This is a genomic window from Paenarthrobacter sp. RAF54_2 (assembly GCF_052113945.1).
GTDB lineage: Bacteria > Actinomycetota > Actinomycetes > Actinomycetales > Micrococcaceae > Arthrobacter.
The window spans coordinates 171,266-227,483 of the sequence record NZ_JBFRDV010000005.1 but is presented as its reverse complement, the minus strand read 5'-3'; the positions used below and the strand labels follow the sequence as shown (position 1 = coordinate 227,483).

The following is a 56,218-nucleotide window of genomic DNA, read 5'->3' as shown; positions in this document are numbered from 1 at the left end:
AAGCCAAGTAACGCAACCAGAATCAGAGCTATGAGGACCGCGACGGCCCCGCGTTCGCCGTCGTCGTCATTGCCCTTTATCCGCCACATACCATCACCCCTACGCCTTGCATCGGGAACGGTCCTGCGATTCCCGTGAGGGTGCTGAGTGTGTACTTGACGGTGACGGACATCTGCGCGCCGGACGTGCAGCTGGTAGCACTGAAGGTGAAGTTCGCATCTGCCAGCTTTGGGTTCAGAGTTACAGCCGCGTTTTTCGCCGCGGTCCTGGCTGCCGACTGATCATTCGCGATGGACATCACGCGCACGCCCTCGCGGGCGGCGTTCGTGAGCGAGACCTGCGCGTTGTAGGCGCGCCCGAATTCCATGATCCCCAGAACCAGGAGGATCAGGACGGGTGCGAGCAACGCGAACTCGACCGCTACGGCACCCCGTTCTGATGTCCTGTGCATGTGGATCTGCCTTCGTATCAAAAGTTGAAAGAGGAACGGGTGGGTGGGGCCACCGACCCACCCACCCGGGTACCCGCCGTGAGTCCGACTACTTTGAGCAGCTACCCGCGACGCCGGCGGCAGTAGTAGCGGTCCATGTGCCACCCTTGACGGCACAGGCTGAGCTGTTGAAGGTCTCGACGAGGTTACCGCCGAGCAGGGTTACAGCAACGATGATGACCACGGCGATGAGCGCAACCATGATGCCGTATTCGACGGCGGTAGCGCCGTTCTCTTCACGACGGGCGCGGGATGCGATGTTGGAGAGGGTGACAAACATTTGAAAACTCCTGAGCGAGTTGGGATTTGGGCTGGCCCGATACCAGCTCCCAATCAACGTAGCAACGGAGAGAGGCCCATCTCGGAGTCCTTGGGACTTCCTGTGGAAAGCCTCTGGAACCTGCGCATTTCCTGCGCTAATCCTAGGAATTCCCTTGCCTTACCCGCACAAAAAAGGCCGCGCCATCATTGGCACGGCCTTATCCTGGAGTTTTCGTCAGCCCATTGCAGGCGCAACCACGGGTGGTGCCGAGAGCTGCTTACGCGCCCACCGGGCCAACTTCTTGCCCTTGCCCTTCCACCAGTTGTCTTCATCCTTGTTGTAGTGCCAGCGGAAGATGATCATCACCAGCACGGCCATACTCATGGCCACCTGAATCCATGACCAGCTGACCGCTTCAGCGAGCGCGCTGATCCCCATCACAAGGATGGAAGGCACCGCCAACGTCCTGAAGATCGTATTAGCCACGTACCGGGGGCGTGAACTTGGCACGGACAGCGCACGCACCATATCGAAACACAGGCACACCACTACCATTATTTGCCCCACGGACATAAGGAGAAGCCCGGGCAGCGACCCCGCGAACATTGCGGCCGATTCCATTCCTGTACTCAACGTAAACCCCTCCAACAAACGTCATTTCAGATCCTCTGTGCTCCATTGAATCGGCTGCCGGAGGGGCCCGTCACGAGTAGTGGGTACTCGTTTCCGGCCAGCCCGACTACTTGGTTACTTGCCGGGTACTTGGTCCAGTACGGCCGGACTTTCCACAACGCGGGGTCAGTTACGGCCCATAAATCCCCTCGGAATGGGCCCGAAGTGACCCCGCGTTGGGCGATGTACACTCGCGGTGAGGGCGAAGCGCATGGCCAAGGATTTTCGGCACCGGTGTCAGCGAAGGGGCAGGATGTTCGGTTCAAAGAAGCAGACGCTCAACGATCTGATGGACGAGCTCAGGGCCCGACCTGAGTCGGGAGTCGCTCGGTGTCGGGCCCAACTTCCCGGGCGTCGCCGCGAATCCGCTCCTGAGCAGTGATGCCCGGAAGCGCAATGCGGAATTGCGCAATGGAGCGCTTGCGCTCGGCGTTCTCGTCGACTGGCGGGAGGTCAACAGCAATCCACGCGTGGTCCTGATGTTCGACGTGGAGACCGCCGACGGCATATCGTTCCGCGGCATTGCAGACGAAGACCTCACGATCACCGCTCTCACCCGGCTCGCCCCAGGACAGACGTTGCCTGTGCGCTACCGGCCGGCGATCATGGATCACTACGTCGCCCTTGCCCAGGACGCGGACCCTACCCGAGTGCAGCAGCTCTCTGACGAGATCGCGAGCCGCAAACAGGCCTGACCCGAACGCATCTCCGCAACGCGGGGTCAGTTACGGCCCATAAATCCCGTCGCGACGGGCCCTAAATGACCCCGCGTTGGAGGTTTGAGCGGGACTATGCTTGGCAGCAGGGCTTGGTTTTTCAGATCTGGGGGATGGATGGTGCTTGGCTATGGGGGATAGCGTTTTCTTGCCGTTGGAGGATTACTTCAGCAGAATCGCAAGGCGCAGGGCGATTGTGTTGTGTCAGCTGCCGATGGTGGCGATAGTGACGTTGATTGTTTTCCTGGCCCTTCTCTTCAACCCCGCCAGCCTGTTGCATCCGGCGTTCTTCCTGGTCCTCTTTCTGCACATCGTGATCCTGGCGGCATGCCTCGTGCTTCCGTGGAACCGTCTCCCTTCATGGAGCTTCGTCTTCATCCCCGTGCTGGATTGTCTCGCTCTGGGCCTCTTGCGCGAGGTTGGCGGGCCCGTTCTCAGCGTCGTGGGATTGGTCATGGCCTTCCCCGTGATTTGGCTGTCGGTCAGCGCCAGGAAGGGCCACGTGGCCCTGGCCATCCTGGCACCGCTTTGCGCCACCGTGGCTTCGCCCTTGGTGTTGGGTCACGAGGTTGAACGGTCAGAGCTGATCCGCATGATTGTCTTCCCTGCCATCATGGGTGGTTTGGCCATCACCGGGCATGCTGTTGCTCGCGGGCTGATCAAACACAGCGACCGGATGGACCGAAAGGATCGCGAGTTGGTGCGGCTCCATGGTGCCACCAAAGAACATGCGCAACTCCTGGACACTGTCCTTGAAACCGTCAACGTTGGTGTCTGGGCCATGGACACAAACGGTGCTGACATTCTGACCAACCGTCGCCTTCGCGCCGACCGTTCATGGGCTCACGAGTCGACGGACGCCGTGAATCCGTTCACCGTTGGGACTGCTCACTCCAATGAGGAACGGAACAGTCCGGCCGATCTTGCTGTCCGAGGCGCCAGTTTCACCAACAGACTTGTGCGCGTAGGCGATGGCGAGAAGCAGCGCACCTTTTCCGCCGCCGCCCGCCCCCTGCTCGGCGAAGCGGGCCAGATGAAGGGTTCCATCATTGCTTTCACCGACGTCACAGCACTGGTGAAGGCGCAAACGGCCCGCGACAAGTTCGTTGCCACGATCTCCCATGAACTTCGAACTCCGCTCACGTCCATTCTCGGATACCTGGAAATACTCGACGACCAGCCAAATCCTGCCTTCATGGGCATCATCGAACGGAACGCTGAACGTCTGCTGACCCTCGTCAATGATCTGCTTCTTGTCGCTTCCGAAGACCTCGAACTGCGCCGCCGGCCCACCAACGTTTCGGAACTGCTCCAGGAGTCAGTCAAGAACGCCAGGCTTGCGGCAGCCGCAAGAGGTATCACCATTGCACTGCAAATCCACGGAGATGTAGCGGCAGATGTGGACCCTGGCCAATTCGCCAAAGCCATTGACCAATTGCTGTCGAACGCCATCAAGTTCTCGCCCGAAGGCACCCAGGTAGTCATCGGCCTCCGGGGAAATAACGGCGAAGTGGAACTCTCCGTCCGCGATCACGGGATCGGTATGACCGAACAAGAACAAGACGAAGCCTTCACCAAATTCTTCAGGGCCGATCAGGCAATGGAATCGGCAATACCCGGGGCGGGTCTGGGGTTACCCCTCAGCAAAGCCATCATCGAAGCCCACGGTGGAACCATCGGATTGAACAGCCGGCCAGGCTCCGGCACGACTGTCACCGTCACGGTTCCGCGTTAGCCCCAGAGTTGCGCCTGCTCCGCGGGCGCCGGGTGCAGAGGACGTCGGTTGCCGCCAAAGTAGAGGCATGCCTACTACTGAATGATGCTCACCCAGACTGATTGCTTGTTGGATAATCGAGTATGGGCGCTGAGTTGCTGACAATTCCTGAATGTCCCCATACCGCGGCCGCTCAGGAACTCTTCGAGCGGGCACTGGCGCTGGCCGGGATTTCCGGCATGGTGCACGTGGTGGTGGACTCCGACGAGGAAGCAGCCTCGCTCGGATTCCACGGCTCCCCCACGTTCCAGATCGACGGACTGGACCTCTTTCCGGTCCTGGGAGACCCCGCGCTGAGCTGCCGGATCTATCCGACGACGGACGGGCCCCGGAGCCTGCCGTCTCTGGAATCGCTCCGAACAGCGATTCAAGACAAGCTGAAGGGCATTTAGCTTAGGGACGGGTCAGGAACGATTCCACTTTCCCCGGATCCCGCTCGATCACCGGCTCCAAAACCTGGTCAATCCTGCTGAGCAGTTCAGCATCAAGTTTCACTCCCGACGCCGTGGCGTTGTCCACCAATTGCTCTGGCTTGGACGCCCCCACGATCGCTGCCGAGACGTTGCTGTTCTGCAAAACCCAAGCCACCGCCAGCGCGGCCATGGACAGTCCTGCTTCCTTGGCAATGGGCTGCAATTCCTGGACCTTCTCCAACACCTCGGGACGCATGAACTTGTGGTCGTCTTTCAGAGTTCCGTCATCGGTGGTGAAGCGCGAATCGGTTGGCGCCCCCTTGCCGGGAATGTACTTGCCTGTCAGGACGCCCTGGGCCAAAGGGGACCAGCAGATCTGTCCCAGTCCCAGCTCCTCGCTGGTGGGAACGACTTCCTCCTCGATAACCCGCCACAGCATTGAGTATTGGGGTTGGTTCGAAATCAGGCTGATTCCAAGGTCCTTGGCGAGTTTGGCGCCAGCCCGGATCTCGTCCGGAGTCCATTCCGAAACACCGATGTAAAGTGCCTTGCCGGCCCGGACAATGTCCGCAAAAGCCTGCATCGTCTCCTCAAGAGGCGTTTCATAGTCGTAGCGGTGGGCTTGGTAGAGGTCGACGTAATCCGTGCCGAGCCTGCGCAATGAGCCGTTGATCGACTCCATCATGTGTTTTCGCGAGAGCCCGCGATCATTCTTTCCTTCACCGGTGGGAAAGTAGACCTTGGTGAAAATCTCAAGGCCTTCACGCCGAACCCCCTTGAGAGCTTCGCCCAAGGCCGTTTCTGCACGGGTTCCCGCGTAAGCGTCGGCAGTGTCGAAAGTGGTGATTCCAAGATCCAGTGCTTGCCGTACGCAGGATGTTGCCGCCTCCTGGTCGATCTGTTCGCCGTGGGTGACCCAGTTGCCGTAGGCCAGTTCGCTGATGTACATGCCGGAGGCGCCGAGCTTGCGATATTCCATGGGTTAAGTCCCTTTCATACGTGTGGTTGTTAGCTACAAGGTGTGGTTCTTAGGTGCGTGGCGTGGCAGGTCGCCTGCCTCGCAAGGGAAATGGCGGCGCTGTAGTGCCGCGAATAACCAGCTGGGCGGACAGCACCAAATCCGGCTCCGCACCGGCGTCGGGCGTGATCAAAGCAAGCAACCGGCGCGCGGTTTCGGATCCCTGCAGGGCGACCGAGTGGTCCATGGTAGTCAGGTCGAGGATCTCGGAGAGTTCGTGGTTATCGAAGCCAACCACCGACATGTCGCCCGGAACATCAATTCCGCCCGCTTTCAGGGTGCGCAGCACGCCGAAAGCCATCTCGTCGGAGGCCACAAAGACCGCAGTAGGAGCTACTTCCGCACACAACAACCGGGACATGGCCCTTGATCCGCCAGCCGTTGAATTCTCCTCGTGGACCTCAAGGTCTTGACTGGGCTCCAACCCTGCTTCAGTCAGGGCCTCGCGGTAGCCCTTCAAACGGTTGGCCGGCGGGACCCCGCCCAGCGTGCTGTCTGCAGCCTCGCGGATTCCGATGAAGGCGATGCGTTCGTGCCCCAAATTGATGAGGTGCCGTGCTGCTGCCCGCCCGGCCGCGTGGTCGTCCACCCGAACACCAGGCCTGCCAGGCGTTCCCGACCCCAAAAACGCAACAGGTAAGTTCTGGGCTTCGAGCGCGGCTAGTTCCTCCGGAGTCGGTTGCAAGGCAAAGACCAATACTCCGTCGGCTCGACCGGTCAGGCTCGACCCAGCGAAGAAGCGCTCCCGCGCGGCAGTGTCCGCGAGTTCGTACAACAGGACGTCAAAGCCTGCTTGGCGAAGCACACGCCCCGCCGATGCCAGCACCTGCCCGAAGAACCATCTGGAGAGGTTGGGAGTGACAATCGCGATGGCTCCCGTCCGGCCAGTTGCCAAGCGGGAACCAGCCAGCGATGGAACATAGCCCAGCTCTTGCGCAATCCGTTGCACGCGCTTGCGAGTCTCCAACGAAACGCCCGGCATATCCCGCAAGGCACGCGAGACTGTTGACACCGAGACATTCGCGCGTTCCGCGACTGCATCCACTGTTGACGACATGGGAATGACAGTAACGACAACCAAGGATTGACGCAAGCGCTTGCGAAACGAACCAACTGAAGCGGTCTATCGAGATGGGCTTACTGACGGTGAGGAAGTATCACTGCCCTCCGAGGAACTCATGGTTGGTGTGGATGTCGACGTTGACGACGACGGCAAGCTGCTCTTGCTGCTCGGCGAACTGGTCATGCTGCTGGACGAACTGGTCATCATTGAACTGGGAGATTCGCTACCGCCCTTGGCTTTCTCAAGCACCTTGTTGATCAAGTCTTGGAGTTCCTTCTGGTCAGGATCGCCCAGGTTTGGCCCACTCTTCGTGGCGACCACCAGCAACCTCCCGTCGGCCGCGGAGACCTGCATGAGCTTCTTCTGGGTTTCACCGGAACGTGTACTGACGGTTCCGAATGTTTCCTTTGCCTTCGTCTTAGCGTCTAACTTCTCACTGGAGACTTCATACGTCTGACCCACGGCTTTCACGGTGAACTTGGCGCATTTGTCCATTTTGCCGCTGATGTCCTTGAGAACTTTCTCCTCGTCCGGACCCTCTTTACCAGATTGCGCGGACAAGGACCGGGGCTGATCACTGTCAGACAGGGCGACGGCAACATCTCCGTGTTCAACCTTGTCTACCAGCCCCGCCGTGGCGATGTCCTTGCAATCCTGAGGATCGACGCTTGCCGTATTCAAAAGGAGATCGGCGATCTTGCCGCCTTGGTCTACCTGCTCCTTGGAATAGAGCTTGAGCTCGTTGCCATCTCTATCCTTCATACCGGAGATCAGGTCCCGCAATTCGTCCTCGGTGTAGACCTTGTCCTGAGCCGGCATCGAGGTGGAGGCTGACGAGGTGGTGGCAGAAGAAGGACTTGCCGTGCTGCCCCCACCGCCGCTACACGCCGCCAAAGCCACTGCTGCAACTGCAAAAACTGCAAGCGCTGGAACTTTTCGCATCAGATAATGCCTTCCGGTGAACGTCGGGATTTTCTAAAGCTGCCCGCCAGGACCTGTGTCCTCAACTTCACCGCGCCAAGCACCTGTTTCCGTTCCACGGGATTCGATAAAGTCCTTGAATTTCCGTAGATCGGCTTTGACCTGCATCTCGTCGATCTTCAGTGCCGCACCAGCCTTCTCGGTTGCAGTTTCCGGTGCCCACTCGAAATGGACGTTGACTTTGGTGTGGTTATCATCCATCCGGGTGAACCGCACGACGCCGGCATGGGACTTCCCGTCGGTACTGCGCCAGGCGATCCGATCATCAGGCTGTTGGTCGACGATTTCGGTATCGAATTCGCGCTCCACTCCAGCGATTTTGGTGACCCAGTGGTTGGTGGTGTCACTCAGCTGGGTTACGGCCTCCACGCCGGACATGAACTCCGGAAAGGACTCAAACTGGGTCCACTGGTTATAGGCAGTGTGGACTGGGACAGCGACATCAATGGTTTCTTCAACGGTTTCCATTTTTCCTCCTATTGTTGAAGCGGCCCGCAAACAGCGGACAGCGGTAGACCCCCGAGGCGCGCTGGAGTACGCGTCGGTTCAATAGTTGTGATCTCCGGGAAGTGGAGCACCTGAGGATAGTCGAATGGACTTCGTCCGGGCGATGGACAGTCGCCGGGGAGGTAGGGATCAGAGATGATCGACATCGACTGTTTCCTCAAGAAAGGGAGGCTGCTGCCCACCTCTGGACCTGCTCCCGCTCTTAGGCTAGACCTCGATATGTTGTGGGGCAAGCATCCGAGGAGCCCCGGGACGTGGAGGCAAAAGTGCCTTCTTCGGCAGCAATTTTCAGTTGTTTCCGGAGACAGCACTACCAACGTTGTACCGTCTTGCTTCCAACGTTGTACCCTGTGATCAGGGCGATTCCGGCCCTTTGCGCAGGGAAGGGAGCGGCCATGTCTGTCACAATCCGGGACGTCGCCAGGGTCAGCGGTTTTTCCATCAAGACGGTATCGAACGTCATTAATGGCCATCCGCAGCTGCGCGCGGAAACGCGGGCACGGGTCCAGGAAGCCATTGACCAGCTGGGGTACAGGCCCAACCTCTCTGCGAGGAACCTGAGGTCCGGGCGTACTGGAGTCATCGGCCTCATCATTCCGGATCTCACCACGGCCTATTTTGCTGAACTTGCCGACGCCGTCATGCGTGCCGCTGCCGCCAAGGGAATCGCTGTCCTTATTGAACCGATCGGCAGCGGTCGTGAAAATGAGCTGGCCGCACTTCGTGGCCAACACCGGCACATGGTGGACGGCATTATCTATAGCTCGCTTACTTTGGGATCTGCTGACACGGAAATTCTGAAGGGAGTGGACACTCCGCTGGTTGTCCTCGGTGATACATCCTTCGAAGGTCGAGTGGATCGGGTCACGATGGCGAACACGGCCGGAGCAAAGTCCGCCACCGAGCACCTATTGGCAATCGGCCGACGCAAGGTTGTGGCGCTGGGTGCCCATGAGGGCGACATCGTCGCGTCCGCAGAACTTCGCCTGGACGGATACAAGGCCGCACTCGAAGAAGCCGGGCTGCCCTTCGATCCTAAGCTGGTTCGCTACGCGGATTCCTGGCACCGCAGAGGCGGTGCCGCCGCAATGACCCGGATGCTCGCTGACGGACTGGACTTTGACGCGGTGTTCGCCTTCAATGACACCTTGGCGCTGGGCGCCATGCGCGTCCTTCAAGAGGCCGGGCTGCACATCCCGGAAGACGTTGCGATTGTCGGCTTTGATGACCTGGATGAAACGCAATACTCCTTGCCAACTTTGTCCACCATCAATCCACGGCGGGACCAGATCGCCGAGGCAGCCGTTGAGATGCTCCTGCGTCGCATAGAGAGCGGCGACGAGCCGGAGGCGAACGAGATCGAAACGGGCTTCTCCCTCCAAATCCGCGAGTCTTCCGGCGGATCTCAGGACAGCGCATCCTTGGCAACATCTGCCGCTTGAAATAAAAATGCACTGAGGTCTTGACCCCTCTCGAAGCACGGCGCATGCTTGATACAACGTTTACGTACAACGTTTACCTAAATCGTTGACAGCAGGTTTTGGGGACATGGCTGTCCCATTCACGAAAGGGCTGACATGAAAAGGTCGCTCACATTGCTCACCGTCGTCGCAGCAGCGTCGTTAGCGCTAACGTCCTGTTCGGGCGGGGGCGCAAGCGGGGAAAGCAAAGACGGCGCCAAAGCGGAACTCACGTTCTGGCACGGTTACACCGAGGCTGACGGGAAGGTCCTGAACAAGATCGTGGACGACTTCAACGCCTCACAGAATGAAGTCAGCATCAAGGTCCAGACCAATCCCTGGTCGGTCATTGATGACACACTCTTGCCGGCACTCTCCTCCGGGAAGGGCCCGGACATCGTGGCGATGCCGGCCGAACGGCTCCCCGTCTACGCTGACAAAGGGGCCTTCGTTCAACTGGACGACTTCTACAAGAATCCCTCCAGCAACCTCGACAAGCTGATTCCCGCCGCCGCGGACATGGAAACCGTCAACGGCCACAAATACGGCGTTCCATCCGGCTTCGTTCCCTTGGCGATGTTCTACAACAAGTCCCTGTTCGCCAAGGCTGGAATCACTACCCCGCCCACCACCTGGGACGAATGGATCGCCGCCGCCAAGAAGCTGACCGTGGATGAAAACAACGACGGAACTCCAGAACAGTACGGGCTGGGCTTGCCTGACCACGCAACTGTAGCCAACGGCGTCTGGCCTTCCCTCTTCTACGGCAACGGCGGAAACGTCGTCAAGGATGGCAAAGCTGTAGTGGACTCGCCGGAGAATGCCCAGACGCTCAAGACATGGGTGGACGCCATCCGGAACGACAAGATCTCACCAGCCGGCCTGGACGGTATCGCCGGTGACAAGCTCTTCAGCAGCGGCAAGGCAGCGATGTACCTTGGCGGGCCGTGGATGTCTTCCATCGCCACTGAAAACAAGATCGACTACGGCATTGCCGCCGTCCCTGCCGGTCCCAAGGAGCAGGCAGCGTCCGCCATCGGTATTTCGATGGGCATCACAACGCAGAAGGACGAGGCGAAAGCCGCGGCAGCACAGAAGTTCTTCACGTACTTCCTGCAAAAGGAACAAGCCACGGCCTGGTCCCTGGGTTCGGGTTGGCCGCCGCTGCGCTCGGACATCCCCGCATCTGATGTCGCTGCCAACCCCGTAGTAGAAGCCTTGACCAAGCAGTCTGAGTTCGGCCGCCCGCTCCTGCCCGGCGTCGTGAACAGCACGGACGTTCTGACCGCCGTCGACAAGCTCACACAGCGCGCTGTGGCTGGCGAGAACATTCAGGATCTGCTCAAGGAAACCCAGGCGTCAGTCCAGAAGATCGTCGACGCCAAATAGTTGAACGGAACAGGTGCGGCGCCTAATGGGCGCCGCACCCTCCGGAAAGAAGCTCCCAAATGAGCACCACCATGCACAAGAAAACGACGGCGGCACCCCGGTACCGTGCGCCAGCCCCCTTGGGCGGGCGACGCAACCCGGCTATCGGGCAGCGCCGCAAGAACTTCCAGGCCCTGGCCTTCCTGATCCCAGCACTCTTGGTCCTTGGCGCGTTCACCGCGTGGCCCATGGTCTCGGCCCTGCGGCTGTCCTTTACGGACGCCAGCGGCTTCGGCAAGGAAAAGTGGGTGGGCTTCGAGAACTACGCCCGCATCTTCACCGATCCGGTCATCCTCAATGCAGTACTCAACACTGCCCTGTACGCACTGTTGTTTACGCCAATGGCGGTGGCTCTTGCGCTCGTCCTGGCGCTGCTGCTGAACGATCCCCGGCTGCCATTTCGCGGATTCTTCCGAACAGCCTTGTTCCTGCCGTTCATTATCAGCCTCGCTGTTGCCGCGATCGCTTGGTCCTACCTGATCGACCCCCAGGTTGGTTTGTTGAACTACTGGCTGGGGAACGCCGGGATCCGCATCGGAAACGTCCTGCAGGATCCCGTCCTGGCCATGCCCGCGGTTGCCTTCGTTGCCGTGTGGAAAAGCTTCGGCTTCTACATGGTCATCTTTCTCGCCGGGCTGCAGGAAATCCCAGGATCTCTCTACGAGGCCGCCAAGGTTGATGGCGCCGGGCCCTTCATGCGGTTCCGCCATGTCACCATGCCGATGTTGTCCAACACCACGGCTTTCGTCCTCATCTTCGCCCTGATCGCCGCCCTCCAGGCTTTCGACCAGATCTATGTAATGACTGGCGGAGGACCTTACGGCCACACCGAAACCGTGGTCATGCAGATCTACAAGTCCGGGTTCCAGAAACTCGACGTCGGTTTCGCCTCCGCACTCTCCTATGTCCTGCTGGCCGCCACGCTGCTGCTCAGCGTTGTCCAGTTTGTTTTCTTCGGAAAACGAGAACGGGAAGGTGACTGATGTCCACCACGTTAGAACGGCAGCCCACCCCTGCCCGGGCAGGTTCCACATCCCGCAACGCCACGAGATCAAGGCTGAACCGCGCTTTAGTGGTGGTTCTCCTGGGCCTTGCGACGGCCGTGATTCTCTTGCCCATCGCCATCATTATCTTCACGGCCTTCAAACCGGTGGCCGAGGTTAACGCTTTTCCGCCGACCCTCACCCCGGGCACGTGGACCTTGGACAATTTCACCAGGATCTTCCAGGACCTCCCCTTCATCCGGCTGATCGCCAACAGCTTCGTCTTTGCTGGTGGAGTAACACTCTTTGCCCTCCTGTTCGACTCGTTGGCTGCCTATGCACTGGCCAGAATCGATTTCACCGGCAAGAAGTTCCTGCTGATTGCGATCATTGCCAGCCTCATGATTCCCTTCCAAGCCACCCTTGTTCCGGTCTACCAACTGGCAAGCGACCTGGGCTGGGTCAACACCTTCTCTGCGCTGATCATCCCCCGCGCCGCAGACGCTTTCGGAATCTTCTTCCTGCGGCAGTTCTTCCTGTCCCTCCCCAGGGACCTGGACAACGCAGCCCGGATCGACGGCGCCTCAGAGTGGCGCGTTTATTGGAACGTTGTCCTTCCGAATGCCATGCCCGCGATCCTGACGCTGGGAGTGTTCGTCTTCGTGAACAACTGGAACGACCTGCTCTGGCCACTGATCTTCACCACCGACAAGGACATGGGCACTCTGACCTCAGGGCTGACCCTCTTGACGGGACCGGGCGGAATCGTCCCCTACGGCGTGATGATGGCAGGCGCTCTCGTAGCCATCCTGCCCCTCGCCGCCATCTTTATGTTTGTCCAACGCCGCTTCATTGAGAGCGTCGCCACCACAGGATTGAAGTGAGGAAAAATTTGAACTGGCATGAAGACGGGCGCCTGCATTTCGGCCTCGGGATTGAAGACACCTTCATTCCCCAGGAACGCGCCGGAGAGCGGTCCCTGGACGAATACGAACTCACCCAGCACTATCGCTTCTGGCACCAGGATCTGGGGCTTGCCAAGGAGGCGGGCGCAGAGTTCCTGCGGTGGGGCATCCCCTGGTACAAGATCAATCCCGAGCGTGATGTCTGGAAATGGGACTGGCTGGACCAAGTGATGGAACGGTTCCAGGAACTTGGGCTGAAGCCCTTGGTGGACTTGATGCACTACGGAACCCCCACGTGGCTGGACAACCAGTTCCTGAACTCCAGCTATCCGGAACGCGTGGCTGATTACTCCGCCCGGGTCGCGGCACGCTACGCCGATACGGTGGTGGACTACACACCGGTTAACGAGCCCATGATCCACACCCTGTTTGCCGGAAAGTTCGGGCACTGGCCACCCTACCTGGCGGGCGACGACGGCCTCGTCGCCTTGGTTCGCAACCTCTCCAAGGGATTTGTCCTCGCCCAGCAAAACATGGCCGAGGTGCTTGGCGAGCGGGCCATCTTCACTCACGTCGATGCTGGTTTCCGGTTCGTCAGTGACTCGAACAACGGCGAACACGATGATGAACTCCGTCACCTCAAGGAGCGCTCCTATCTGGTGGAGGACCTGGTGACGGGCAAAGTGGATGCCAATCACGAGCTCACGCCCTGGCTCTCCCGGCACGGAATGACCGACCATGATCTGGCATGGCACCAAGAGAACATCGTGCTCCCGGATGTGATGGGCGTTAACTACTACCCCCTGCACTCCACCGAGCTCCTGGAATCCGCCCGTCCCGTCCGTGGTGACATCAACGATCCCCGCGCCGTCCGCAATGACTGGACCGAGGGATTGGCCGACGTTCTGACCACCTACGGCAAGCGTTATGGTGCTCCGGTTGCGCTCACCGAAACCTGCCTCACAGGCTCCTATGAGAGGCGGATCGAGTGGCTTGATGCCTCCGTACGATGCGTCCAGGAACTCCGGGCGGCAGGGCAGGACATCGTGGGATACACCTGGTGGCCAGTTACGGATATGTACGAGTGGACCTACCGCTACGGCACCGAACCGCTTGAACATTACCGGCTTACCATGGGCCTTTGGGACCTTGTCCCGGACGAAATCGGCACCCTTCACCGGGTGAAGAATCCCGTCGCTGATAGGTTCCAGCATTACGCCGACGCAGCTGTGACCCAGCCGGCCGCTGGTATCACCAAAGAACCCGCATTCGCCTCCGAAAAAGGAAGAAGCCCGTGGCCACAGCACGCCTGACCCTCGACCCACGACGCACCATCGGCACAGTGAACCGCAGGATGTTCGGTTCATTCGTTGAACACCTCGGCCGCTGCGTCTATGACGGTATTTACGAACCCGGCCACCCCCTCGCTGACTCCGCCGGATTCCGGAACGACGTCAAGGAACTCGTCAAAGAACTGGGAGTATCCGCAATCCGGTATCCCGGCGGGAACTTCGTCTCCGGATTCAAATGGGAAGACAGCGTTGGCCCGGTGGAACAGCGGCCCAAACGGCTTGACCTCGCATGGCACTCCACCGAAACCAACCAGGTGGGACTCCATGAATTCGCAGGATGGCTCGAGGAAATCGGCAGCGAGCTCATGCTCGCCGTCAATCTCGGAACACGCGGCACGGAAGAGGCCTTGGATCTGCTGGAATACTGCAACCTCCCGTTCGGAACCGCCCTGGCCGAGAAACGGGCAGCCAATGGCCACGACAAAGCGTTCAACATCAAAATGTGGTGTTTGGGCAACGAAATGGACGGTCCATGGCAGATTGGGCATCGCAGCGCTCACGACTACGGCAAGATTGCCTCCCAGACGGCAAAGGCCATGCGCCAACTGGATCCTTCCATCGAACTTGTCGCCTGCGGTTCCTCAAGTGCGGACATGCCCACTTTCGGCGAATGGGAACGAGTGGTGCTGGGGCATACCTACGACGACGTCGATTTCATCTCCTGCCACGCCTACTACGAGATCAAGGACGGCGACCTGGGAAGCTTCCTGGCCTCGGCGGCAAACATGGACCGGTTCATCGACTCCGTCACGGCCACCGCAGACCACATCAAGGCTGTGAAGGGAAGCAACAAAACCCTGAACATCTCCTTCGATGAATGGAACGTCTGGTACAACGAACGTTTCGAGACAGTCGATAAGATCACGGGCATAGACAACTGGCCCATCGCGCCCCGGCTTCTCGAGGACAGCTATACGGTTGCGGACGCCGTTGTGGTGGGAAACCTCCTCATTTCACTGCTCAACCATGCGGACAGGGTCACCTCCGCTTCCCTTGCCCAACTGGTCAACGTCATTGCCCCCATCATGACCGAACCCGGTGGACTTGCCTGGAGGCAGACCACCTTCTTCCCCTTCGCCCTGACGTCCCACAACGCAAACGGCACTGCTCTGGACACCGGACTCGAAAGCGAAAAATACGACACCGCCGCCCACGGCACCGTCAGGATCGTCGACGCCGCCGCCACCCACAATCCCGACGACGGATCGGCGTCGGTCTTCCTCGTCAACCGCAGCTCAGACCAGGTATCTACCGTCACTATCGACACCAGCCATCTCCGGGACGTGCAAATACTTAGCGCCCTGACGCTGACCGATACCGACGTCTTCGCCGCCAACACCCTGGCCGATCCACACCGCGTTCAGCTCCGTGACCTCGAGGGAACGGAGCAGCACCCCGGCACCATCACCCTTACGCTGCCACCTGTCTCCTGGACAGCGCTGTTCCTGGCCAGCACCCCCGAAAAGGCCTGATACACAGCCAACAAGAAATGGGAGAACAAATGCACGAACAATCTGTGCCTTCAGCCATGCCCAAATTCAGGGGCAGCCCTCCACGCACGAGACCGATCCTCACCGCCGTCGTGCTTGTCATGCTGGCAGTACTGGCGGGCCAGTTCACTGCGATATCGCCCGCCGCGGCAGTGACCACCGGGAACGGTTCGCTGGTGTACTCACCGCCGGCGGGATCCTCGTTCAATCCGGAAGGCGGGCGCGCTGCAGGCACCACCTACGCCAAAGTCATCACCCTCAAGAACAACGGGACGTCGAACGGCACACTGCTGGCCACCTTCGACAAATTGGTGCTGACAAACGGCGTCCAGAGCTATCCGATCCACCGCAGCACCGATAACGGCGCAACGTGGACCAAGGTCTCCGAAGTGAATCCCAGCATTGACTTCCCCGCCCTGACGCGGACGGCCCAGCCTTTCCTCTTCGAACTCCCCCAGCAGGTTGGCAACCTGCCCGCTGGTACGGTTCTGCTCACGGGCATGGTTATGCCCGAAGACCGCTCCAGCAGCAGACTCGTTGTGTACAAGAGCCTCGACAAGGGCGTTACCTGGTCATACCAGAGCACCATCGACTCCGGTGGGCCGGCAGTCTACGATCCCAGCCCCACCTCCACCACGAGCACTGTTTGGGAACCCTCCCTGGCAATCGACGGCAACGGCGGACTCGTGGCCTATTTCTCCGACGAGCGGCAAAAGGCAAACGGCGTGCTCCAAGCCGTGTCTTACCGACGCTCAACTGATGGCGGCCTCACCTGGGGTGCACTCGGCAATGTTTCTGCGCCGACAAACAACAGTGACCGCCCGGGCATGATCACAGTGACCAAGATGCAGGATGGCCGCTATCTGGCCACTTTCGAAGTGGTCAACCGTCCCAGCCAGTCGCAGAACACAGCACCGGTCTACTTCAAGATCTCGCCCGATGGCCTGAACTGGTCGCCCGAAGCGAGCATCGGCACGAAAGTAGCTCTCAAAGACGGCCGAGGCATTGGATCCTCCCCCTTCGTCAGGTGGGTTCCCACGGGCGGACCTAAAGGCATGGTCGTCATCGCCTCGAAATGGTCACTTGACGCGGCCGGCAACATCGACGGCGGCCAGAACTTCTACGTCAACTACAACCTTGGCGACGGTCCCTGGGAAAGGCTCCCCTACGCCGTCACATATGACGCCTCCGACACTCAAGGCGGATCCTTTACCGGCTTCGCACAAGGCTTCGACACCAGCGTTGACGGCAGGACTCTCTACCAGGCCACCAACGTTGAAAATGCTGCTACTACCTACAACGACGTTCGAGTCGGCTCAATCCCCTTGGACGCCCAACAGTACGAAGCCGAACGCGCAGTCCGGCAGGATGCAGCCCTGGTGAACGATCCGGATGCCTCCAATGGCTCAAAAGTAGGCAACATCAACAATGCCGGCAGCTCGGTCACCTTCACCGTGAGGGTGCCAACTGCAGGAACCTACACACTGAATATGCGGTACGCCAACGGAACCGGAGCTAACAGCTCGCATTCCGTCAAAGTCAACGGGGGCACATCGACTACGTTGAATTACCCGGCGACCGTCGACTGGGGACGCTACGGTTGGGTGCAGATGACGGCTACCCTGGCGGCCGGAGCCAACACGGTGTCCTTTACCAAGGGAACCTCCTTCGCCGAACTTGATGTCCTCCAGGTCTTCAACCCTTCCAGCAGCCTGGATCCGCAATTCCGGGTTACCAACCGCAACAGCGGCAAATCTCTGGAAATACTCAGCGCCCTAACCACCGATGGCGCGGGAGCCGGACAATGGGGAGATACTGGCAATGCCACACAGCTGTGGAGCATCAAACAAGCCAGCGGTGGAATCCAGCTCACCAACGTCAACAGTGGCAAGCTCCTCGAAATTGGTTCGGCAGCTACTGCCGATGGAGTCCAGGCGAGCCAGTGGGGACCCACGGGTAGCCCTACACAAGTCTGGTCACCGAGCGTCAGCGGCGGCTGGTGGAAACTCGCCAATGCCAACAGCGGGAAATTGCTGGAAATAGCTGGTGCTTCCACAGCTGATGGCGCCCATGCCCAGCAATACACGGCCAACGGCTTTACCTGCCAGGAATGGAAGCTGAACCGAGAAGGAATTCAGTAACTCAATGAAGGACCCTCTGCCAGCAAAACCGGCAGAGGGTCCTTCATTGCGTGCCGCCGACGCTACCTCAGGGTTGGATGTGACGCTTCAATGCATCCAAAGTCGTCTCTGGCGAGGTGTTGAAGCAGAACGTGATCCCCGGCGATTCGGCGTTGCATGCGTTGAGAACCCGTTCGAAGAGTTCCGTGTACTCCGGGACCATCCTGATGCCACCACCAATCATCACCAGGCCGAATTGATCACGGGCGAACGCTTCACGAACGTCTGATTCGGCCTCGTCAGGCGAGGTGCCGATCAGGCAGGACACTGCATCAAAACCGGCAGCGATGGTCGCCCCGAAGCCAGCCTCGATCCGCTCGGTCATGGTTGCCTCATCGAGTCCCGGCGGCAGTTTGCTGTAGTCAAGCGCCCGGGCATGGATACCGATCATCAGAATTCGAGTCATGGTGCTTACTGTGCCACGCAGTGAAAAATTTGTCTGCTGACTATGACAGGTTTGGATGGCCCCGGTGGGACGGTTATATCTGGCCCCACTTTATGACTCGCCGGGCACCTTGTGACGGTTATTTGTGGCCCCACCTTCAACGTTGGATTCATCAGTGGATGGATGCGGCGAAAGGTTGGTCTGGATGGAGTCGAGAGTGGAGTTGTTCGCGCGGATCCGAAGGGACGCCCGAGTTGAGGGCTTGTCGGTTCGTGCGTTGGCGGTCCTGTACGGGGTTCACAGGCGAACGGTGAGGCAGGCACTGGATTCAGCTGCGCCTCCGGAGCGCAAACCAAGGCAAAGGGTGGCTTGGCGGCTGGAGCCGTTCAAGGGTGCGATCTACGCGATGCTGATCGAGGATACAACCGCGCCGCGGAAGCAGCGTCATACCGCAGGATCCTGGCCCGGCTCATCGAAGAGCACGGTGCGCAGGAGCTCTCGTATTCCACGGTGCGTGATTACGTCAGGGTCCGCCGGGCCCAGATTGACCTAGAGGCAGGACGCCACGTTGAGGTGTTCGTTCCGCAGGAACACGCGCCGGGCGCCGAAGCCGAGGTGGACTTCCGCGAGATCTACGTCGTGCTGAACGGGCTGCCGTGGTGTTCGGGCAAGGCCGGCAGCGCCATGAGAAAGACCGCTGGGTGTTATTCCGTTCGCACTACGGCTTCGATCCCTTTTGATCCGGGACTGGTGCTGAACCCCAGGGTTGATAGGTCCTCGATGGTCACGGTCCGAATGGTGAAGTACTCCGTCCCAGCCCGGCTCATCGGCCGAAGGGTGGTCTCACTGCGGGCCTCCGAGCTCGCGGTCTTCGACGGCCGCACCATGGCCGCCAGACACCAGCGGGTCCCCGCCCGGTCCGGTCCTGGCCCAGGGCATCGCGCGTAAGAGTTCGGAACAGGTGAACATCCCCGATGCAGGAACCCAAGGTCCCCGCGGAGGTGAATCCGACCTCATGCCACGGGCGCCGGCAGGCACTGGGGTAACTCCCCTCGAAACTTTCCCCAAAAATGTCCGATACGGCATCCGCGTGGGGTAATTTGATCGCTATGTTGACCGGATTCAAGAATTTCATCATGAAGGGCAACGTCGTAGACCTTGCCGTCGCCGTCGTGATTGGTGCCGCCTTCGGTGCCGTAGTCACGGCCCTAGTCCAAAGCGTTCTCATGCCGTTCATCGCGGCCTTGGTCGGATCTCCGAACTTCGATAGCTTCGCCGTCGTGACCCTCAACGGAAACGACATCAAATTCGGTGTCCTGCTCACGGCAATTGTTAACTTCGTGCTCGTGGCGGCAGCCATTTACTTCGTCATCGTCGTGCCCATGAACCACATGGTCGAGCGCCGCAACCGGCGCCTCGGCATCAACCCGGACGTCAAGGAAGAAGCTGCCGAAGACCCCCAGATTGCCCTGCTCACGGAAATCAGGGATTCCCTACAGCAAGGCCGCATGCCCTAATCAAGTCGGCGGACCCAAAGCCCACCAAAAATCAGCTGTCAGGCTGAACCGCGGCCCAATTGCTTCGGCACGCTTACGTTTCCACAGACCGACGCTGCGATAGCGTGTCTCTCAGCGGCGCAGGGATAAATCCCGGCGTTCGTGCAGCCGCAGGCTGGCTGTGCTTGTTTTCCGTCATCGATGAAAGGACATGAAAGTGGCTGTTTCGATTGAATTGGGCAAGGCATTGGACAAGGCCTACGAGAACTCGACTCTGGACGAAGTCCTGTCGGCCCCGCCCTCGGCTCTTGCCGGCCTGACCGAAAAGCACGACGAACTGCTTGCCGGTATGGGAATCAAAACCATCCGCGATCTGGGAAGCAACAAATACTTCGCTACGGCCGGTGTTCTGGTCGCACTCTCCGGCAAGGTCGGGTAGTCGGTCTGGACTGTTAGCGCGTCTCACTGAAAAGGTCCGGCCCGGCGCACGCCAAGTCGGACCTTTTCCATTCCAGAATGGATTTCTCCCCACTCAAGAGATCTGACATGCTACCAACGACGGCGCCCCGACTCCATACCCCCGGGCGGCATCTGCCGTTCCCTAGCGGGATACAGGAACCCTTTACCCAACCGGTGCGAAAAGCCCCGAGGTGCCGTGTTGCCGCAGGATCAACAGCCGCGCCCATCCTCATCTGAACCCATAGAACGCCGGCCTCCGACGACCCAGACGCCCCCCGCGCACGAGACCTACGCACCGTACCGCGAGCCCAAGACCCACAACAAGGCTCCGTGAACCTGGGGCCACTTTCAACCGCCCCTTTGGGGCCAAAAATACTTGACACAATCAGTCTGCCTAGTGCATAAAGCCGCGCCCTACGTTCCGCAGAATGTCCGGTAGGGGCCGAAGCTCTCTGGCGCAGGCCCGACAAACTTTTCCAAGCCCGAGCGCTCACTGAATGGCGAAGTTACCGCCGCGAGCAACTGTTCGGTGGGGACCATGTTCCCCTCTGTTGCCGCGGAAAGCGCCTCTTCCACCAAGTGGTTTCGGGGAATGTAGACCGGGTTGACCCGGTCCATGGCATCAGCATCCGGCGTCACAGCCCGCCAGCGTTCCAGCCAGGCATCGAACGCTGCCAAGTCGAGGATCTGGCCGCGCGGGGGTTCAACCTCCCCGCGGGCTGCCTTACCGAGGCTGCGGAAAAACGAGGTGTAGTCCGCACGTGACTCCTGAACCAGCTCAAGCAGATCATCCACCAAAGGTGAGGCAACGCCGTCGTCAATTCCCTCAGGTAGCCCAAGCTTGGCCTTCATGCCGTTGAACCAGGCAGCGCTGTACTGCTGACGGAACCCGTTGAGTGCCTCAACAGCAAGGGCCACCGCCTGCTCCTCATCCTCCTGGATAAGAGAGGCGAGTGACTCGGCGAACCGCGCAAGATCCCACTCCGCAACCAGCGGCTGGTTGCGATAGGCATAGCGTCCGGTTTCGTCGATGGAGCTGTAGACCGCTCCCGGATCGAAGCCGTCCATGAAGGCGCACGGACCGTAATCGATGGTTTCGCCAGACACGGTCATGTTGTCGGTGTTCATGACACCATGCACGAATCCGACGAGCATCCAGTGGGCCACCAGTTTTGCTTGGACCGCAATGACGCCCTTTAGGAGACCGAGGTAGCGGTTGACTTCCCCAGCAGCGGACGGGTGGTGGCGTTCGATCGCGTGATCAGCAAGGCGGCGCAACAGATCCATGTCGTTGGTGGCTCTGGCGTATTGGAAACTGCCTACCCGCAGGTGACTGCTGGCAACCCGGGTCAGAACGGCGCCCGGCAGGAGAGTCTCGCGCTGAACCGGACGGCCCGTCGCGACGACTGCCAGAGACCTCGTGGTGGGAATGTTCAGAGCATGCATAGCCTCGCTCACGATGTATTCGCGAAGCATGGGCCCAACCACCGCCTGGCCGTCGCCGTTCCGGGCAAAGGGAGTCCGCCCCGAGCCCTTGAGGTGGACGTCGCGGAGCTTCCCGTCAGCGCCGGCGATCTCACCCAACAGGAGGGCGCGCCCATCCCCCAAACGCGGTGAGTACCAGCCAAACTGGTGACCGGAGTATGCCATCGCCACCGGGGTTGCGTCTTCCGGGAGGGAATTACCGATCAGCAGCCGCACGCCCTCCGGGCTGCGAAGAAAACCAGGATCAAAACCAAGCTCGACGGCGAGCGCCTCGTTGAGCACCAGAAGCTGGGGATCAGGGGCTTCCTCCGCCCGCCAAGGAATAGCCATCTCAGGAAAGTCCCGGGCGAAATGGCCCTCAAAGGCGATGGTGGAATGCGCAATCTCGCTCATCATTCAAGGATAGCGATGGTGGAAGGGCCGCCGCAGGGGATGCCTAGATCATTCCACCGCGCGCGCCGACGATGAGTTCCAAGGATCGGAGCACAGCGAACGGGACAACGCCGCTGGTGCGCGGGTTTTGCGGCGATACTTTGTTGCAGATTTCAAAACGGTAATTCCCGCTGTTTCCGGAAGCCTCGATCAAATGCGTCGTAAGCTCGGCCGCCGGGTCGGCTCGTACAGACACAGCCACAGTGTCCCAGTCCTCTACTGCAAGGGCGACGGCGGCTGCCACGTTGAGCGACTTCGGGAACAATTGTGTGGCTCGGGCGGCGGACCCTGCAAAGATCTCGATGGGGCCGGCAGTATTCCGAATGCGATCAGCCTCAACCTCGTCCATCCAGGGCTGAATCAGGGAACCCGGGAGCTTGGTTGTGGTTATCCTGACGGCGTCATAGCCCGTTGCGCGGGCGCCCGAAGCCAACAGGTCCAGGCCACCAATGGAGCCCGGGGTCAAGAAAAGCCTGCCCGGGCCCGCGGCGGACAAGCGTTGTGAGAGGTGTGGGTCCGCAAGCGCCCCGAGCGATGTAGCGAGCAGGTCTACACCCGCAGAAAGCACTGCCTCGCCATGCTCAATCAAGACCTCCTGCCCAGCACATTCAACCAGCAGGTCACAGCACTCCAACGCTTGGTCCATCTCAAGCTGGGGTGCTGGCGCGTTGTCTATGGCGCTGCGGCAAATGATTCCCTCAAGGATGGCCCCCTTGACTTTTCCAGCGGCAATGTCAGCAGCAACACGAGCCCCAATGGCTCCATGTCCGATGATTCCGATCCTGCGGGCTCCTGGCTTCATTCGATTCCTTGCTTAATGGAGTGGATGGACGAACCCGCGCCGTGATCGTCTAGACGTTCAGGGTAAGTTCGTCCGCGGAGGAAGCCTTCGGGTCATAGGCGACGATGGAGGCTTCAGTTTTTTTCAGTAGCAGCGCCAGTTGTTCGATCTCCTTGGCGGTCAGGCCGGCGAGCATATTGCGCTGAGTTTCCAGATGTTTTGAAATGACCTCGTCAATGAGCTTCTTGCCGTGGTCCGTCATCTGGGCGTACACAACACGACGATCCTCCTTCGACCGAACCCGCTCAATGAGGTTTTGTTCCTCCATGCGGTCCAGCCGGAAGGTGATGCCGCCCGTGGTCAGCATGGACGAACTCGCCAATTCACCAGCCGTCTTCCGGTGCGGAGGGCCGGATCGACGCAAGTTCGCCAAAACATCAAAGGATGCCAACGTGAGCCCGTACTTCTCATAGTTCGCATCCTGCACAGCACGCTGCCGTGCCACCAGGCTCTGCAAGCGGCCAAAGACGCCGATGGTCTTGGGATCAAGGTCCGGGCGTTCGCGATGCCAGTCTTCAATAATGGCGTCCACGGCGTCCGTTTCTGTGTTCCGCGATTCGGTGGTCATTCGCACTCTCTCCTTCATTCGGTCTAAGCATCTTAACACTGAGCTTCCCAACGAAGGCAGCAATCGTGAGCACTTTCCACCAGCATCTTGCAGCGTCTCCCATTATATCTTAGTCTTGAGATAGTTAGAGTCGAGGGAGATCGAATCCATGATGACTCTTGCGAAATTTGGCAATTACCAATCCGAGAGAGGTCCATCATGCGCGACGTTATCGAAAGCAAGTTACCGGAACTTGAGGAGCTGATTGATTCGGCCATCGCCTCCCGTGAGAGCCGGGTTGTTGACTTCAATACCCTGAAATTCCAGACCAAAATGGGTGAAAAATTCCGACGCGGACAGGTCCGCTACATCGGTTCCGGAGCTACCGGAGACCACTCGGACGATGGCAACATCCTCCAGGCGGAACACTTCACCTTCTCCAACATGGTGCTGCCCGCCGGATGCGTAGGTCCTGAGCACACGCACCCGGACGTCGAAGAGGTGTTCTTTGTCCTCGAAGGAGAGGTGGAGTTCAGTGTGCACGACGTCGAAGACGGCAACAAGAAAGCGAGCCGCGTGCTGGGCTACCGCGATCTGATCCGGGTCCCGGCCGGCGTTCCCCGGAGCTTGCGCACTGTCAGCGAAGAAGACGCAATTATCTGCGTGATCATCGGCGCCAAGAAACCGGAGATCCCGTTCTATCCGCCGACGTCGGAGATGTATGGCGTGACCCGCTAGATCTTCAACAACCCGGGTACCGGCCGCTGTGGCCGGTACCCGGGTTTTTATTGTGCCGAATTGTTTGGGACACAACGGAAAAAGCCTGCAGCTCGAAGAGTTTCGAGCTGCAGGCTCTTCAACAGGCTAAGCGATTCCTTCTGAGAGAATTGCGGCCTGCTTCTGCGCATCGGCATCATGCACCCGGCGGATTCTGGCTACTCCAAGATCGTGCTGATACAAGTGCTCGTCCTTATCTGCATCGGCAGCCAGGGCCTCCAACAGTTCGCGGTCCTGTTCCAGGACCACCCAGTGTTTTTCCTCAAGAGTTGTCTTGTACATGAATCGCCAGACGTCCCGCTCCCAGTCGGAAACGGTCCGGGTACGCCAGTGGAAAACGGCGGAGGTATGGGCATCGATGGGAGTGGACATTCCTACGATGCCGAAGGAACCGCCGGGACCTGCTGAATCGGCGTACGGGATCTCCAGATCCACGTAGTCCATGGATTCACGGCAGTACTCCACCCAGTCAAAGTTCTTGCCGCGCTGATCCGTTTTCTCAAAGAAGAATCCGCGGTCGGTCTCACGGATGCGGAAGCGGGCACTCGTATCACCGCCAAACATCGAATGCGAGTCACGGTGGAGGAACGCACCGTGCATCGGATCCAGCACGTTGTCCATGTAGAAGCGCCACGGACTGTTCCATTCCGCGTAGTTGGAAAACCAGGAAACCTCGGGATTGTCCAGGCGGTCGGGCAGTTTGAACTCCGTCACCTCCGAGTCCTCCGTCAAAGGCATGAAGGCAAAGATCATGTCAGCGCCTTCCTGAACAGCCAGCGACGCCGTCACGGTCTTGCCCTCAAGCGCGCAGCCCGGCATGCCTGGAACCGAAATCACGGTGCCGTCACCGTTGACCTGAACGCCGTGGTACTTGCACGCCACCCGGTCCCCGAGGTGTTGGCCCACGGACAAAGGGGCGCTGCGGTGCGGGCAGCGATCCTCCAACATCCGGATTTGCCCCCTGGCATCACGGAACAGGAGCCAATCCACGCCCAGCCGCCGGACTTTGACCATGTCTCCGGGACCCACGAATCGCGACGGGTAGATGGGATACCATCGGTCCCTCAGTCCCGTCGCGGCCAGTTCCGCGGCGTCGAGTTGGCGGCGCGTGCCGACGACAGTTTTGACCTTGGCCCTGCCGGCCCTGGCTCCGGCTGGAGCGCTTGCAGTTGCAGTTGTCATGTCCTACTCTCCCAGTCGTCGCATTTCGGAACGGAATCGGGTTTCATCCCAGGGTTCACCGTCCGGGGCGTTCAGGCCCAAATTGTTCAGGCCCGAGACGATTGCCGGCAGTTCGTGGCTACCACTGGCAAAAATCTCGGACAGGGCTCCGGCGAGCTTGAGCTCATAAGGATTAGGCGGACCCACCCGGGACTGGTTGGCGTCAAGATATTGTTCAGGCACTGTGTTCCTCCTGTGTTTCGGTGACAGTGTGCAGACCTTCAGCGATATTCATGAATGACCTGCTCCACTCGTTAAATGAGTGAGATCGGCTCTGATGTGCTGGAACGGCAGTGTTGTCGATGATGACAAAAACCCCGTTACTGATGCCGCCGGCGATGCTTTGCGGTATGGAGATATCGGAATGGGTGTCAGGCGCAGCGGCGATGACCAACGACGGCGCCCGCACCCGCCGGAGCGTGGCCACAAATCCCTCAAGAGACATGTCCACCAGCGGGTCACCGAGGATGAGGCTCTTGACCTGCTGCGGGTGCAGCGCAGCAAGCATGATGGCCCCGTATGCAGCTGTTCCGCTGGCCAGAATGTGGGCAGGACCCGACGCTGACTCGTGAAGCGCGGACGAGGCTGCTTGAACCCATTCGTCCGTCTGTCCGGGCGGACCGGTGACGTCCAAAGTAAGGCCGATTCGGGGTTCCCAGGCACGGGCTCCCAAAGCGTCGAGCTGATGGGCAAACCATTCGTCTGCTCCCCCGCCACCGTGCAAGCACACGACGTCATGCTGTGGCATGACATCGCGGAGTGGCATGATGTCGCCGGGCGCATGGCCAAGGCGCGGATCTACTTCCGTACTTGAATTCATGTGCTCTCCTGCTCCTCTACTGGTGTGGGGTTGGAATATGCACCGGCGGAACGAACGCACCCGGTACGGGATCCAAAGCGGTAACGTCGATCTCGATCACCGCGGGCCCCCGAACCGCGAGCGCTTCCACCAAAGCCCCATCAAAGGAGCCGGGGCCGCGCACCCGCCAGAACGGCAATTTCAGCGACTGGGCCAGCAGACCAAAGTCCGGTGTGTGCAGGTTGACTCCTGCCTCGGCGAAGCCGTTGGCTTTCTGCATGTTGCGCAGGACCCCATAGCCGCCGTCGTTGAAGACCAGCACTACGCACCAGACCCCTGAGCCGGCAAGGGAAGCAAGTTCACCAAGATGAACGGCCAGGCCGCCGTCGCCTGCAATCACTACCGTGGGAATGTCCGGGCGTGCGCACGCTGCTCCAATGCCCATGGCCAAGCCCTGGCCGATGCCGCCTCCCAGCGGAAAGATATTGGTTTCGCGGGAGTACATTTCCAGCAGGCGGTTACCCCACTGGCTGGAGGGGATGGTCACATCACGTGCAATAACGGATTCCCGATCCAGGCGGTCCCTGAGGCTGTGGCAGATTTCCGCATAGCCACCGATGTACTCAGTCAGCGCGGCCCGTACCTCGACGCGTACGTTGTGCACCTGTTGCGACCAGCCGGGGTCCACGGAAGGGCTCCGCAACTGGCTGACGATCGCCTCCAAAATCGCGCGGGAGTCGCCCACCAGCCCCACAGTTGCCGCATACACCCGGCCCACGGCTTCAGGGTTGAGATCCAACTGGATGTGGGTGGCGGGCAACTTGAGTGAATAATGCTGCGTCTCGTTGGAACGGAAGTGCGTGCCAACACTTAACAACACATCAGACTGTTCGATCAGCCGGACGGCGGCGGGAGTGGTAGCAAAGTTGCCGATGACAAGATGGTCATCTTCCGGAACCGCTCCCCGGCCCGAGTTGCTGGTCAACAGTCCCGCGCCGAGATGGTGCAGCAGAGCCAAAAGTTCCTTTTCCGCGCCGGCCGCTCCTCCGCCGGCCCAGATGAGCGGTCGCTTGGCACCTGCCAGGAGCCGAACGGCTTCGGCGACAGCATCGGCGTCGTACTCGGGTAAAGGCTTCACCTGGGCATCGATCGGACGCTGGTCATCCGGGTGGGCCAAATACTGCAAATCTGTAGGCCACTCGATGCTGGCTGGTGTGTGAGGCGAGGAGAGCAGGTGTGCGATTGCCTCCTCCAGGTCCGCCTCCGCATCCTTGCCATTGAAAATGGTGCGGGCATAGCCGGAGACCGCGTGGAGCATCTGCAATTGGCGTGGGACCTCATGGATCACGCCACGGTTGCTGCCCATGAATTCGCTGTCGATCTGGCCGGTAATGTGCAGCACGCGGCTTCCCGCGGTGAGTGCCTCCACCATGGAACCCGCGGCGTTGCCGGCTCCTGTGCCGGTGCTGGTCAGGGCAATCCCGATTTTGCCGGAGGCCCGGGCATAGGCGTCAGCCGCGTTGACTGCCGCGGCCTCATGGCGGACGGCAACAAAGTTCAGCTCCCTGTCCACTGCCTCGACGAGAGGAAGATTGTGGATGCTGATGACCCCGAAAGCCGTATCGATGCCGTGGCGACGCATTACACGGACCAGGACGTCACCGCCGGTTGGCCCCCGTGGGACCGTTGCTTCTTGTGTCACTGACATATCTGGATCTCTTTCGTAATGAAGTTCCGCCGGCTAGACATAGCGCCCAACGCCACCGCCGACGTCGATTGTTGCTCCTGTGGTGTATCCGCTGAGGGGCGAGAGCAGGGAGACAATATGGAACGCCACCTCCTCAGCCGTGCCGAAACGGCCCAGTTTGATGCCGCGGTTGGCGGCGATTTCGGCACTCCAAGCCTCATAGTCGAGTTCAGAGCCGGCTTCCTCGAAGCGTCGCCGCCACTGGCCGGTGTCCACCAGGCCGAGCAGGACCGAATTCACCCGCGTTCCCTCTGTTGCCAAATCTTCGGCAAGGGAATGCGTGAGGTTCAGCAGCGCGGCGCGGGCAGCCGAGGTGGCAGCCAGGCGAAACTCAGGTTGTCGGGCGAGGATTGCGTTGACGTTGACCACTGAGCCATGGGCCGATGCAGTCAGGGCTGACCTGGCGGAACGAACCATGTTCAGGACGCCGAAGATCTTCAGGCTGAACTCATCACGCAGCTGCTGGTCCGTGGTGTCCTGGAGTGTGGCCATCAAGGACCGGCCAGYGTTACAGACCAGACCATCGACGGCGCCAAACCGGTCCAAAGCGCCCGCGATAAACCTGTTCGTGGCATCTTGGTCCGTGACGTCGCACGAAGCAAGGTAAATCGAGTCCTTGTCCGCCCAGGAAAACTCCTCGAATGCTGCCTCCAAGCGGCCGGTGTCGCGCGCACAGGCAGCAACCTGCGCACCTTCGCTCAGCAAATAGCGGGCGGTGGCAAGCCCGACGCCGGAACTCGCCCCGGTGACAACCACCGTGCGGTCCTTCAATTGCAGGTCCATATGTGGGACTCCTTATTAGTGGTTTTCCCCTGCGGGCGGTTCAGTAATCCATGGCTTCGGTGGCCTGTGACTCCAATGGCCTGTGACTTCACTGGCCCATGACGAAGCCGCCGTCCACCACGATCGTCTGGCCAGTGATGAAGCCTGCAGCATCGGACAGCAGGAACTGGACGACGCCGGATACGTCCTTGGGTTGTTGGTCCCTGGGCAGCACGCGGTTCTCTTCGTAGAGACGGTAACGGGAGGCCGGCACTGACTCGGTGGCTTCCACCCGGGTCAGCCCTGGGGCGACGGCGTTGACGCGGACTCCGGCTGGTCCCGCGTCACGGGCCATTGTCCGGGTCATGGCAAGGACAGCCCCCTTTGATCCGACATAGTGGACCAGCCGTGGAGAGCCGTAGAGCGCTGCGTCTGATGCGATGTTGACAATGGAGCCAGCCTTGCTTTGGGCCAGCTGGGCGTAAAGGTGTTTGCTGACCAGCCAGGTCCCGTAGGCATTGATAGTCATCACCCTTTGGAAGAACTCTTCTTCCAGTTCCCAAAAGGCGTCGCCGCCTACGCCGTCGGCCAATGCCGCATTGTTGACTAGTGCATCAGCGCCGCCCAGCTGCTGGACCGCAGCGGCCAGGTCCACCACGGAAGTCTTGTCAGCGATGTCGGTGATGATCGCCGTCGCGTCAAGGCCACGTCCGCGGAGTGTTGCGGCGGCATGCTCAGCGAGGTCTGCATTCTTCTCGGCAATGACTATTCGGTCTCCGCTGCTTGCCAATCGTTCGGCGATGTCGAAGCCAAGTCCCCGCCCGGATCCAGTAACCACTACGAGGCGCGTCATTGAATGCCCTCCCAGAAAGCGAGGATGGCAGCGGACATCTGCATCGGCTTTTCCTGCACTGCGGCGTGCCCTGCGCCGGCAATGATGCCCAGCGTGGCACCGGGAATGTTCTCTGCAAGCACCCTGGATTCCGCGACGCCAGTGATCACGTCGTCCTGGCCCACCAAGACCAGCGCCGGGATCCGCAGCCGAGGCAGCAGGTCCGTGGTGTCGCACTGCGCCATCATGGTGGCGGCCGACGAAAAGCCGGACAAGCGGACGGCGGCCATGTCCGCGCGAACAGCTTCGGCCACCCAGGCCGGGGCGGACGGGGAGACAAGTCTTGCCGACCGTCGGGCCGCGAGAATCTCGGGACCGACGGCGGCCAGTTCCGGAACGCGGGCCAGCATGCGTTGCGCCGCGGTCTTGGTAATTCCCGAACCCCGAGTGCTGTCCGCCAGCACTATGGACCGCACTGCCTCCGGTGCTTGAGCGGCAATCCGGGTGGCAATGACGCCTCCCCATGACGTGCCGATCAGGTGGGCGGGGCCCACATTCAGTGTGGCCAGGATCTCCAGCACCAAAGCAGGATGATCCAAGCCTTCCGGTGGTGCTGCCGATTCGCCGTAGCCGGGAGCATCCCAGCAAAACGTCTGGTATCCGTGGGCGCTCAGCAACTGAGCCAGGGCACCACAGGATGATGCGGCTCCCCCGATGCCGTGCATGAGGAACACCGGGATACCTTCCCCGCGAATAACAAGGGAGACCCCGTGGAGAAATTTCCGGCGTTCGGTAAAGGTGTCAGTCGACGCGGTTTCGATCGACGCAGTGTCAGTCGACGCGGTTTCGGTGGCCGGCAAGGAGCTGCTACGCATGGGCTTTTTCTGTGGCAGGAGCTTCCGGCATGGAGAAGTAATCCTCACGTCCAGGGACAACCAGGGACCTGTACCCGCCATCCGGAACGCCGGCCATGGCGCTTCGGACCGCGGAAGTGGGCGGACCCGCGGTTCCCCATTGGTCGGAGAGTTCCGGAGTCCGCTCCCACGTGCGGCACAGCCAACTGTCCTCATCCACTTGGGCTACTTCGGAGGTGTATTCGCAAACCAAGCCTGAAGGGTCTGTGAAATACGAGAACGTATTGTCGCCGGGTCCGTGCCGGCCCGGCCCCCACTGAGGAGCGATGTTGTGCCGCTTCAGGTTGCCGATGCCACGCATGAAGTGATCAATGCTCTGCATCTCGTAAGCCACGTGATTGACCGAGGTCCAGGGAGCCTGGTTGAACGCGATGGCATGGTGTTCGCTGTTGCACCGCAGGAAGGCCATCTGGTGCTCGGACCAATCTGAAATCCGCATCCCCAGCACCTGCGTATAGAAGGCCGTGGCGCGGTCAATATCCACAGTGTTGAGCACCACGTGGGCGATCTTGCGTGGAAGGGCCCGTCGGCCGGCCGGCTCTTGACTGACAACTGCGTGGACGTTGGCGGAAAGTTCCACCAACCTGCCTTCGGGATCCACCAGTTGAAGACCGTAGCCGCCGGCAGCATCGTCCAAAGGACCCGGCTCACGGAAAAGCGGAATCCCCAAGGCGGTGAGCTTGGTAGCTGCACGGTCAACGTCCTGCGGCGTGGCCAGGGCAAAGGAGACGCCGCCCAGGGCATTCTGCTCGCCCCTTTCCAGCCTCAGGATGTGATGTTCGGACCCGGTTCCGCGGAGCCAAAATTTGTCAGTGTCCTCCTCCACGGTGGAAAGGCCCCAGACTTCATGGTAGAAATCCTTGRCTGGCCGGGTATCGGGCACTTTCAGGGACACAGAACGCAGCGACCGCAGATTGCAGACAGGCTCTGCTGAGAAATAGTTCATGGGAATCAACCTTCAGTCGAGTGATGTTCGTACTAGAGATCCAAAATCAGTTCCCGGGACCGGCAACGTGAGACGCAGACAAACATTGATTTGTTCTCTGCCCGTTCAGCCGGGGAGAGCAGGAAATCGCGGTGCTCAACGTCCCCCGCTATGACCCCGGTCTCACAGGTTCCGCAGATGCCCTCTGCACATGAGCTGGGAACGTTGATGCCGGCGTCGTTCAGGGCATCCAGAACTGAAACATCGGCCCCAACGGCGATCCGCTGGCCAGTGCTCTGGCAGATGACGTCGAAACGTGTCTCGTCGAGTTCCTGTCCGGGCACGATGTCCGGTGCTTTGAACCGCTCAATCCTCAATCGCGATTCATCTGCCATGGCGCCAGCTACAGCCTGCATCAGAGATTCAGGGCCGCAGGCATACACCAAGGCGTCAGGCGGGAGCGAGCCCACTGCCTCGGAGAGATCCGCGAATTTACCGTCGGCTTCGTCGGCAGCGTGGATACTTATCCGGTGCCCGGGCAGCTCTGAAACTTCGGACAGGAAGGCCATGGTTGAACGTGACCGCCCGGTATATAGCAGTGACCAGTCAGCTCCGGCGGATTCCAGCCGCCGCACCATGGAAATAATCGGGGTGATGCCAATACCGCCGGCTACCAGTGCATAGCGCTCGGCATGATCAAGCTGGAAGTTGTTGCGCGGACCCTGAACCTTAATGAGTGTCCCCACCGGGAGCTCATCATGTATCAGCCTGCTGCCGCCGCGGGAATCAGGGGTTCGCAGCACCGCCACGGTCCAGCTTGTTAAGTCTTCCGGGTCCGAACACAAGGAGTATTCGCGAGTGAGCCCATTGGGCAGGTGCAGGCTCAGGTGGGCACCTGGAAGCCACTGCGGGAGCGCCGCCCCGGCAGGATCAACAAACATCATCCGGATGACGCCGTCGGCTTCCCAGGTTTTCTGGTGCACCCTGAGAGTCAGGATTTTCGGTTCGGGGACATCAGGGATCACCGCTGCACGGTTCTGAATTTCCACGCTCATTGGTCCTCACTTCCTCCGGTGTGCGATTGCTTCGATTTCCACCGTGGCTCCATAGGGCAAGGCGGCCACCTCCACAAACGAACGCGCCGGGCGCGGAGATTCGAACAGCAGTTCGTAATGGCTGTTGGCTTCATCCCGCAGCGTCACGTCGGTGACGAAGTAGGTGGTTTTTACGACGTCCTCCAAGGACATCCCGATTGCTCCCAGTCGCTCTGAGAGCCTCGCCGCTGCGGCCACTAACGCTTCGGAACGACCGGGTACGGCAATACCGCTTTCATCCACCGACAATGCACCGGAGACAAAGCCGAATCCCCCGGCTACAAAGGCGGGGCTGTAGGGGTGAGCATTCATTGACGTACCTTTCGAACGCAAGATGGTGGTGGCCGGTCCAGCTAGTTGCCGGCCCATGGGATGGACGCACCCGAGAGGTCGATGTAGATGCTCTTCTGGTGCATATAGGATCGAATGCCGTCCCGGCCCTTTTCAGTGCCCAGACCGCTTTCCTTAAGCCCGCTGAACGGGGTGGAGATACTGAACTGCTTGTAAGTGTTGACCCAGACGGTGCCGGCCGAAACGGCCCGCGCTGTTCTCCACGCCAGGCGGTAGTCAGCGGTCCAGATGCCGCAGGCCAGGCCAAAAACACTGTCGTTGGCCTGAAGGATGAGATCGGCTTCATCGTCAAACGGCAGGACCACGGCCACCGGACCAAAAATTTCCTCCTGGCAAATGAGGTCCGAGTTGCTCACGCCAGCGATGATTGTGGGCTCATAGAACGCACCAGCCTGCAGCCTGGGGTCCTTGGGGGCAGCGCCACCGCAGAGGATCTGCGCACCAGCCAGCCTCGCGTCGTCAACCATCCCGGCAACGACGTCCCGGTGCGCGTGGGCCACCAGTGGGCCTACCTGGGTGCTTGGGTCCGTTCCTGGTCCGATCCGAAGAGCTTCGGCACCCTTGACGAGTCTTTCGATAACGGAGTCATAGACCGATCGCTGGATGAACACGCGCGAGCCGGCAATGCAGCTCTGACCGCTCGAAGAGAAGATGCCATAAAGCACGCCGGCCACGGCCTGGTCCAGGTCGGCATCAGCAAAAATAATGGTGGGCGATTTTCCGCCCAGCTCCAAGGTGATGGGCATGATCTTCTCGGCGGCGATATGGCCCAGTTGGCGCCCCGTGGAAGTGCCGCCCGTGAAGGAAATCTTGCCTACGTCAGGGTGTCGCGCGATCGCATCACCTACGACGCGGCCGGGGCCTGGAAGGACAGAGAGCAGACCTGCAGGTAGGCCGGCCTCCTCACAAATCCGTGCCAACAGCAGCGAAACCCAAGGAGCCCAGACCGGCGGCTTCACCACGACGGCGTTCCCTGCAGCAAGTGCCGGAGCCACCTTTTGTGCGTCGCTGGCAATCGGCGAATTCCAGGGCGTGATGGCACCCACCACTCCGATCGCTTCATAGGTGGACATGCTGAGGTAGTTCCCACGAGGGGGCGTCAGCGCATCCTCCATGGTCTCCAGAGCTGACGCGGTAAAGCGGAAGGTGGCGGCCGCGCTCATGGCGAGCGCCTTGGTTTCCACGAGTGTCTTACCTGTGTCCAGCGTCTGCAGTTCGGCAATGCGATCAGCGTTGATCTCGATGGCTGAGCTGATGCGGTGCAGGACAGCAGCGCGCTCGTGAGGGAGCTTCTTTGCCCATCCGGACTTTTCCACGGCTTTCAGGCCGGCGGCCACCGCAGCGTCCACATCCGCCGTCGTTGCTCCGTGGAGGGTGGCGAAAACCTCAGAGGTAGCGGGATTGACCGATTCGATCAGCGCACCGCTGCCTCGGGTCCATACGCCGCCCACGTAGATCTCGTCCCGCGTATCAGGAGCGCTGGCCATCTCGGCCACCAGCTGGGCGTCCACATCGTTGGGCCGGGAAGTGTTTCCTACAAGGCTGTCCGTACTCATCTTCAGCTTCCGTTCATCTCTCTGTCATGCCCACGCCGTGAATTCATGTGAACTACGTCATAGGGAAAAGAATATCAGTAGTAAGATACTTTCTGTCAAGATATTTAGGTTCCAAGTTAATTTTCCTGAACAGAGTCCAGAGGATGTTGAGCCGGCCTCAATTACAGAACGACGGCGGCCGGCCGGCTGGGCGCAGCTGGTAACCTGCGCGCTCCAACACACCCTTGTGGATCGGTTCGCTGGTGTGCGCCAGGGGCAACCCAGAGGTCTGATTCTTGGCAGCGATAATCTCCGCCATGATGGAAACCGCCGTTTCAGCGGGCGTGGAAGCGGAAAGGTCCAAGCCAATCGGCGAGCGGAGTGGTGCGAGCGACTGGTCGGTGTGGCCCAAACCCATCAGCCTCTCCCGGCGGTCAGCGGCAGTTCGACGTGACCCCATCGCGCCTATGTACGCGAAACCGTGCCTCAGGGCAACATCGAGGACTGGAACATCGAATTTGGCATCATGCGTCAACACACAGATAGCGGCATCAGGGGCAAGCTTTCCCAGAGCGAGTTCTTTCTGCAGGTAGCGCGCCGGTTGATCGATCACGATCTCATGGGCTGAGGGAATTCGCTTGGCCGTCGCGAAGATAGCGCGCGCATCGCAAACAGTGACGTGAAAACCAAGGAAAGCCCCCAGTTGGGCCAACGACGCGGAGAAATCGATCGCCCCGAAGATGATCAGCCTGCGGGCCGGACGGTAAACATCGATCAGCAAGGACAGCGGCTTGTCAGTACCCGTGCCCGCCGGAAGAGGGACCGACGTCGTGATTCCGGAGGCTATGGCCTCCTGGACCGCATCCCCGGCGGCGCGGAGTGCATCGGGAGCAAGGACGGTATCTGCAAACAGCCCTTCGATTTCTGCATTGTGCAGGACCAGTTCGGAGCGACCCACCAGGCTAGGTGCGCCGTCGAAGATGGTGACCATGGCGCAGGGCAGATTCTCATCCAAGGCCCTCTGCAGTGATGCAAAATCCGGGCAGGAGGCCGGATCGTAGGTTTGGATGAAAATCTCTACGCTGCCGCCGCAGGTCAGCCCGATGCCGAAACCGTCGTCGTCTGAAATGCCAAAACGGTGGAGTTCCGGCACACCACTGGCGAGGACGCCGGCCGCTGCTTCCATCACACTTGCCTCTACGCATCCACCCGATACTGAGCCGACAGGCGATCCGTCTTCGGTGACCAGCATGGACGTTCCGACTGCCCGTGGTGCAGATCCTTCCGTGCGGACCACCGTAGCCAAGGCGACGCGTCGTTCAGTCCGCCAAGACTCCTCCAGCACCTCCATCACCTCATGCATGGCCCGTCAGCCCCGCCTTGGCGCGGGCATCGCGGATGCTGTTGTAAACGCGTTCAGGCGTCATGGGTAACGACGTGAGCTGTGCCCCGGTGGCGTCAGCGATGGCTTGCGCAATTGCTGGAGCAATCGGAAGCATGCCACCCTCGCCCATCCCTTTGCTCCCGAAAGGTCCGGCGCCATGGCCCTGTTCCTGGGTGATGGAGGAAAAGCGCTGGGGAATGTCCTCAGCCAAAGGCACCCGATAGAGGAGCGCCTCGCCATTAAGCAGCTCGCCGTCCTCGTACCGCAGTTCCTCGAAGAGTGCCTGGGCCAATCCGAAGACGGCGGCGCCCTCGTCCTGTCCGCGGCAGCCCAGCTTGTTCACCACCTTGCCGGCGTCGCCACTGACAACCAGCTGCAAAAGCTCCACCCGGCCGGTTTCCGGATCCACCTCCACTTCCGCAGCTGCCCAACCGATCTCCCAAAACATGCAGGGCGCTTCCAGGGGCGCGCTGCTGGAGGAACGGACCTTAAAGTAGCCATCCGCAGTGAACTCGAATCCTGTTCCGCCAAATCTGTCCATAATCAACGGCGGGAGCTCATAGGTGGTGCCTTCAGCGTCAACGATGTGCCAGTTGTCCAGACGGATCGATTGGCGGTCCAGTATCAGGTGTTCAGCAGCCATGTCCAACACCGAGCACTTCACTCGCTCAGCCGCCTGAAGAACTGCATGACCCATGACCGCGATGCCCGAAGAGGCGTTGGTGCCTTGGTCGAACGGAGTGTTATCAGTGTCAATTGCGGCATACTTCACCCGGCCCGGATCGCAGGCCAGTGTCTCTGCCACAATTTGGCACAGCGCCGAATGACCCCCTTGGCCCATTTCCACCAGGCCACAATTCAGGAAGACATCGCCGTTGGTGGTCACCTTGACCCGGGCTTGGGCAGGCTTGTTGACGCCGCCACCATCTTTGATGCCGATGGCAACCCCCATGCCACGGTTACCTGAGCGCTGCCGGTCGCGATAACCGATGGCATCCGCCACCAGGTTCAGGCCGTGCTTGAGATCCGAATCGATGGGAGTTTCTCCTGGAACGAACTCCTCGCCCAAATCCTTGGCGTTCTTGAGCCGAAGCTCCAGGGGATCGAAACCCAGCCGCTCGGCGATCAGATCCACTTGGCGCTCGCTGGCCCAGGTGGCCTGGGTTGCTCCGAAGCCACGGTAGGCGCCGGCAGGGACGGTGTTGGTGATCACCGCTTGACAGACCGAATCTATCCGTTTCCAGCGGTAGGCTCCGGGCATCCGATACCCGGCTTTCTCCGCCACCAACGGACTCGCATCCGCATAAGCGCCACCGTTGAGCAGCACACGGGACTGGCGCGCCATGAACTCGCCATCTGCCTTGAGCCCGGATTTAACCGTGAGGATGGCGTCATGCTGGCTCAGCGTAAGGAAGACTTCTTCAGTGCTGATGCAATAGCGAACCGGCCGCCCAGCCGACAACTGTGAGAGCCGAATGGCGATCGCCTCCGTTTTTGGGCCGTTCTTGGCGCCAAAGCCGCCGCCCAGGAGCGGGACGTTGACCCGGATGTCGTTTTCAGGCAGACCAAACACCCTGGCCAGTTCCTTACGCATGGGGAAGGGGCTCTGGGTAGAGGTCCACACTTCGATTTCATTCGCTGTGGCCTCGGCAACGGTGGCAAACGGCTCCAGGTGCATGTGGTTCATCCGGGAGAAGGTAAAGGTGTCCTCGAAGATGTAGTCGCAATCTGCCCAGACACTCTCCGATCCCGTTTCGTAGCGGAATTCGTAGCTGACGTTGTGCGCGGTGTGTGCCGCTCCCGAGGCGCCATCGCCGTACTCCGGATAGGCGGCGAAGGGCTGCTCGGGAAAAATGGCAGGTGCTGACGGATCCATTGCTGCTCTTGAATCAAAGACCGCCGGCAGCGGTTCGTACTCAACCCGAATCAAATCCAAGGCGGCAAAAGCGGTGCGTTCATCCACGGCAGCCACAGCAGCAACGACGTCGCCGACGTAGCGAACCGCGTCCGTGGCAACGATCGGCTGGTCTTTGACGTAGGTGCCATAGGAATGCAGCCCATGGATTTCCTCGCGGGTGACTACGGCAGTGACTCCTGCCAGGGAGCGGGCGGCCGAAGCATCCACGCTGAGAATCCGGGCGTGCGCGTGTGGGCTTCGCAGGACCTTCGCGTGAAGCATCCCGGGCTTCTGGATGTCCACTGTGTAGAGGGCGCGGCCGGTGACCTTGGCGGTGCTGTCCAGGCGTGGGCGGTCGCGTCCGACGATGGGCGAATCGTGCGGAGTGAAAGGAATCACGATCCCGGTCATTCGGATGCCTGATCCTGCTGCTTGGCCCCAGCCAGTTCTGCGGCGCGCTCCACGGATTCCAGGATCATCTCGTAGCCCGTGCACCGGCAGGTGTTCGAACTTATCCAGTCCCGGATCTCTTCCCTGTTCGGTTGCGGATTTTGCCGCAGCAGCCCTGTGGTCAACATCAGCATGCCGGAGGTGCAGAAGCCGCATTGGAAGCCGCCACATTCGCTGAATGCCTGCTGCTGGGCACTCAAGGTGCCGTCTTGGGCAGCCAAGCCCTCAACCGTTTCAACACGCGCACCCTCAATGTCGAAGGCAAACGTGGAACAGGCAGCTACAGGAAGGTCATCAACCAAAACAGTGCAGGCACCGCAGACACTACGCTCACACGAGGCACGGACCCCTTGCTTGCCGCAGCTGTTGCGCAGCAAATCCAAGACCGTAGCACTCGTGGGGACACAATGCCGTTCCGGGCTCCCGTTCAGCTCAAATTCAACCTTGTGAGTGAACGTTTCCTGGCTTGATTCCGGTGATTCAAGGCTCATGGCTGCCTATCCTTTCCTTTGGTTACCGGTTGCTTCGGCAAGAAGACGGCGGCACAGAACGCCCACCAGGTGTCGTCGGTAGTCGATGGACCCCGCGTAGTCGCCCGCCTCATCCGGAAGCTGAGCCGCCAGAACTTCGCCCACGAAGGCCGGGTCTAGCTCGGCGATGTCAGTTGCCTCCGCAGTATGTGACAGCACAAAAGGCTGCCGGTATTCACTGCCACAGACGGCCGAGACGGTAAGGCCGGCCGTGTTCTTTCGCACCGCGAGGGACACGGTGCTGAGCGGGCGCATTGACCGCTCGTAACCGAACCACAGCAGGGAGGCGGTGTCGACGGTGACGGCGGTCAGAATACCTACGTTCCCAAGGGTGCGGTCCCAGAGCGATGAAACTGGCAGGGCTGCAATGTCTCCGCCTTGAAACAGCATCTGTGCACCGAGTGCCGACAGAATGACAGGCATTTCGTATCGATATCTACGGGCAAGGAGATTGCCTCCGAGGGTGCCGCGATAGCGGATTCGAACTGTGGCAATTGATCCCCAGGCTGCAGCGAAGGCCGGGACGGATGACAGGATTTCCGGGCTTCTGCTGCCTTCAGTGTGGCTAACCAAGGAGCCAATGCGCAGAATCCCGGCCTCATTGGATACTTCACGCAATTCCTTGATTCGCTGCACGGAAATCAGAACCTCCGGCTCCAACCCTTCGCGAAATTGCGCCACCAGATCTGAACAACCCGCCGCAATCACAGCTTTTGGATGGTGCCGGGTAAGACCTACAGCCTCTCCCAGCGAAGTAGGCCGATGCAAAATAAATGGTGGAAGGGCGGACTGGCTCTGGGCTATCAGCCCCGCCCCTAGTTTCTGGCCTCGCATTGGTCAGCCTTCTTTCGCTTTGGCCCGGCTTTTGTCACGGCACCTTCGCCGGACAGAACGTGAGTTCCATATCACCTGGGCCGGGCGGCCCACACACAAGGGCCACCCGGCAAGGCTCCAACAACCCTTACGCCGGGCGATCGCCCTTCAGCGTGACCCGGTGCATCAGCCTGTAGTGCGGGTGGTAGTCCCCCACCGCGTAGTGTTGGGTGGATCGGTTGTCCCAGATCACCAGGGAGTTCGGCTCCCAACGGAAACGAACCTGGTATTCCGGCGTTCTGGCGAGATCGGTGAGCATGTTCCTCAGCGCGTCCCCCAGCTGGGTGGAAATGCCCGTGAGCCGGGTGGTGAACAACGCGTTGACGTAGACGAGATTGCGGCCGGTTTCGGGATGCTTACGCACTACAGGGTGGGTCATGGGTGGATACTTACGGCGGGTCTCCTCGTAGCGCGCCTCACCATCGGGACCCTGGCGGACAACGCCGGTCAGTTCCTTTTCCCAGTCGTGTACTCCCTCCAGACCGTCAATGACGCTTTTCACGTTCTCCGGCAGGGCGTCATACGCGGCGGTCATACTCGCCCAGAGCGTGTCGCCGCCGCATGGGGGTATTTGCTGGGCGTGGAGGCAAGTAGCCGAATTCGGCGTTGCCTGCCAGGTCAAGTCAGAGTGCCAGACGTCCGTCCCAGCAGCCCGGCCGCGTGACTCCAGCACCTCAATGTGCGGATATTCGGGGAGCGAGGGGAAAAACGCACTTACTTCCTGGGGGTCGCCAAACACCTTGGCGAATTTGATCTGATCATCCGGGGTAATGCGCTGATCGCGGAGAAACAGTACTTGGTACTCCAGGAAAGCTTCCCGTAATTCCTCCCGGCATTCGGGGGTGATCTCTTCTCGTAGATCCAGTCCATGGATATACGCCCCAATGGTGGGTGTTGCCTGTTCCAGCGTGAATGTCTTGAACTGTTGATCGTTGCCGCTCATGGTAGTTCCTTCCTTTGTTGGCGTGTGATACTGCGCCCGTCTCTGTCATCGGTGACTGATCCAGACGAGCTGTTCCTGTTGGGGAATGCTTGCGTCAACTCACTCCGAGTACGTAGGTGTGGCGACTTCATCAATTCCCGTCGCAGCGCTGGCTTTGCGGGCTCGCGATGCCTTGTTTTGGATGACCCGTCCAAGCGAAAGAGCGCAAATGATTGACACGGTTCCGGCGACGAAGACGTAAAGCGATGTTGAGACAGACGCATTTGTCGCAGCAAACAACGCACCGGCAATAAGGGGTGCAATGGCGCTGCCGAAGAGATTGCCGAGCGTAGTAGCCAAGGACAGTCCGCTATAACGCACCTTTGCGTCAAAGGCAGTGGAGAAGTATGCCGGCGTCAGAGCCCATGGGATGTATACGGCTACCGTTGCCGCAAAGTAGCACACGGCGATGAGGCCATAGGTGCCCCCGTCCAGCGCAAAATACAGCGGGAAGGCAACGATGACGATGAGCGCAAGACCCCACAGGTACACCCGTTGGCCGCCGAATTTGTCCGAGAGGGCACCGGCGAGCGGCGTAACCACGAAGCCAATAGCAGAAGTTACGATCACCAGGACCAACATCGACGTCGAATCCAGCTCGCCTGACTTCCCCGCGTAGACAAAGTTGTACACGGTGATCAGGTAGAAGAAGATTCCCGGTGCCAGGCTGGCGCCAGCCACGAGGAACACTTGTTTGGGGTGTGTCCGGAGTACCTCGACTACAGGTAGACGCACAACGCCGTGGTCAGCCTTGACTCGATTAAACTCCGGGCTCTCCGCGACCTTCATACGGATAACCAGGCCAGTGATAACCAGTACGGCACTGAGGAGGAACGGAACCCGCCACCCCCAGGCCATGAACAGGTCTTCGGACATCGACTCCAGGGGTATGTACAACGTCATGGCCAGGATCAGCCCGACTGCAACGCCTGCCTGCGGCCAGCTACCGAAATAGCCCCGCCGACCCTTGGGGGAATGTTCGGTAGCCATCAGCACGGCGCCACCCCACTCGCCGCCGAGTGCGAACCCTTGAGTCAGCCGCAGCACCACCAGTAGAACGGGGGCGAACACGCCTATCGCGTCATATGTGGGCAACAGTCCGATCGCTACCGTGGCGATGCCCATGATCAGGATGGTGAGGACCATCATTGGCTTTCGGCCCGCCCTGTCACCGAAGTGACCGAAGACGATGGCCCCAATAGGACGGGCGACGAAACCGGCCGCGAAAGTAGAGAACGCAAGTAGGGTCCCGGTCGTGGGGTCGAAGCCAGGGAAGAAGAGCTGGTTGAAAACGAGCACCGCCGCGGTGCTGTAGATAAAGAAGTCGTACCACTCGATAGTCGTGCCGATGAGGCTCGCGAAGGCGACCTTCCTCGGAGAACTCGCGCCCGATGGTTGTGCGACCACTGCACTCATATTGTGCCTCCAGGTAATTTTGCGAACAGTCGGCCCCGCTGTGCGTGGACCGTGGTGATCAGGGCTGCCTAAGGCACCTGTCTCAGAATGAGCTTTGAAGTGATGCAGATTACTTCAGTAGTAATTATCTTATTACTGAGATGCTTTGTGCGCAAGATCTCATTTTTGATGGATCGATGCGGTTGTGGGTGCCATCAGGCCCCTTGCAATCTGTTCGAGAATTTCCTGGATGCCTCGGATGTCCCGAAGGAATGGAGTGCGGACAACGCTGCTGATCACGTGCAGAGCCGCTTTCACCCGCGTCCTGACCACCTCTTGATCGGCTCCCGGGTAAACGTCCTCCACCAGGGAGGCCAGATCGGTGACGTAGTCGCCCTGCGCCTCCATCAAGTTCTGCAAGTCCCGCTCGGGAAGGTGCGGACGTTCGGACACGGCCAATTGCAGGAATTCCGGGCTGCCCAACGAGAACGAAATGTACGAGGAAACGGTGCGCTGGAGTGCCTCAGCCGCATCAGCGGCTTCAGAGAGAGCGCGCCACATGTCCATCCACCGCACTTCTTTGGCACGATGCAGTGCTGCGGCAAGCATTTCCGCCTTGCTGTCGAAGTGGCGGTAAATGCTGGGACCTGCGACTCCAACTTCGGCGCCGATGTCGTCAAGACTCACGGCTTCAAACCCAAACGCGGCGAACTGTCGGATTGAGGCAGCCAGCAGTGCCTCACGGCGGCTACGGGGCATGGCAATCGACGCGCGCCGGTGATTCGCCGACGCTTCAATCGGGGGCAAGGGCATGACGAGTACTGTGCGGGCGAGCGTGGCCAACTCGAATTCTTCATCCACCCGCGAGAGCCGGTTAGGGTTCAACGAAACGCTGATCATCACAGCAAACATGGCCCAAGCCCTCAGGTCGGCCTCGGAAGTGGGCACTGCATCACTGCCGGACTGCAGTTTGCTGCTGATGGCGAACTTGATGCCGCTGGCAATATCGAAGCGGATGGCAGGGGGGAGATGGCGGGATTCACGCTCCCACAGCACACCGTTTTCCCGGTGCTCCAGAAGCGCCCGACCCAGAGCCGTGATCAACTGTTCGAGGTCGCCGTCGGGAGTCTGGGTAATGCTATCCAAAAAGGGCTGGAGACTGGCCACCACTGCCTCGCGAAGCAGCTCGCCCTTGCTCGGGAAATGTCGGTAAAGGGCGGATGGCTGAACCGCCATGGCCTTAGCCACATCGGTCATGCTGACTTGCGCGTATCCCTTCTGCGCGAAGAGGTCACCCGCCGCAGCAAGTATGAGCGCACGCCGGTTCCTCGGCCTGGTGCCGCGCTCCGGGGCGGTGGAGGACTTATTCATGTTCATAAGATTAGTCAGATTCACTTATTGCGCAATAGCCCCCGGCGTGCCAAAGTTTAAGAACAACCTGCGAAACACTGCCCTTCACTTACGGATGGGCCAGTTGCCGCAAGATAGCAGTGCCTCACCCTAGCGGGAAACGTGATGGTTCCCCGCAAATGCGAGCACCGGCCGGAGCATCCCGGCGGCCGATGCGTATTCACTTACGGGACGCCAACTGTGTGTTAGACCCAGAGAAAATCGGCGCTGGGCCCAGAGAAACACTTCCCGTAACCCAGAGCACCGTCTCTAACAAATGCACCGTCCCTAACCAATGCACCGTCCCGTGACAAAGGAGTCCCACATGAAACGACGTGCAATAGTCGCTGTTGCTGCACTTTGCAGCTTCGCAGCCCTGACTGGCTGCAGCACCGGGAATGACGCCCCCAATGCCTACGCCGTTAAGACGGACATTCCGACGGCAGCAGCGATGGATCCGGCAATCCTCGACGCCGCCGTCAAGGAAGGCTCGCTGCTGGTTTACGGCGAGGCGAATGAGGCGTCCATGAAGCCGGTCCTGACTGCGTTCCAAAATCAGTATCCGGATATCAAGACCAGCTACATAAGCCTGGGTGGAACCGAAAGCTTCCAGCGGTACCTCAACGAGAAGGCCACTGGCGGAAAGACTGCGGACGTCATCGTCAGCCTCCAAGGCGCGAACTTCCTGGATCTGGTGAAGCGTGGTGACATCCAGGACTTCACACCACCCGCCGCCGCGCCGCTGCCGGCCTTCGCGAAACTCGCCCCCGGGGTCTTCGCCATGGAACTGAACCCGGTCATGGCACTGATCAACACCACCCTCCTGCCGGAATCCGAACAACCCGATTCCCTTGCAGCACTCGCCAAGATGTCCAGTGACCCCAAACTCTCAGGGAAGATCGTCACGTATGACGGCACTACGGAGTTTGGCTACACGGTTAATCACGCCTACATAGCCAAGGCGGGAGAGGCCGGATGGAAGGTCCTGGAGCAACTCGGACAGAACACCAAGGTCGAAGCCAGTGCAGGGCCCATGTACAACAAACTCCTGCAGGGCGAGTACACCATGTCCTATTTCCAGTCCGGCGCGACCCGGCCACTCATCACAGGCGCTGCCGCGAAGGTGCTGAACTACAAGTTCTTCGCAGACGGAACACCCTTCATGCCCCGCGGTGCCGGAGCGACCACCGGAGGCAAGTCACCCAACGCGGCCAAAGTGTTTGTGAATTTCCTGATTGACAAGGCGGGCCAAACGGCCGGTTGCGCCGGCGGGTTCGCACCCTACCTGGACGGGGTGGACTGCCCGGTGAACCTCGCGAAGGTCACAGAGCAATTGGGGGCGGAGAACATCAACATTGCCAAGTGGGATGAGGCCCTGGTGAACGATGCACCGGCCTTCAAAAATCGCTGGAAAGAAGCATTCGGGCGATGAGCAGCTCCACACTTACCCACCCCAAAACCCCGTCACCGCCGCCCGGTACAGGCAACCTCAAGAGGGCATGGCTGCCGGAGAAAGTCATCCACTACGGTGTCTGGATCCTCGCAGTCCTGCTGATCCTCGGCCCGATCGTGCCGATCCTCTGGTCATCAATCTGGTCCACGCCGCTATACGAGAGCGACGGCAGCGCCACCCTGGACAACTTCCAAAAACTGGCGACTGATCCACTCTGGTGGTCAGCTGTCGCCAACAGCCTGCAGTTCGCACTCTTCGCCACCATCGGCTCTGTTGTGGTTGGAACCACGGTGGCCTTGCTGGTAGCCCGCACCGACCTCCCGTTGCGGAGGATCTATTCAGCCCTGATTGTCCTGCCCTTGGTCCTGCCTGGGCTGGTGCTCATCGTTGGGTGGCAGTCGATGTGGTCAAAGAACGGATATGCCACCCATTTGCTGGAAGAATACTCGCCGTTCACTGTTCCCTTTGACCTCTACAGTGTTGCGGGAATGGTGGTCATGGGTACGGTCCTTGGCTCACCGGTGGTCTACCTCTTTGCCCGGGGAACGCTGTCCTCAGGCGATTCGACGCTCGAGGAAGCCGCACGCTGCGCTGGCGCCAGTCCCCTCCGCGCCTTGCTCTCGGTGACTCTGCCGCTGCTGCGTCCGGCATTGTTGAACTCCGGACTGCTGGTCTTCGCGTTGGCGCTGGAAACACTGGGGATCCCCCTCATCCTTGGTACTTCAAAGAACATCAACATGATGTCCACCTACCTGTACAGGCAGTGGACCGGAAGCGCCGACGCCGGTGGAGGAGTTCTGCCCGCTGGCGCCGTCATGTTGTTGCTCGCCGTCACTCTGCTGCTGTTGCTGCGCAATCGCCTGGCCGGCGACCTCGCCCGCTTTACTACGACCGGCGGAAAGTCATCCAGACCGGCGAACGTTGTTAAACTGGGCCCCCTCGGCTGGCTGCTCTCCGCTGTCATAGGTGTTGTCCTGGGCTGTGCAACCCTGGTGCCGCTCAGCGGGGTGGTTCTCGCCTCTGTCACCGCCCTTCTGACGCCGGCGATCAATCCGTTCAGCGTTCTGACACTGGACAACTTCTCGGCGATCTTAACCAACCCGCTCTACACCGGAGCGATCGGCAACAGCTTGTTGATTGCCACAGTTGGCGCCGCCATTGCCACCGCTTGCATCGCGGTCATCGCCTTGGTTGCCCACCGTTCCAACTTTCGGTTCCGCGGATCCTTGGAGCACATCGTGCTGTATCCCCGGGCCGTCCCGGGCTTGATCACCGGCATGGCCTTCTTCTGGACGTTTGCCATCCTGGACCGCTCCGGAACCTTCAGAGCTACACTTTGGGCGGTCGGAATCGCCTTCGGGGTCCGCGCACTCGCCATGGGCTATGCCGCGTTCTATCCATCGCTTGCCGCGCTGGGTGCGGACCTGGATCGCGCCGCACGCTCGGCCGGGGCGGACTGGTGGACGGCGATGCGCACCATCATTCTCAGCCTGCTGAGGCCAGCCATGGGCATCTCATTCGTCCTGTTGTTTGTAGCAATGCTCAATGAGGCCGACGCCGCAGTTTTCCTGGTGACCCCCGAAACCCAGGTCTTGGGACTGGCAATGCTTCAAATTGCAGCAAATGGCCTCGGCGGCACCGTCGCCGCCCTCGGAGTCATCCAACTCGTCATCACCGCAGCTGTCCTGGGCGCAGGACGCATTCTGTTTGGAGTTCGCCCTCATGCATGATCTGGTCATTACCAATCTCACCAAGAAGTTTGGCCGTCTGACGGTCCTGGACAACGTGTCGGTGACCGCTTCCGACGGGCAGATCCTGACGTTGCTTGGCCCAAGCGGCTGCGGCAAGTCCACAACGCTCTGGTCCATCGCAGGACTGCTCAAGCCCGACGGCGGCAGCATCGTTGTGGGCGAGCAGACCTTGTTCAACCATGATTCCTCCGCATTCCTGCCGCCGGAACGCCGTGATTGCGGCGTTGTTTTCCAGTCTTATGCCGTGTGGCCGCACATGAAGGTCCGCGACAACGTGGGCTATCCGCTGCGGCTCCGACGCTACAAGTCCGAGGCACTCCGCCGACGTGTGGACGAAGTGCTTGAGCTGGTTGACCTTTCCGATCAGGCAGACCGCTATCCACATCAGCTCTCCGGTGGCCAGCAGCAACGAGTGGCGCTGGCGCGCGCGTTGGCATTCCCTCCGCGACTGCTGCTCCTGGACGAGCCGTTTTCCAATCTTGATGCCAAACTGCGCGAACGTACGCGCGACTGGTTGCTTCAGTTACAACGCAAGATTGGCGTCACCACGGTTTTCGTGACGCACGATCAAGACGAAGCCCTGGCAATGAGCGACAAGATTGCGGTCATGTCAGCCGGAGCCGTGCGCCAAATTGGTACGCCGGAGCAGATCTACAACGATCCCGCCGATCTCTTCGTTGCTGACTTCGTTGGCACCAGCAACTTGCTGGAGGGGACAGTCATTGGCCGCTCAAAGGGGATCCTGACGATCAAGATCGACGGGTTGGACCAAGCGATCCACGTACCATCCTCAATTAGTTCCGACGGCGTCGTGGTTGCCGTTCGTCCTGAAGCGCTGGCGTTGTTGCCTGATGATGCGTCCTCTGACGGCTACGAGATGACTGTCAACGGACCCGTCCTTGAGCGGTCCTATCATGGCCATCACTTCCGCTACACGGTGGGCGTCGGCGAGCAGGCCCTGGTGGTCGAAACCCGCGAGCGCACGGATTCCTCCCATGTACGTGTGGGCATTCCACGGGACGGTTACAAGTTGTTCCAACCCCGGACTGCTACGGCACCCAAGGCCGAACATTGATTCCGGTCGGGTCCAGCCACCCCATCAGGATCGATCTGTTCAGCGACACTATTACCCGGCCAACGGAGGCCATGCGGCAGGCCATGGCAAACGCCGAGGTTGGGGATGAACAAAAGGGTGAAGACCCCTCCACCAACGAACTGATTGCCCTGACGCGGGAGCTTCTGGGCAAGGAGGAAGCGGTTTTCCTGCCATCAGGAACGATGTGCAACCAGATTGCCTATGCACTGCACTGCCGGCCCGGCGATGCGATTCTTGTTGATGACAGCGCCCATTCGCTGCGCCATGAGGAAACCGGGGCGCCCGCCTTGGCCGGAGCTATGTACAGGCCCATCAAGGCAGATCGTGGCGTCTTCTCTGTTGCCCAGCTTGAAGCGGCGCTCCGCCCGGAGGGAAGGTCATCGGCCCGGAATGCGGTGCTCTCCATTGAACAGCCATCAAACCTCGGAGGTGGCACGTGCTGGTCGCTGGAGGGCATCACATCAGTGACGAAGGTGGCGCGGGCTCATCGGATCAAAACCCACATGGATGGCGCCCGTCTGCTCAATGCGGTGGTGTCCACCGGCGTATCCGCCCACGAGTTTTCTGCCCCGTTTGACTCAGTCTGGCTGGACCTCAGCAAAGGCCTGGGCGCTCCCGTAGGAGCAGTGCTGGCCGGCGACGCTGATTTCATCAATGAGGCGTGGCGGCTCAAGCAACGGTGGGGTGGTTCCATGCGTCAATCAGGCATTGTGGCAGCAGCGGGTACATTTGCCCTCCGCAACAACGTGGACAGGCTGGCAGATGACCATGCGAATGCCCGCCTGCTGGCCGAGCTGCTTGCCGTCCATCCTCAGATTTCGATCGACCCGCTAACCGTTCAGACAAATATTGTCCTCTTCGACCTGGTCGACTTCCCCGTCACGGCTGCTGTGCTGGTGGACCGCCTGCTTCAGAAGAGCGGGGTCCGAATGGGCTCTTTTGGCCCATCCACGATTCGTGCCGTCACCCACCTCGATGTTGACACGGGAGACGTATTCCTCGCCGCTGACGCCCTCAGGGAATTGCTGGACGAAACCTACTCGATGCACGTAAGCACAAGGAGCAAACTGACATGACCATCACCTTTGACGTGAGGGACCGTCCCCTGCCGTACAGCGTCAGCCGGGCCGCCCGGACAGGTGACGACGTCACCGTGCTGCTCAATGCGCGTGTTGTTGATCCCGAGTCGGGTACGTCTGGTTCCCTGAGCGATGTGTGGCTCCAGGCGGGGCAGATCTCCCGTATTACTCCTGCCGGCAGTGAGCCGGGCACGGGCAGCGTCCTGGATCTTAAGGGCAGGTTTGTGGCTCCCGGGTTGATGGATGCCCATGTTCACCTGGCCTTCGATGGTGGTGATGACCCGAAGGGAACCTATCAGGGCAGCAGCGATGAAGAGATCATTGCGCAGGTTGTGGCGAATGCGCGGATTGCGCTTCGTGCCGGGACGACCACCGTGCGTGACTGCGGGACACCCCGGCACCTGCTGGCCCCCATGAGGGCAGCTCTCGGTATGGTGTCGGACGTCGCCACGGTGGTTCATTGCGGTGCGCCAATCTGCCGAGTGGGCGGGCACGGTCACGACATGGGCGGAGAGGTACGAACCCGTGAGGACATCGAGACCATCATCGCCGAACAGCACGCGGCCGGCGCCACGTGGATCAAGGTCATGGCCAGCGGCGGCGGCTTCACTCCCGGAACCAGTCCGAGCGTCTTTGAATTCGACCCCACGCTGCTCCGTGAAGCCGTGGTCATCGCCGGCTCCTACGGCATGAGGACTGCAGCCCATGCCCATGCCAGTTCCTCGATGGCCGCGTGCATCGAGGCAGGCGTGCACTCGTTGGAACACGCCTCCATGCTGGGGCCGGATGAGCAGTGTGCCCCCGATCGCGAGCTATTGCGCAGGGCGGCCGATGCCGGGATCCACGTTGTGCCCACTGTCATTTCAGCGGACATCGTTTCCCGGCAGTTGCGAGAGGGCCACCAAGTGCTGTCCAATCCGCAGGACCGCAATGTGGTGGCGCGGTTGGAATCGCGGTTTACCAACGTGACCGAGTTCCTCCATTCCGGTGTTTCGATCGTGGCAGGGACGGACGCAGGACCTGCGCACGTCACCTTTGATCTCATTGCCAGCGAGTTGGAACGCTATGTCGACGCCGGACTGGCAGCACAGCATGCACTGAAGTCTGCCACGTGTGAAGCCGCCGACATGCTCGGGTTGGAGTCGCAAGTGGGTCGCGTCCGGCCCGGCCTGTGGGCTGACCTCATCGTCACGGCAGCGGACCCCCTGCAGGACATCAGCACCCTCGCAACGCCGCTTGGAGTGCTCAAGCGCGGACTACTGATCACACAGTAGCCAACCAACACTGACCAACCAACACTCCCCTTAAGGCACGCAATGAACCTGACCCCAGTCAGCCATGACCTGGCGCCGAAGACCGCCCCGACCTTCGAAGACCCCCAACTGGACGCACTTGCCGCTATAGAACGCCGCGTTCTGTGGCTTGCGACATCCATAATCCACCACGCAAACAACGTGCGCCCGAACCCATCCGGCATCAAGGTGGGCGGACACCAGGCCTCGAGTGCCTCCATTGCCACGATAATGACCTCGCTCTGGTTCGGGCAGCTTCGCGCCGAGGACCGCGTCTCGGTGAAGCCCCACGCCTCGCCGGTGCTCCACAGCATCAACTATCTGCTGGGCAGCTTGGATGAAAAGTACCTCACAACRCTGCGCGAGTTCGGCGGACTGCAGAGCTACCCCAGCCGTGCCAAGGACCCGGATCCCGTTGACTACTCCACGGGCTCCGTCGGCATCGGGGCCACCGCGCCGATCTGGGGTGCCATTTCGCGGCGATACATCGAGACCGTGAGCGGCACATCGAACCGTGGACGCCAGTACTCGCTCGTTGGCGACGCCGAACTGGATGAGGGTGCCATCTGGGAGGCCGTGCTGGACTCGAACGTTGCTGATCTTGGTGAGATCGTCTGGATCGTTGACCTGAACAGGCAGTCCCTTGACCGGGTGGTTCCAAACATTGCTGCTGGCAAGATCGAGCGTCTTTTCGAGGCCGCTGGCTGGCAGGTCATCACCGTGCGCTTCGGTCACCTCTTGGAAAGCCTCATGGACAGGACAGGAGGCGACGCGCTCCGGAAGCGCATTGTTGAGATGTCCAATCCCGAGTACCAACGGCTACTGCGTTGCTCCGCCGAAGAGCTGCGCCGGAGGCTCCCTGGTGAGGGCGCAGTGGGTGCGGCAATCGCGGAACTTATTGCCGGCGTCGAGGACCAGACCCTGACCCAGGCCATCAGGAACCTGGGCGGGCACGACCTCGCCGCGTTGCGCGAGGCCTACTCCCGGATCGATGACACCCGTCCCACGGTCATCATCGCCTACACCGTCAAGGGCAACGGACTGCCCACCGAGGGCCATCCGCAAAACCACTCCTCGCTGCTTACCGTCGATCAATACCGCCAACTCGCAGACACAATGGGCGAAGACCCCGACTCACCATGGGCGCGGTTCGATCCCGTAACCACTGAGGGGCAGCTGGTACGGACCACAGCGGAAACCCTGCGGCGCACGGTTGAACCCGCGGTTGCCCCGCCCGCAGTACCGGCAGATTTCGGCAGAACTCCCTCGGGAACAGCCACCACACAGGCAGCCCTGGGCCGCACTTTGCTGGACGTCACCCGTGCGGCGCCCGCCGTCGCCCGTCGATTGGTGACTGTCAGCCCGGATGTAAGTTCCAGCACCAACCTTGCCGGCTGGCTGAACAAGGTGGGCGTATGGTCAGTGGAAGAGCGCCCTGACTGGTTCAGCGACGACACCGAGACCGTCATGCACTGGCGGGAAAAACCTACCGGGCAGCACATCGAACTTGGCATCGCCGAGGTAAACCTTGTCAGCCTCCTCGGCGAGCTTGGCGCAACCTGGAGCCGCTGGGGCCAGCCGCTGTTCCCGATCGGCGTGCTCTATGACCCTTTCGTCGAGCGAGCCTTGGAACCATGGTCCTACGGCATCTACGCCGGCGGTCAGTCAATCCTGGTAGGTACGCCGTCGGGCGTCACGCTTGCTCCCGAAGGCGGTGCGCACCAGTCCATCAAGACGCCGTCCATCGGCATGGAACAGCCCGGCTGCACCAGCTACGAACCAGCCTTCGCCATCGACGTCGAGTGGACGCTGCTCGCCTCCATGTCCCAACTCGGGAGACCGGGCGGCAAATCCGCCTACCTGCGGCTCTCCACAAAACCCATCGACCAACAACTGGCTGCCGTCCCGGAAGATCCAGCCGCGCGTGAGCGTCGCCGTCGCCAAGTGGTCGCGGGCGGCTACATGCTCCGCGCGGCGGCGACACCGTGCGCGACAATCGTCGCCATGGGCGCCATGGTCCCGGAAGCGGTTGTGGCCTCCGAGCGACTCGCCGCCCAAGGCACCCCCGTGGACGTCATATGCGTCACGAGCCCCGGCCTGCTCTACGACGCCCTGCAAGGCCGCAATGGGCAGAACCCGGACGCACCGTCCTGGATCCTGGACCAAATCCTGCCTTCAGGGCGCGCCGTCCCCATGGTCACCGTGCTCGACGGCCACCCCCACACACTCGCGTTCCTCGCCGGTGTGCATCAAGTCAAAAGCCGCAACCTCGGCGTAGACACTTTCGGCCAGGCTGGCGGCCTCGAGGACGTCTACCGCTACCACGGGATCGACATCGACAGCATCGTCCGCGCTGTCCTGGATTTGGTCCAATGACAGAGGCTCGGGATCACCCCTTGAAAACCGGCGCCCGCTTCTCCTGGAAAGCCCGGAAGCCCTCGGCGTAATCCTCGGTCTTGCAGAGGCGGGCCTGCTCAGTGTTTTCCTCGGCCATTGATGCCCAGAGGCCCAGGCGCTGATCACGGATGTGGGCCACAAGTTCCTTGGAGGCCTTGAAAGCCTCAGTGGCTCCGGTAGCCACCCTCTCGACGATCGCTCGCGTCATGGCAAGCAACGCATCATCGGGCATCGCACGGCTGAACATTCCCCGTTCAACGGCCTCGGAGCCAGAGATCAGATCGGCTGTGTAGATCAGGTCCAGTGTGCGATGCATGCCCAGGCGCTCAGTGAAGTACCAGTGCCCGCCGGAATCCAGGGTGGCGCCCAGCTTGGCGAAAGGTGAACCAAATTTGGCATTCTCCCCCACATACACCACGTCCGTGGCCAACAGCAGTCCGAGACCGACACCCAGGCAGGCACCGTGCGCAGCAGCAAAAGTGGGTGCAGGGAATGCGGCCATCTTCTTCAGGAGCGGCTCCACCAGCCCACCGAGATACGCCTGCGCGTCATCGGTTTCGGGGGTAACGCCGGCAATGTCGCGGCCGGCGCAGAAGGCTCGCCCCTCTCCGCGAAGCAGCAGCGCCCGCACCTCACCGCGCGAGGCGGCGGCAGCGGCGTCGTAGTACGCCTTGTCCAATTCGGCAAGCGCGTCCTCGTTGAGCGAGTTCAGCTTTTCGGGGGCATTGAGGACAATTTCGGCAATGCCGTTGGCAATGGAGAGCTCGATCATGGGGGACTCCTTAGACGTCGAAGTCGACAGTAACTTCTTCGCTGGTGGGGTGGGACTGGCAGGTGAGGACGTAGCCCTTATCCAGCTCGTCCTGCTCGAGGGCGTAGTTCTCATCCATGGACACCGTACCCGTCACCAGCTTGGCGCGGCAGGTGCCGCAGACCCCGCCCGCACACGCGAACGGAACATCGGGGCGGACACGAAGGGCAGCATTGAGGATGGACTCGCGAGCATGCGTGGGACTCGCCACCTCGCCGGTCAAGCCGTCCAGCTTAAACGTGATCTTGTACGTTTCCTTCGACTCGTCCTCCACAACGGGACGGCCGGCATTGCCCTCAGGGCGGTCAGGACGACCAGTGGTGAACAGCTCGAAACGAACGTGCTCGGGCTTCACACCACGGGCAGCGAGTGTGTCGCGGCACAGTTGGACCAGCTCGAACGGCCCACACAGGAACCACTCGTCCACATCCTCGGAATGGATGGCACTGCTCAGCAACGCCTGCAGCTTCTCGGAATCGATGCGGCCGGTCATCAGCGGCGCGATCCGCTGCTCGCGGGACAACACGTGGTGCAGCGCCAGGCGCGAAGGGTACTTGTCCTTCAGGTCCGCCAGTTCCTCCAGGAACATGACGTCCATGGCGGCTTTGTTGGCGTAGATCAGGTCAAAAGTGGTCTCAGGGTTGGCGGCCAGCAGTGTCCGGGCAATCGCGATCACGGGCGTGATGCCCGAGCCTGCAGCGATCGCAACGAAGTTCCCGGGCTCCCCCGCCAACTCCTCGGGGTGGTTCATGGAGTTCATGACATTGTGCTGGACCGCCGAGCCGTCCTTGCCGTGCCGCGAAATGAAAGCACCCTGCGGGCTCATCACGTCCAGGACGTCGCCGGCCTTCAACTCCGCGTTGGCCCAGGTGGAGAAAGTGCCGCCCAGGTCCTTTTTGATGGCCACCCGGATCTCGCTGCTGCCATCCGCGAAACTGCGCGGCTCTGCACAGATCGAGTAGCTGCGGCGGACCTCGTGCTGCTCACCATTCTCGTCCGGCAGCGTGGTGCGCAACGCGACGTACTGGCCTGGGAGATAGTCATACTGACCAGCCAGCTCGGCAGGAACAGCGAACGTCACCTCGATTGCGTCGTCCGTAAGGCGCCGGACTTCCGAGACGGTCAGGGAATGGAAAGACGCACGACGGCGGCTGGCCGTCTGGGTTTCGGTGGTCATGGAATTCCTTAGAGGACTTTGAAGTAGTCGAACGGTTCCTTGCAGTCCTGGCAGACGAACAACGCCTTGCAGGACGTGGAACCAAAGCGGGTGAGCTCCTTGGTGTTCAACGACGAACACTGCGGGCATTTCACAGCCAGGTTCAAACGAACGGGACCGGAGTGGCCCCCGGCTTTTGAATGGCCACTTGGAGGGGCGATCCCGTACTCCTGCAGCTTGGCCTTGCCGGACTCCGTCATCCAGTCCGTGGTCCAGGCCGGGGAGAGCACCAGGTTGACGTGCACACTCGCGTAGCCCTCCTTTTCGAAGGCCCTCCGCACATCGTCAGCAATCGCGTCCATCGCCGGGCAGCCCGAGTACGTGGGCGTGATGGTGACCTCGACGGCGGTACGTGAGGTGCCGCCGTCGTCCGCTTTGTCCGTGGGCTGCTGCGCCTCCGTGGCCTCGACGACCTGGACGCCGCGGAGAATGCCGAGGTCCTCGATGGTGAGGACCGGGATCTCAGGATCGCAGACCGTGGACGCGATGTCCCAGGCCCGCTGCTCTTGTGTCCGCATCTGCGTCCCTGACAGGCTCGTCATGGTGGTCACCAGCTCGCGCCGGGGTGTTCGCGGGCCAGGACCTGCATCTCAGCGAGGATGTAACCCAGGAACTCGGAGTGCTTGCCACGACGGCCGCCACCGAGTGCTTGCGGGACGGCGGGGATGTCCAGTTCGGCTTCGGCCATGATCTCGCCGGTGAGCCGATCGAATTCAGCTCGCAGGCTAGAGGGCTGAACAGTCACGCCAGCCTCGGCCAGGCGTGTAGTGAGCTCATCGTCCTCGAAGAGTTCGTCCACATAGGGCCATACGAGCTTGAAGCCCTGGATGATGCGGGCGCGGGATTCGTCCGTTCCGCCAGCCAGGCGCAGCACCCACTGGGCGCTGTGGTCGCGGTGGTAATCCACTTCCTTCACGGCTTTGGCGGAGATGGCTGCGAGGGTGGGATCAGTGGAGTCCATGAGCCGCGTGTAGAGCTCGTACTGGTAGTAGCTGACGATGAACTGGCGGGCGATGGTCACCGCGAAGTCCCCGTTGGGCTGCTCGAAAAGGTGTGCAGAACGGAATTCGTGTTCGCGGCGGAAGTACGCCAGATCGTCCTCGGACTTGTCCCACGCGGCACCGGCGTAGGTCAGGAACGAGCGCGCGTGGCCCAACTGGTCCAGCGCAATGTTGCCGAGTGCGATGTCTTCCTCGAGCTCAGGAGCACGGGAAATCCAGTGGCCCAGGCGCTGGGCGAGGATCAGTCCGTCGTCGCCGATCCTCAGGGCAAACTCGGCAACGTCCTCGCTCGGCTTGACCTGTCCACGCCGTACTTCAAGGGCGATGTCCTCCGGACGGAGGGCGTTGCCCGGCGTGATGCGGGTGGCGCTGGCTGAACCGTCGCCGGAGGCTCCCGCTCCGTGGACGCCCACGGAGATATCGCCGTGGCCTTCAATAGCGAAGTCAGTGTCTTTATCAGTCATCACAGGTGCTTCACGCCTTCGCTCTTGGTGTAATACGTTGCGTGGCGGTAGTCCTTGCCTTGCGGCGATTCGAAGAAGGCACCCTTGGAATCGGGATCGCTGGAGGTGATTGCCTCGGCGGGGACAACCCAGATGGAGACGCCTTCGTTGCGGCGGGTGTAAAGATCGCGGGCATTCCTGAGGGCCATGGCGGCATCAGGAGCGTGCAAAGATCCGGCGTGCACGTGGGACAGTCCACGACTGGAGCGCACGAAGACTTCCCAGAGGGACCAGGGGGTCTCGTGGTGCTGTTCAGTAGCGGCTGCGACTTTGGGCGCCTCGCGCTTGATCTCGCTGGCCGAGCTTGCCGGTTCTTCCGGGTTACCGTGGGGAGCCATTATGCTGCGTTCACTTTCTCTGCTTGCTTGCGGGCGTAGGCAACGGCTGCTTCGCGAACCCAGGCACCGTTTTCGTGTGCCTCGC

At 60.6% G+C, this 56,218-nt stretch carries 55 protein-coding genes and 1 pseudogene (2 of these 56 cut by a window edge); 20 read left to right on the top strand and 36 right to left on the bottom strand.

Annotated features, from left to right (window positions below; genetic code table 11):
• The 4 genes from AB4Y87_RS06490 to AB4Y87_RS06475 form a co-directional block, all read right to left on the bottom strand.
• Positions 1-89 carry the 5' portion of a Tad domain-containing protein gene (locus AB4Y87_RS06490; protein WP_442003594.1) on the bottom strand. It extends 943 nt beyond the left edge of the window, so 89 of the gene's 1,032 nt are visible here — the first part of the coding sequence; the start codon lies at positions 87-89; its stop codon lies off the left edge, out of view.
• Positions 77-451 (bottom strand): TadE/TadG family type IV pilus assembly protein, encoded by a 375-nt coding sequence (locus tag AB4Y87_RS06485; protein WP_216926392.1) that lies wholly within the window; start codon positions 449-451, stop codon positions 77-79. The genes AB4Y87_RS06490 and AB4Y87_RS06485 overlap by 13 nt, the downstream gene beginning before the upstream one ends.
• 88 nt (positions 452-539) lie before the next feature.
• The gene (locus tag AB4Y87_RS06480; RefSeq protein ID WP_442003593.1) at positions 540-770 is read right to left on the bottom strand and encodes a Flp family type IVb pilin; all 231 of its coding nucleotides are present in this window, start codon (positions 768-770) and stop codon (positions 540-542) included.
• 216 nt (positions 771-986) lie between these two features.
• Complete coding sequence (locus AB4Y87_RS06475; RefSeq protein ID WP_442003592.1) at positions 987-1,373, bottom strand: hypothetical protein; 387 nt, start codon at positions 1,371-1,373, stop codon at positions 987-989.
• A 455-nt stretch (positions 1,374-1,828) separates the two neighbouring features.
• Here AB4Y87_RS06475 and AB4Y87_RS06470 point away from each other — a divergent pair, with 455 nt between their 5' ends.
• The 3 genes from AB4Y87_RS06470 to AB4Y87_RS06460 all read left to right on the top strand — a co-directional run bounded on the left by AB4Y87_RS06470 (position 1,829) and on the right by AB4Y87_RS06460 (position 4,306).
• Positions 1,829-2,119, top strand: coding sequence for a hypothetical protein (locus AB4Y87_RS06470; protein WP_442003591.1), 291 nt, complete (start codon positions 1,829-1,831; stop codon positions 2,117-2,119).
• Positions 2,120-2,366: 247 nt separating this feature from the next.
• The gene (locus AB4Y87_RS06465) at positions 2,367-3,875 is read left to right on the top strand and encodes a sensor histidine kinase (protein WP_442003590.1); all 1,509 of its coding nucleotides are present in this window, start codon (positions 2,367-2,369) and stop codon (positions 3,873-3,875) included.
• A 122-nt stretch (positions 3,876-3,997) separates the two neighbouring features.
• Complete coding sequence (locus AB4Y87_RS06460; protein ID WP_442003589.1) at positions 3,998-4,306, top strand: hypothetical protein; 309 nt, start codon at positions 3,998-4,000, stop codon at positions 4,304-4,306.
• A gap of 1 nt (position 4,307) precedes the next feature.
• Here the strand turns inward: AB4Y87_RS06460 and AB4Y87_RS06455 are convergent, their stop codons facing one another.
• The 4 genes from AB4Y87_RS06455 to AB4Y87_RS06440 form a co-directional block, all read right to left on the bottom strand.
• Positions 4,308-5,306, bottom strand: coding sequence for an aldo/keto reductase family protein (locus AB4Y87_RS06455; protein WP_442003588.1), 999 nt, complete (start codon positions 5,304-5,306; stop codon positions 4,308-4,310).
• Positions 5,307-5,355: 49 nt separating this feature from the next.
• Complete coding sequence (locus tag AB4Y87_RS06450; protein ID WP_442003587.1) at positions 5,356-6,402, bottom strand: LacI family DNA-binding transcriptional regulator; 1,047 nt, start codon at positions 6,400-6,402, stop codon at positions 5,356-5,358.
• A gap of 66 nt (positions 6,403-6,468) precedes the next feature.
• Complete coding sequence (locus AB4Y87_RS06445) at positions 6,469-7,350, bottom strand: hypothetical protein (protein ID WP_442003586.1); 882 nt, start codon at positions 7,348-7,350, stop codon at positions 6,469-6,471.
• Positions 7,351-7,383: 33 nt separating this feature from the next.
• Entirely contained in the window at positions 7,384-7,857 is a 474-nt protein-coding gene (locus AB4Y87_RS06440) for an SRPBCC family protein (protein WP_442003585.1), read from the bottom strand.
• A gap of 434 nt (positions 7,858-8,291) precedes the next feature.
• Here AB4Y87_RS06440 and AB4Y87_RS06435 point away from each other — a divergent pair, with 434 nt between their 5' ends.
• The 7 genes from AB4Y87_RS06435 to AB4Y87_RS06405 all read left to right on the top strand — a co-directional run bounded on the left by AB4Y87_RS06435 (position 8,292) and on the right by AB4Y87_RS06405 (position 17,655).
• Positions 8,292-9,338 (top strand): LacI family DNA-binding transcriptional regulator, encoded by a 1,047-nt coding sequence (locus AB4Y87_RS06435; protein WP_442003584.1) that lies wholly within the window; start codon positions 8,292-8,294, stop codon positions 9,336-9,338.
• A gap of 135 nt (positions 9,339-9,473) precedes the next feature.
• Positions 9,474-10,745 carry an extracellular solute-binding protein gene (locus tag AB4Y87_RS06430; protein WP_442003583.1) on the top strand — a complete coding sequence of 424 codons (1,272 nt, stop codon included), beginning with the start codon at positions 9,474-9,476 and terminating at the stop codon, positions 10,743-10,745.
• A 59-nt stretch (positions 10,746-10,804) separates the two neighbouring features.
• Positions 10,805-11,767 (top strand): carbohydrate ABC transporter permease, encoded by a 963-nt coding sequence (locus AB4Y87_RS06425; RefSeq protein WP_442003582.1) that lies wholly within the window; start codon positions 10,805-10,807, stop codon positions 11,765-11,767.
• Positions 11,767-12,651, top strand: coding sequence for a carbohydrate ABC transporter permease (locus AB4Y87_RS06420; RefSeq protein ID WP_442003581.1), 885 nt, complete (start codon positions 11,767-11,769; stop codon positions 12,649-12,651). The genes AB4Y87_RS06425 and AB4Y87_RS06420 overlap by 1 nt, the downstream gene beginning before the upstream one ends.
• Positions 12,648-13,985 (top strand): family 1 glycosylhydrolase, encoded by a 1,338-nt coding sequence (locus tag AB4Y87_RS06415; protein ID WP_442003580.1) that lies wholly within the window; start codon positions 12,648-12,650, stop codon positions 13,983-13,985. The genes AB4Y87_RS06420 and AB4Y87_RS06415 overlap by 4 nt, the downstream gene beginning before the upstream one ends.
• On the top strand, positions 13,967-15,496 hold the full coding sequence (arfA, locus tag AB4Y87_RS06410; protein ID WP_442003579.1) for an arabinosylfuranosidase ArfA: 1,530 nt from the start codon (positions 13,967-13,969) through the stop codon (positions 15,494-15,496). Before AB4Y87_RS06415 ends, arfA begins: the two co-directional genes overlap by 19 nt.
• 29 nt (positions 15,497-15,525) lie before the next feature.
• A complete protein-coding gene (locus AB4Y87_RS06405; RefSeq protein WP_442003578.1) occupies positions 15,526-17,655 on the top strand; it encodes an RICIN domain-containing protein in 2,130 nt (709 codons plus the stop codon).
• A gap of 67 nt (positions 17,656-17,722) precedes the next feature.
• On the opposite strand, the gene AB4Y87_RS06400 is transcribed toward AB4Y87_RS06405, so the two are convergent.
• A complete protein-coding gene (locus AB4Y87_RS06400; protein ID WP_442003577.1) occupies positions 17,723-18,100 on the bottom strand; it encodes a hypothetical protein in 378 nt (125 codons plus the stop codon).
• A 184-nt stretch (positions 18,101-18,284) separates the two neighbouring features.
• Here AB4Y87_RS06400 and AB4Y87_RS06395 point away from each other — a divergent pair.
• The 3 genes and pseudogenes from AB4Y87_RS06395 to AB4Y87_RS06385 all read left to right on the top strand — a co-directional run.
• Positions 18,285-19,003, top strand: a pseudogene (locus AB4Y87_RS06395) (Mu transposase domain-containing protein); the annotation flags it as partial.
• A 185-nt stretch (positions 19,004-19,188) separates the two neighbouring features.
• The gene (mscL, locus tag AB4Y87_RS06390) at positions 19,189-19,596 is read left to right on the top strand and encodes a large conductance mechanosensitive channel protein MscL (RefSeq protein ID WP_442003576.1); all 408 of its coding nucleotides are present in this window, start codon (positions 19,189-19,191) and stop codon (positions 19,594-19,596) included.
• Between the two features lie 196 nt (positions 19,597-19,792).
• The gene (locus tag AB4Y87_RS06385) at positions 19,793-20,014 is read left to right on the top strand and encodes a hypothetical protein (protein WP_442003575.1); all 222 of its coding nucleotides are present in this window, start codon (positions 19,793-19,795) and stop codon (positions 20,012-20,014) included.
• Between the two features lie 434 nt (positions 20,015-20,448).
• Here AB4Y87_RS06385 and AB4Y87_RS06380 read toward each other — a convergent pair whose 3' ends face one another.
• Genes AB4Y87_RS06380 through AB4Y87_RS06370 form a run of 3 tightly spaced genes read right to left on the bottom strand, consistent with a single transcriptional unit; the run spans position 20,449 to position 23,360 of the window.
• A complete protein-coding gene (locus AB4Y87_RS06380) occupies positions 20,449-21,912 on the bottom strand; it encodes a protein adenylyltransferase SelO (protein WP_442003574.1) in 1,464 nt (487 codons plus the stop codon).
• Between the two features lie 43 nt (positions 21,913-21,955).
• Positions 21,956-22,753 carry an aspartate dehydrogenase domain-containing protein gene (locus AB4Y87_RS06375; RefSeq protein ID WP_442003573.1) on the bottom strand — a complete coding sequence of 266 codons (798 nt, stop codon included), beginning with the start codon at positions 22,751-22,753 and terminating at the stop codon, positions 21,956-21,958.
• A gap of 49 nt (positions 22,754-22,802) precedes the next feature.
• Positions 22,803-23,360, bottom strand: coding sequence for a MarR family winged helix-turn-helix transcriptional regulator (locus AB4Y87_RS06370; protein WP_442003572.1), 558 nt, complete (start codon positions 23,358-23,360; stop codon positions 22,803-22,805).
• A 198-nt stretch (positions 23,361-23,558) separates the two neighbouring features.
• Between AB4Y87_RS06370 and AB4Y87_RS06365 the strand changes: the two genes are divergently transcribed.
• The gene (locus AB4Y87_RS06365; protein ID WP_442003571.1) at positions 23,559-24,077 is read left to right on the top strand and encodes a cupin domain-containing protein; all 519 of its coding nucleotides are present in this window, start codon (positions 23,559-23,561) and stop codon (positions 24,075-24,077) included.
• 126 nt (positions 24,078-24,203) lie between these two features.
• Here AB4Y87_RS06365 and AB4Y87_RS06360 read toward each other — a convergent pair whose 3' ends face one another.
• From AB4Y87_RS06360 to AB4Y87_RS06275, 18 genes are all read right to left on the bottom strand, one after another.
• A complete protein-coding gene (locus AB4Y87_RS06360) occupies positions 24,204-25,298 on the bottom strand; it encodes a Rieske 2Fe-2S domain-containing protein (protein ID WP_442003570.1) in 1,095 nt (364 codons plus the stop codon).
• Between the two features lie 3 nt (positions 25,299-25,301).
• Complete coding sequence (locus AB4Y87_RS06355) at positions 25,302-25,520, bottom strand: recombinase-like helix-turn-helix domain-containing protein (RefSeq protein ID WP_442003569.1); 219 nt, start codon at positions 25,518-25,520, stop codon at positions 25,302-25,304.
• On the bottom strand, positions 25,513-26,157 hold the full coding sequence (locus AB4Y87_RS06350; RefSeq protein ID WP_442003568.1) for an alpha/beta fold hydrolase: 645 nt from the start codon (positions 26,155-26,157) through the stop codon (positions 25,513-25,515). The genes AB4Y87_RS06355 and AB4Y87_RS06350 overlap by 8 nt, the downstream gene beginning before the upstream one ends.
• 16 nt (positions 26,158-26,173) lie before the next feature.
• On the bottom strand, positions 26,174-27,844 hold the full coding sequence (locus AB4Y87_RS06345) for a thiamine pyrophosphate-binding protein (protein ID WP_442003567.1): 1,671 nt from the start codon (positions 27,842-27,844) through the stop codon (positions 26,174-26,176).
• 33 nt (positions 27,845-27,877) lie between these two features.
• Positions 27,878-28,666, bottom strand: coding sequence for an SDR family oxidoreductase (locus AB4Y87_RS06340; protein WP_442003566.1), 789 nt, complete (start codon positions 28,664-28,666; stop codon positions 27,878-27,880).
• 88 nt (positions 28,667-28,754) lie between these two features.
• On the bottom strand, positions 28,755-29,498 hold the full coding sequence (locus AB4Y87_RS06335) for an SDR family oxidoreductase (RefSeq protein ID WP_442003565.1): 744 nt from the start codon (positions 29,496-29,498) through the stop codon (positions 28,755-28,757).
• Positions 29,495-30,352 (bottom strand): alpha/beta fold hydrolase, encoded by an 858-nt coding sequence (locus AB4Y87_RS06330; protein WP_442003564.1) that lies wholly within the window; start codon positions 30,350-30,352, stop codon positions 29,495-29,497. The genes AB4Y87_RS06335 and AB4Y87_RS06330 overlap by 4 nt, the downstream gene beginning before the upstream one ends.
• The gene (locus tag AB4Y87_RS06325; RefSeq protein ID WP_442003563.1) at positions 30,345-31,337 is read right to left on the bottom strand and encodes a VOC family protein; all 993 of its coding nucleotides are present in this window, start codon (positions 31,335-31,337) and stop codon (positions 30,345-30,347) included. The genes AB4Y87_RS06330 and AB4Y87_RS06325 overlap by 8 nt, the downstream gene beginning before the upstream one ends.
• Before the next feature lie 32 nt (positions 31,338-31,369).
• A complete protein-coding gene (locus AB4Y87_RS06320; RefSeq protein WP_442003562.1) occupies positions 31,370-32,371 on the bottom strand; it encodes a PDR/VanB family oxidoreductase in 1,002 nt (333 codons plus the stop codon).
• 6 nt (positions 32,372-32,377) lie between these two features.
• A complete protein-coding gene (locus AB4Y87_RS06315; protein ID WP_442003561.1) occupies positions 32,378-32,722 on the bottom strand; it encodes a RidA family protein in 345 nt (114 codons plus the stop codon).
• Between the two features lie 41 nt (positions 32,723-32,763).
• Positions 32,764-34,317, bottom strand: coding sequence for an aldehyde dehydrogenase (locus AB4Y87_RS06310; protein WP_442003560.1), 1,554 nt, complete (start codon positions 34,315-34,317; stop codon positions 32,764-32,766).
• 157 nt (positions 34,318-34,474) lie between these two features.
• Positions 34,475-35,659: an XdhC family protein gene (locus AB4Y87_RS06305; RefSeq protein WP_442003559.1), complete on the bottom strand. Its 1,185-nt coding sequence runs from the start codon at positions 35,657-35,659 to the stop codon at positions 34,475-34,477.
• Positions 35,652-37,988 carry a xanthine dehydrogenase family protein molybdopterin-binding subunit gene (locus AB4Y87_RS06300; protein ID WP_442003558.1) on the bottom strand — a complete coding sequence of 779 codons (2,337 nt, stop codon included), beginning with the start codon at positions 37,986-37,988 and terminating at the stop codon, positions 35,652-35,654. Before AB4Y87_RS06300 ends, AB4Y87_RS06305 begins: the two co-directional genes overlap by 8 nt.
• Positions 37,985-38,518, bottom strand: coding sequence for a (2Fe-2S)-binding protein (locus AB4Y87_RS06295; RefSeq protein WP_442003557.1), 534 nt, complete (start codon positions 38,516-38,518; stop codon positions 37,985-37,987). The genes AB4Y87_RS06300 and AB4Y87_RS06295 overlap by 4 nt, the downstream gene beginning before the upstream one ends.
• A gap of 6 nt (positions 38,519-38,524) precedes the next feature.
• A complete protein-coding gene (locus tag AB4Y87_RS06290) occupies positions 38,525-39,391 on the bottom strand; it encodes an FAD binding domain-containing protein (RefSeq protein ID WP_442003556.1) in 867 nt (288 codons plus the stop codon).
• Positions 39,392-39,518: 127 nt separating this feature from the next.
• On the bottom strand, positions 39,519-40,373 hold the full coding sequence (locus tag AB4Y87_RS06285) for a TauD/TfdA dioxygenase family protein (RefSeq protein WP_442003555.1): 855 nt from the start codon (positions 40,371-40,373) through the stop codon (positions 39,519-39,521).
• 99 nt (positions 40,374-40,472) lie between these two features.
• The gene (locus AB4Y87_RS06280) at positions 40,473-41,828 is read right to left on the bottom strand and encodes an MFS transporter (RefSeq protein WP_442003554.1); all 1,356 of its coding nucleotides are present in this window, start codon (positions 41,826-41,828) and stop codon (positions 40,473-40,475) included.
• Between the two features lie 159 nt (positions 41,829-41,987).
• On the bottom strand, positions 41,988-43,178 hold the full coding sequence (locus AB4Y87_RS06275) for a TetR/AcrR family transcriptional regulator (RefSeq protein ID WP_442003553.1): 1,191 nt from the start codon (positions 43,176-43,178) through the stop codon (positions 41,988-41,990).
• A gap of 343 nt (positions 43,179-43,521) precedes the next feature.
• Between AB4Y87_RS06275 and AB4Y87_RS06270 the strand changes: the two genes are divergently transcribed.
• From AB4Y87_RS06270 to AB4Y87_RS06245, 6 genes are read left to right on the top strand one after another with little or no spacing between them, the layout of a single operon-like run.
• Complete coding sequence (locus AB4Y87_RS06270) at positions 43,522-44,628, top strand: ABC transporter substrate-binding protein (protein WP_442003552.1); 1,107 nt, start codon at positions 43,522-43,524, stop codon at positions 44,626-44,628.
• The gene (locus AB4Y87_RS06265; RefSeq protein WP_442003551.1) at positions 44,625-46,379 is read left to right on the top strand and encodes an ABC transporter permease; all 1,755 of its coding nucleotides are present in this window, start codon (positions 44,625-44,627) and stop codon (positions 46,377-46,379) included. The genes AB4Y87_RS06270 and AB4Y87_RS06265 overlap by 4 nt, the downstream gene beginning before the upstream one ends.
• Positions 46,372-47,475 (top strand): ABC transporter ATP-binding protein, encoded by a 1,104-nt coding sequence (locus AB4Y87_RS06260; protein ID WP_442003550.1) that lies wholly within the window; start codon positions 46,372-46,374, stop codon positions 47,473-47,475. Before AB4Y87_RS06265 ends, AB4Y87_RS06260 begins: the two co-directional genes overlap by 8 nt.
• A complete protein-coding gene (locus AB4Y87_RS06255) occupies positions 47,472-48,572 on the top strand; it encodes a threonine aldolase family protein (protein WP_442003549.1) in 1,101 nt (366 codons plus the stop codon). Before AB4Y87_RS06260 ends, AB4Y87_RS06255 begins: the two co-directional genes overlap by 4 nt.
• Positions 48,569-49,849: an amidohydrolase family protein gene (locus tag AB4Y87_RS06250; RefSeq protein WP_442003548.1), complete on the top strand. Its 1,281-nt coding sequence runs from the start codon at positions 48,569-48,571 to the stop codon at positions 49,847-49,849. The genes AB4Y87_RS06255 and AB4Y87_RS06250 overlap by 4 nt, the downstream gene beginning before the upstream one ends.
• A gap of 42 nt (positions 49,850-49,891) precedes the next feature.
• Positions 49,892-52,243, top strand: coding sequence for a transketolase-like TK C-terminal-containing protein (locus AB4Y87_RS06245; protein ID WP_442003547.1), 2,352 nt, complete (start codon positions 49,892-49,894; stop codon positions 52,241-52,243).
• A 13-nt stretch (positions 52,244-52,256) separates the two neighbouring features.
• Here AB4Y87_RS06245 and AB4Y87_RS06240 read toward each other — a convergent pair whose 3' ends face one another.
• The 6 genes in view from AB4Y87_RS06240 to paaA are tightly spaced (at most 10 nt apart) and all read right to left on the bottom strand, a layout consistent with a single transcriptional unit that may run on beyond the window.
• The gene (locus AB4Y87_RS06240) at positions 52,257-53,036 is read right to left on the bottom strand and encodes an enoyl-CoA hydratase/isomerase family protein (RefSeq protein WP_442003546.1); all 780 of its coding nucleotides are present in this window, start codon (positions 53,034-53,036) and stop codon (positions 52,257-52,259) included.
• A gap of 10 nt (positions 53,037-53,046) precedes the next feature.
• Positions 53,047-54,252 (bottom strand): 1,2-phenylacetyl-CoA epoxidase subunit PaaE, encoded by a 1,206-nt coding sequence (gene paaE, locus AB4Y87_RS06235; RefSeq protein ID WP_442003545.1) that lies wholly within the window; start codon positions 54,250-54,252, stop codon positions 53,047-53,049.
• Positions 54,253-54,260: 8 nt separating this feature from the next.
• Complete coding sequence (paaD, locus tag AB4Y87_RS06230; RefSeq protein WP_442003544.1) at positions 54,261-54,833, bottom strand: 1,2-phenylacetyl-CoA epoxidase subunit PaaD; 573 nt, start codon at positions 54,831-54,833, stop codon at positions 54,261-54,263.
• 5 nt (positions 54,834-54,838) lie between these two features.
• Entirely contained in the window at positions 54,839-55,756 is a 918-nt protein-coding gene (gene paaC, locus AB4Y87_RS06225) for a 1,2-phenylacetyl-CoA epoxidase subunit PaaC (protein ID WP_442003543.1), read from the bottom strand.
• Positions 55,756-56,133: a 1,2-phenylacetyl-CoA epoxidase subunit PaaB gene (gene paaB, locus AB4Y87_RS06220; protein ID WP_442003542.1), complete on the bottom strand. Its 378-nt coding sequence runs from the start codon at positions 56,131-56,133 to the stop codon at positions 55,756-55,758. The genes paaC and paaB overlap by 1 nt, the downstream gene beginning before the upstream one ends.
• Positions 56,133-56,218, bottom strand: the 3' portion of a protein-coding gene (gene paaA, locus AB4Y87_RS06215; RefSeq protein ID WP_442003541.1) for a 1,2-phenylacetyl-CoA epoxidase subunit PaaA. Its footprint extends 910 nt past the window's final position; 86 of the gene's 996 nt are visible here — the last part of the coding sequence; its start codon lies off the right edge, out of view — the gene reads right to left on this strand; its stop codon occupies positions 56,133-56,135. Before paaA ends, paaB begins: the two co-directional genes overlap by 1 nt.

Excerpts from the sequence above, each read along its gene's own strand:
- paaB (WP_442003542.1), bottom strand. The coding sequence starts at position 56,133 with ATGGCTCCCCACGGTAACCCGGAAGAACCGGCAAGCTCGGCCAGCGAG.
- AB4Y87_RS06335 (WP_442003565.1), bottom strand. The coding sequence starts at position 29,498 with ATGACGCGCCTCGTAGTGGTTACTGGATCCGGGCGGGGACTTGGCTTC.
- AB4Y87_RS06275 (WP_442003553.1), bottom strand. The coding sequence starts at position 43,178 with ATGAATAAGTCCTCCACCGCCCCGGAGCGCGGCACCAGGCCGAGGAAC.
- AB4Y87_RS06405 (WP_442003578.1), top strand. The coding sequence starts at position 15,526 with ATGCACGAACAATCTGTGCCTTCAGCCATGCCCAAATTCAGGGGCAGC.
- AB4Y87_RS06485 (WP_216926392.1), bottom strand. The coding sequence starts at position 451 with ATGCACAGGACATCAGAACGGGGTGCCGTAGCGGTCGAGTTCGCGTTG.
- AB4Y87_RS06280 (WP_442003554.1), bottom strand. The coding sequence starts at position 41,828 with ATGAGTGCAGTGGTCGCACAACCATCGGGCGCGAGTTCTCCGAGGAAG.
- AB4Y87_RS06475 (WP_442003592.1), bottom strand. The coding sequence starts at position 1,373 with ATGGAATCGGCCGCAATGTTCGCGGGGTCGCTGCCCGGGCTTCTCCTT.
- AB4Y87_RS06300 (WP_442003558.1), bottom strand. The coding sequence starts at position 37,988 with ATGACCGGGATCGTGATTCCTTTCACTCCGCACGATTCGCCCATCGTC.
- AB4Y87_RS06295 (WP_442003557.1), bottom strand. The coding sequence starts at position 38,518 with ATGAGCCTTGAATCACCGGAATCAAGCCAGGAAACGTTCACTCACAAG.
- AB4Y87_RS06270 (WP_442003552.1), top strand. The coding sequence starts at position 43,522 with ATGAAACGACGTGCAATAGTCGCTGTTGCTGCACTTTGCAGCTTCGCA.
- AB4Y87_RS06420 (WP_442003581.1), top strand. The coding sequence starts at position 11,767 with ATGTCCACCACGTTAGAACGGCAGCCCACCCCTGCCCGGGCAGGTTCC.
- AB4Y87_RS06365 (WP_442003571.1), top strand. The coding sequence starts at position 23,559 with ATGCGCGACGTTATCGAAAGCAAGTTACCGGAACTTGAGGAGCTGATT.
- AB4Y87_RS06400 (WP_442003577.1), bottom strand. The coding sequence starts at position 18,100 with ATGACTCGAATTCTGATGATCGGTATCCATGCCCGGGCGCTTGACTAC.
- AB4Y87_RS06330 (WP_442003564.1), bottom strand. The coding sequence starts at position 30,352 with ATGCGTAGCAGCTCCTTGCCGGCCACCGAAACCGCGTCGACTGACACT.
- AB4Y87_RS06455 (WP_442003588.1), bottom strand. The coding sequence starts at position 5,306 with ATGGAATATCGCAAGCTCGGCGCCTCCGGCATGTACATCAGCGAACTG.
- AB4Y87_RS06380 (WP_442003574.1), bottom strand. The coding sequence starts at position 21,912 with ATGAGCGAGATTGCGCATTCCACCATCGCCTTTGAGGGCCATTTCGCC.
- AB4Y87_RS06460 (WP_442003589.1), top strand. The coding sequence starts at position 3,998 with ATGGGCGCTGAGTTGCTGACAATTCCTGAATGTCCCCATACCGCGGCC.
- AB4Y87_RS06435 (WP_442003584.1), top strand. The coding sequence starts at position 8,292 with ATGTCTGTCACAATCCGGGACGTCGCCAGGGTCAGCGGTTTTTCCATC.
- mscL (WP_442003576.1), top strand. The coding sequence starts at position 19,189 with ATGTTGACCGGATTCAAGAATTTCATCATGAAGGGCAACGTCGTAGAC.
- AB4Y87_RS06480 (WP_442003593.1), bottom strand. The coding sequence starts at position 770 with ATGTTTGTCACCCTCTCCAACATCGCATCCCGCGCCCGTCGTGAAGAG.
- AB4Y87_RS06440 (WP_442003585.1), bottom strand. The coding sequence starts at position 7,857 with ATGGAAACCGTTGAAGAAACCATTGATGTCGCTGTCCCAGTCCACACT.
- AB4Y87_RS06375 (WP_442003573.1), bottom strand. The coding sequence starts at position 22,753 with ATGAAGCCAGGAGCCCGCAGGATCGGAATCATCGGACATGGAGCCATT.
- AB4Y87_RS06265 (WP_442003551.1), top strand. The coding sequence starts at position 44,625 with ATGAGCAGCTCCACACTTACCCACCCCAAAACCCCGTCACCGCCGCCC.
- AB4Y87_RS06425 (WP_442003582.1), top strand. The coding sequence starts at position 10,805 with ATGAGCACCACCATGCACAAGAAAACGACGGCGGCACCCCGGTACCGT.
- paaE (WP_442003545.1), bottom strand. The coding sequence starts at position 54,252 with ATGACCACCGAAACCCAGACGGCCAGCCGCCGTCGTGCGTCTTTCCAT.
- AB4Y87_RS06430 (WP_442003583.1), top strand. The coding sequence starts at position 9,474 with ATGAAAAGGTCGCTCACATTGCTCACCGTCGTCGCAGCAGCGTCGTTA.
- AB4Y87_RS06315 (WP_442003561.1), bottom strand. The coding sequence starts at position 32,722 with ATGAATGCTCACCCCTACAGCCCCGCCTTTGTAGCCGGGGGATTCGGC.
- AB4Y87_RS06310 (WP_442003560.1), bottom strand. The coding sequence starts at position 34,317 with ATGAGTACGGACAGCCTTGTAGGAAACACTTCCCGGCCCAACGATGTG.
- AB4Y87_RS06320 (WP_442003562.1), bottom strand. The coding sequence starts at position 32,371 with ATGAGCGTGGAAATTCAGAACCGTGCAGCGGTGATCCCTGATGTCCCC.
- AB4Y87_RS06350 (WP_442003568.1), bottom strand. The coding sequence starts at position 26,157 with ATGAATTCAAGTACGGAAGTAGATCCGCGCCTTGGCCATGCGCCCGGC.
- AB4Y87_RS06285 (WP_442003555.1), bottom strand. The coding sequence starts at position 40,373 with ATGAGCGGCAACGATCAACAGTTCAAGACATTCACGCTGGAACAGGCA.
- paaD (WP_442003544.1), bottom strand. The coding sequence starts at position 54,833 with ATGACGAGCCTGTCAGGGACGCAGATGCGGACACAAGAGCAGCGGGCC.
- AB4Y87_RS06450 (WP_442003587.1), bottom strand. The coding sequence starts at position 6,402 with ATGTCGTCAACAGTGGATGCAGTCGCGGAACGCGCGAATGTCTCGGTG.
- AB4Y87_RS06290 (WP_442003556.1), bottom strand. The coding sequence starts at position 39,391 with ATGCGAGGCCAGAAACTAGGGGCGGGGCTGATAGCCCAGAGCCAGTCC.
- AB4Y87_RS06370 (WP_442003572.1), bottom strand. The coding sequence starts at position 23,360 with ATGACCACCGAATCGCGGAACACAGAAACGGACGCCGTGGACGCCATT.
- AB4Y87_RS06345 (WP_442003567.1), bottom strand. The coding sequence starts at position 27,844 with ATGTCAGTGACACAAGAAGCAACGGTCCCACGGGGGCCAACCGGCGGT.
- AB4Y87_RS06240 (WP_442003546.1), bottom strand. The coding sequence starts at position 53,036 with ATGATCGAGCTCTCCATTGCCAACGGCATTGCCGAAATTGTCCTCAAT.
- AB4Y87_RS06260 (WP_442003550.1), top strand. The coding sequence starts at position 46,372 with ATGCATGATCTGGTCATTACCAATCTCACCAAGAAGTTTGGCCGTCTG.
- AB4Y87_RS06305 (WP_442003559.1), bottom strand. The coding sequence starts at position 35,659 with ATGCATGAGGTGATGGAGGTGCTGGAGGAGTCTTGGCGGACTGAACGA.
- AB4Y87_RS06250 (WP_442003548.1), top strand. The coding sequence starts at position 48,569 with ATGACCATCACCTTTGACGTGAGGGACCGTCCCCTGCCGTACAGCGTC.
- paaC (WP_442003543.1), bottom strand. The coding sequence starts at position 55,756 with ATGACTGATAAAGACACTGACTTCGCTATTGAAGGCCACGGCGATATC.
- AB4Y87_RS06445 (WP_442003586.1), bottom strand. The coding sequence starts at position 7,350 with ATGCGAAAAGTTCCAGCGCTTGCAGTTTTTGCAGTTGCAGCAGTGGCT.
- AB4Y87_RS06360 (WP_442003570.1), bottom strand. The coding sequence starts at position 25,298 with ATGACAACTGCAACTGCAAGCGCTCCAGCCGGAGCCAGGGCCGGCAGG.